This window comes from Bradyrhizobium sp. 172, assembly GCF_023101065.1.
In the GTDB taxonomy this organism is placed as follows: domain Bacteria; phylum Pseudomonadota; class Alphaproteobacteria; order Rhizobiales; family Xanthobacteraceae; genus Bradyrhizobium; species Bradyrhizobium canariense_D.
Window position 1 is genome coordinate 5,647,265 of sequence record NZ_CP064701.1, and the last position, 56,538, is coordinate 5,703,802.

Below are 56,538 nucleotides of genomic sequence, written 5' to 3' on the forward strand. Positions count from 1 at the left end.
CCTGAGCCGATCGGCGTTCGTGCCTTTCCGCCCGATGTTCAATCCGCCGCGTCACGGGGCGCGGCTGGATTGAACGAGACCCGGACGAGATATATCCGGCCCGCGCTTGCGCGGACTTCTCGGGGCGGCATGACCGCCCCTTTTTGTTGACCATTTTTCCCGCCGTCGCCCGCGGTTTGCGCGAACCCATTCCTGCCCTGTCGCGACCCGATCCAGAGACCGCGTGCCTTGCGCATGGGGCTCGCGATGCGCCGTGCTTGAGGGAGCCGCAACCGGGAGACGCTAGCCTCCCGCCGATTTCTCGAATCAGCCCGACGAACCGGGAATTGCCGATGCGAGCGCCCGTCCGGGCCTCGCTCTCATAGGGAAGATGGGACACATGTCGAAGCGCCATGCGATAATCATTGCCGTCGGCATGCTTGCGAGCGCCTCTGCGCTTGCTCAGACCGAGACCATTGGACAGGCCGGGCCCAAGCCGGCGACTGCGGCTGGCACGGTGCCGGCCACCGCCAATCCGGCCCACGCAGCCGCACCGAAAACCGCCGCGCCGGCGGCCGCATCTACGGCGGAGAGCCGTTCGGCCGCAGCGCTCGCGCTGACGCATGAGCCGACCTATGACGAAGGCTCCGCCCAGCGCATCAAGGATGCGGCGCTGAGCTATTCCGATCTGGCCGTGCGCGGCGGCTGGCCGACGATCCCGGCAGACGCCAAATTCGCGCCCGGCGCCCAGGGCGCCAATGACGATCTCCTGCGCAAGCGGCTGATCGTCTCCGGCGATCTTTCCGCCGACAAGGCGAGCGGCGCCTTCGACCAGGATCTCGCCGACGCCGTGAAACGCTTCCAGGCCCGCCACGGCCTCGCGCCGACCGGAACGATGACGCCGCGCACGATCGCGGCGATGAACGTGCCGGTGCAGAACCGCATCCGGCAGCTCGAGGCTTCGCTGCAGCGGCTCGAGAACATGAATTTCGGCTTCGGCCAGCGCTATGTCGTGGTCAACATCCCCGCCGCCTTTGCCGAAGCGGTCGAGAACGACGTCGTGGTAAGGCGCTATCGCGTGATCGTCGGCAAGACCGAAAAGCCCTCGCCAACGCTCACCGCCCAGATCAGCAGCGTCGTCCTCAATCCCACTTGGACGGTGCCCTCCTCGATCGCCAAGACCGAGATCTCCGCGCATATGCGCAAGGATCCCACCTATCTGTCGCGCATGCACATGGAGGTGCTCGACGCTCACGACAATCCGATCGACCCGAATTCGGTTGACTGGTCGGGCACGCATACGCCGAATTTCACCGTGCGCCAGCACAACGGCACGTTCAACGCGCTCGGCGCGGTCAAGATCGACATGCCGAATTCCTATTCGGTCTACATGCACGACACCAACCAGCGCAATCTGTTCAGCGATGATTACCGCTTCGATTCCCACGGCTGCTCGCGCGTCGACAATGTGCGCGATCTCGCCGCCTGGCTGCTGAAGGACCAGCCGAAATGGAGCCGCGCCGCGATCGACGCGGAGATCGCCAGCGGCCAGCATCTCGACGTCGCCATGGCGAAGAAGGTGCCGGTGGCCTGGATCTACCTCACGGCGTGGATGACCAAGGACCAGACCGTCCAGTTCCGCAACGACGTTTATCACCAGGACGAGCAGTTGCTGGAGGCGACCGCCGAAGAGGCGGCCTTCTTCAGCAATGCCGGCAGCCACCCGCTGACCGCGCACATGACCAGATAGATCGCGCCATGCAATCGCGGCACAGGCGGCTGCAAAGCCAGGTCCGTTGTCGCGGTTGACCCTGGCCTCGCCCCGGCCGAACATTGCGCCTCGCCAACGAAAGCGCCCGCGATGTCCGACATGTCCAGCACGACCGAAATTCCCTACGCCGACGGCAAGATCCTCAAGCACACAGCCAGTGGCGTCGGCGTGATCACGTTCAACAATCCCGACAAGCGCAACGCGATGTCGCTGGAGATGTGGGAGGGATTTGGCGAGGCGCTGACCGCCTTACGCGATGACGCTGCCGTGCGCGTCGTGATCCTGCGCGGCGGCGGTGGCAAGGCATTCGTGTCGGGCGCCGACATCAGCCAGTTCGAGAAGACGCGCCATAACGCCGCCGCTTCCGAGGAATACGCAAAACGCAGCGCCGCCCAGCGCGCGCTGCTCGCCGATTATCCCAAGCCAACGATTGCCTGCATCCAGGGTTTTTGTCTCGGCGGCGGCATGCAGGTGGCGATGCTCGCCGACATCCGCATCGCCTCCCATGGCAGCCAGTTCGGCATTCCCGCGGCGAAGCTCGGCATCGCTTATGGCTATGACGGCTTGCGGCACTTGGTGTCGCTGGTTGGCCCGTCCTGGGCACGGCTCCTGATGTATACGGGCATGCGCATCGATGCGTCGGAAGCGCTGCGCATCGGGTTGGTCGAGCGCGTGCTTCCGGAGGATCAGCTCTGGGGCGAGACCATGGCCATCGCCGAGACGATCTCGCAAAATGCGCCGCTCGCGATCAAGGCCGCCAAGCTCACCATCGCGCAAGTGTTGAAGGACGAAAGCGCGCGCGACATGGACGCGATCAGGGCGGTCGGCACGGCCTGTATGGACAGCGTGGATTTTCGCGAGGGCCGGCAGGCCTTCATGGAGAAGCGCAAGCCGCAGTTCCAGGGACAGTGATTCCGTCGCCAGCGAGCAAAATGAAACAATCCAGAGTGCCTCTGCCTGCTTGGCTCTTCGCGATGACGGCGGGCAAACTGAACATGCATTCAGGAAGATTAAATTCCCACGGCCCCGCAACACCATAGCAACCAGCTGATTTGCTGGAAGTTCTCTCGCCATCAAACGAGGGAGATTGCGATGAAACTGAAATTTGCTGTTGTTGGTCTGGCTGCCCTGGGCGGCGCCGCTCTCGCATCAGGACAGGCACTCGCAGCGATGCCGAACGGCATTCCGCAGGCCGACCGTATCGCGAGCGGCCCGGCAGCCGACGTCGATCAGGTGCGCTGGGTCTGCAACCCCTGGGGTCGCTGCTTCTGGCGTCCGAATTATTACGGCGCCTACGGTTTTTACGGCGGCCCGCGACGCTTCTACGGCGGCCGTCCGTGGGGCTGGGGCGGCCACCGCCACTGGCGTCGCTGGTGAATTGCGAGGGGCCGCGAGGCCTCTCTTCCTTGACTACAGCGCCGCAAGCACCGCCTTCGTGATGTCGGCGGTTCCGTTGCGGCCACCAAATTCCATCGGCTTGAGACCGTCGGCATAGACCTTGTCCACCGCACGCTCGATGGTCTCGCCGGCCTCGGCCGCTCCTTCGACGCCGTGCTTGTCGGCGAGCCAGTCCAGCATCATTGCAGCCGACAGGATCATCCCGGTGGGATTGGCTTTGCCCTGCCCCATGATGTCGGGCGCGGTGCCGTGGCACGGCTGGAACACGGCGTATTTGTCGCCGATGTCGGCCGACGGCGCCATGCCGAGGCCGCCGATCAGGCTCGCGGTGATGTCGGAGACGATGTCGCCGAACATGTTCTCCATCACCATCACGTCGAAATCCCAGGGACGCTTCACCAGCATCGCCGAGCAGGCGTCGACATAGAGCCGGTCGGTCTTCACCTCCGGATGACGCTTGGCGATCTCGTCGAAGATGCCGCGGAAGAACGCAAAGGCCTTGAACACGTTCGCCTTGTCGACGCAGGCCAGCGCGCCGGGCTTGCCGCGCGCCTTGCGCCGCTCGGCGAGACGAAACGAGAACTCGAACAGGCGCTCGGACGTCTTGCGCGTGATCAGCATGGTCTCGCGCGCCTCCTCATGGGTGACGACGCCCTTGCCCATCGAGGCGAACAGGCCTTCGGTGGACTCCCTGATCACGACGAGATCGATGCCGCGCTGGTCGGCGCCGACGATCGGGCTCGGCACGCCCGGAATGAGCCGCGCCGGGCGCACACCGGCATAGAGATCGAAGATGAAGCGCAGCTCGATCTGCGGCGCGATCTCGGTGTTGTCAGGATAGCGCACCGACGGCAGGCCGCAGGCGCCGAGCAGGATCGCGTCCGCCTCCTCGCACAGCTTGATGGTGGTGTCCGGCATCGACTTGCCGGCGGCGAGATAATGATTGGCGCCCGCCGGCGCCTCGGTGAAGCGAAAGCTCAGGCCGGATTTCGTCTCGATCTTGCGCAGGACTTCGATGGCCGGCGCCATGACTTCGGGACCGATGCCGTCACCGGCAAGCACGGCAATGTGGAAGGCGTTATTTGCGGACATCGGTTTCCTACTCTCTCCAACGTCATGCCCGGGATCGTCCCGGGCATCCACGCCTCGATACCAACTCCATGGCAAGACGTGGATGGTCGGGTCAAGCCCGACCATGACGACAAACTAGCAGCGTTGGTTACGGCGTCAGCACCGTGCGGCCAACCACCGCGCCCTGCTGCAGTTGCACCAGCGCGTCGTTGGCCTTGGCGAGCGGCTGCCGCGTCACGGGGATCGGCGCTATGTTCTTCGCTCGCACGAGGTCGAGCAGCTCCTGCGTCTCGCGCAAATTGCCGACATAGCTGCCCTGGATCGTCACCGCCTTGATCGGAATCAGCGGCAGCGCCCAGGTCGCACCGCCGCCGAACAGGCCGACGAGGACGAGCTTGCCGCCCTTGGTCAGGCAGTCGAAGCCGAGTTGCGTGGTGGCGGCGTTTCCGACGAGATCGAGCACGGCGCGGATGGGACCACCGGCTTTCTTGGCAAGCTGCTCCAGCGCGTCGGGCGCCTTGGGATCGACGGTCGCGAGCGCGCCGGCTTGCTCCGCCGCTTCGCGTTTCTTCGCGTCGATGTCGACCATGATCGCGCCCTTGCCGCCCATCGCCTTCAGCAGCGACAGTGCCATCAGGCCAAGTCCGCCGGCGCCGAACATCACGATCGGCGTGTCGAAGTGCTGCTCGAGCTTCTTCAGCGCGCTGTAGGTCGTGACGCCCGAGCAGGCGTAGGGTGCAGCCGACGCGGGATCGAGGCCTTTGAGGTTGAGCAAATAGCGCGGATGCGGCACCAGCATGTGGTCGGAATAGCCGCCGTCGCAATAGACGCCGAGCGAGCGCGGCGTCAGGCACATGTTCTCGTCACCGGCGAGACAGGTCGCGCATTTGCCGCAACCGATCCAGGGATAGACCAACCCGACATCGCCGATCTTCACGTCGCCCTGGTCCGACGACTTCACGTCCGGGCCGAAGGCGAGCACCTCGCCGACCGTCTCGTGCCCCATGGTCAGCGGCAGGTTGATGCCGCGGTCCTTCAGCGAGAGCGGCTTGCGGCCGTGGCCGAGATCGTAGCCGCCTTCCCAAATGTGAAGGTCGCTATGGCAGACGCCGGCGGCCTTCACCTTGATCAGCACCTGCGTGCCGGACGGTTGCGGCGTGGCCTCGTCGAACTCCTGCAGCGGCGCCTTGAAATCGGCGACCTTGAAACTTTTCATTGGCGTCCTCTCGGATATTTTTGTTGTCGTCGCCACCATGGCATGGGCGGCAGGACGAGACAAACTCGGACCTGTCTAATTTAGGCTGACGGATGATGGCAAGCCGGCCACGCGCAACGCCGCATTGCTTGCCACAGCGTGGTATCCGTCAGACTTCCCGTGAGACTTGCCGTCAGCCTTGCCCTCAGCCTTGCACGGCTGTTTTGCCTGACGGAATTGGCGCATTGTCGGTGAGCCCGATCTCCGCGCGCAGTCCGTCCGTGTGCTCGCCAAGAACGGCTATCGTCTTGCCCGGTGTTGTATCAGCACCGGTCATCCGGAACGGCAGATTGAGGACCTGGAACGAGCCGCCTTCATCCTCGACAGACGAGAGCGCCTCTCGGTGCGCGAGCTGCGGATCGGCCAGTGCTTCGGACACAGTGCGGTAGGCCGAGGCCGGCACGCCGGCCGCACCTAACGCGACAAGACAGACATCGGTCGAGAGCTGCCGCGACCAGGCCTCTACACCGTCCATCAAGTCGGCCCAATGATCGCGACGCGCGGCGTAGGTGGAGAAGCGCGGATCGGAGATCCATTCGGGGCGGCCGATCACTCCCATCAGTCCCTGAAACGTCTTCTCGCTGGCAACCGTGATCATGACATAACCGCTCGCCGTCTCGGTCGGCCCGAACATCGGGCGCGGCGGCGGCTTCACGGTGAACTGCGAGTTCTGCAACTCGATCAATGTCAGCGTCAGCATCGATTCCAGCATGGAAACGTCGATATGCTGGCCGAGCCCAGTCAGGGTGCGCTGGTAGAGCGCCGACGCGATCGCGCCGAACCCGTAGGTGCCGGTGACGACGTCGGCATGGTAGATGCCGCAATAATCCGGGCGGCTGCGGCCGGGCTGATAGGCGAGATGCGCCATGTCGTAGCCCGAGGCTGCATGGATCACCGGCGCATAGGCCGGCAGCTCGGCCGACGGGCCGCTCTGGCCGTAGCCGGAGATCGAGCAGTAGATCAGCTTCGGGTTGACCGTGCGTATTCTGTCATAGTCGAGCCGCAGCCGATGCATCACGCCCGGGCGGAAGTTCTCGACCAGGATGTCGGCAGTCGCGGCCAGCCGGCGGACCGCCTCCTTGCCGTCCTCGGACTTGAGGTCGAGCACGACGCTCTTCTTGCCGACGTTGAGCTGGCCGAACACGGTGCTGCAGCCCTTGCGCAGCGGCGGCCGGGTCCGCATCGTCTCACCGCCGTCGGTCTCGATCTTGATGACCTCGGCGCCCATGTCGGCGAGCATCCGCGCACAATGGGGACCGGCGATGGTGGTCGAAAAATCCAGGACCCTGAGGCCGGCGAAGGCCTTTGTCGTGGTCCCCTCATGCTTATCTGATAGCTGCATGCCTGCTTGCGTCCTTGAGTCACTTAGGAACTTATCGAAGTTCTCTGTTGTTGGTGCGCCGACCCTAGAGGGCGGCGGCTGAGTAGGAAAGTCTTTACCGAACAGACACGTCTCGCGGGCGGGCTTGGGAATTCCAGGGCAACTGGACCCGTTCTTGCATAGCAGCAATCGGGCTCCGGCAGAGGGCAGCAGTTCTTGAGGGTCTTGTTCGTTACGACAGAAATGGACGACTTTGTCCGCGTCGGCGGACTTGGAGCCGTTTCCGCTGCACTCCCCCGAGCCCTTCGTCCTTTCGCCGACATCCGGGTCATGTTGCCCGGCTATCGCGACATCATCGAACAACTCACGCATATCCAGGTCGTTGGCCGCTGTCCGGCGTTCGCGGAGATGCCGGCCTGCTCGCTCGGCCGCGCCGCGACCAAGGACGGCCTGCCGGTCTATGTGCTGTTGTGCTCGCAACTCTACGACCGGCCCGGCAACCCCTATGGTGACGAGTCCGGGCGCGACTGGCCCGACAACGACATCCGTTTCGCGCGCTTTGCCTCGGCCGCCGCTGAGCTGGCGATGGGCACGTTGGACAAGGATTGGGCAGCAGACCTGATCCACGCCAATGACTGGCAGGCTTCGCTCGTGCCGGCCTACCTCGCCTGGCGCGGCTCCAAGCTGCCGTCGATCCTGACCATTCACAACCTCGCCTATCAGGGCCTCTTCCCGAAGGACTCGCTGCGGCGGATCGGCGCGCCGGAGAGCTCCTTCCACATCGACGGCGTCGAGTTCTACGACCAGCTCTCCTTCCTCAAGGCCGGGCTGGTCTACGCCTCGCATCTCACCACAGTCAGCGGCACCTATGCGCGGGAGATCACCACGGATGAATTCGGCTGCGGTCTCGAGGGCCTGCTTCGAGTCCGCTCCGACGCGGCCGAACTCACCGGCATCCTCAACGGCATCGACGAGAGCTGGGACCCGCGTTCCTGCGCCCAGCTTGCCCAGCAGTTCGGCGCCGGCGACTGGGTCGGCAAGAAGGCCAATGCGGATTACGTGCGCAAGCAGTTCGGGCTTGCGGTGTCGCGCGGCCCGATGTTCGGCATCGTCGCCCGGCTGGTGCACCAGAAGGGCATCGACCTCGTGCTGGCGGCGGCCGACGAGATCGTCGATGCCGGCGGGCAGATCGTGGTCACCGGCTCCGGCGAGCCGGCGCTCGAGCAGGCGCTAATCGACGCGCATCGCCGGCGGCCTGACGCGATCGGGGTCGTGATCGGCTTCAACGAGGCCCAGGCGCGCCGCATCTTCGCCGGTAGCGACTTCACATTGATGCCGTCACGCTTCGAGCCCTGCGGGCTCAGCCAGATGTACGCCCAGCGCTTCGGCTCGCTGCCGATCGGCCACCAGACCGGCGGCCTCGCCGAGACCATTACCGACGGCGAAACCGGCTTCCTGTTCTCAAAACCTTCGCATGAATCCTTCCTCGGCGGCGTCCGCCGTGCGTTCTCCGCCTTCATGGCGCAGGACCAGCTCGACACCATGCGTCGCAGTGCGATGGGACGGTCGTTCTCCTGGAGCATCCCGGCCGGCAGCTACAACGCGCTGTACCGGAAGCTGGCGGCGGTGTGAGGCCTGCGTGTCCTCGTCATTGCGAGCGTAGCGAAGCAATCCAGACTGTTTTCCGTGGCAGCAGCCTGGATTGCTTCGTCGCAAGAGCTCCTCGCAATGACGGTGGTTTGTGGCAACGGCGGAGGACTTCACCCCCTCCCGCGCACATCCATCTGCGACCGTCCGATCCAGGCACGGTTGAGGCACCGCGTCATCCAGTCGGGCTGCGGCTCTCCGCGCAGCCGCGCTTGCGCTTCCTGGTAGGGACCGACATAGCGCAGCCGGTCTGGCAACCTTGGATAGACCCGCCGTATCCATCGCAGCGCCTTCTCGGCGGATCTGGTGTCACGCTCGTCAAGCTCGAACCCGAATCCCACACGCAAGCTTTCCGGCAGCAGGCTCGCGGTGAGCGCGCGATACCAGCGCGGCGGACGCAACCACGGGCGCGCTCCACCAAAGATCTGCGCGGCGATATCGCGCGCGGCCGGGCTGACGGTCAGCGTATCCGACTGCGTCATTGCCGCGGTGTAGGCCGCAAAGCCGGACCAGTCCGCCGGCAGATCGTGCGCCGTCAACCCGAACAACGCACCGAACAACCGACTCTCGGCCCAGTAGCGTTCGCGTTCGTCCGCCGAGAGAGGCGGCAAGACCAGATCATGCGCCATCAGCGCGGTCTCGACCAGCGTGGCATGAACCCAGCGCAGCGACGGGATGTCGTTGGCACAGTAGCGCGAGCCTGCCGCGAACGGACCGACGGTCTCGGGCATCTCGCCGACGATCATGCTGTGGCGCCGGTGCAATTGCCGCGACGACAACAGCGCGCGGTCAAGCGAACCGAACACCATGGCAAAGACGATGTCGAAGGTGCGGTGAAATCGTCCGATCGGATCAGCGAGGGTTTTCGAATGCTCGGCGATGGCGGCGGCGACCCAGGGATGCGCGAGTTGAAGGAGCAGCGCCCGGCCGGCGCCGAGAAAGATCACGGCCTCGCGGTCGATTTGCCAGGTCACCGTGTCAGGGCCGAACACGCCGGCGACCGGTCCCGCCGCGTTGGCGCGGACGGTATCAAGGGCAGATTCAAGTTCGCTCCCGGACACCACCTGCAGGGACTTTCGATTGCGGACCAGGACCGACAATCCGCAAGGCATGTGGCAATTCGATGAAGGGGACGATCGCTTGCGGCCCTACTCCGCCGCCATCGGCATCTCGTCCATATGTTCGTGCAGCACCACGCTCGCGAGCGGATCGAACTCGCCAACCCACGGCCTTCGCTCAAGCACTGACTTTGTGTGCGAATAGCCGGCATCCCAGCGCCGCATGATGCCGGACGGACTGAAGTCGATATCCTTGGTGTGGCTCTCGCGGTCGAGCTGCGGCGCAAGCAGGCGCACGACATGCATCCTGGTCGGGCAGCCGTAGTCGATCAATTCCCTCACAGCCGGATTGCTGCGCTCGCTTTCAGGCAGTCGCGCGGCGAGCTGGCTAATGACGTGGCGCAGGCGATGGGTTTGCTGCTGGCGCGTGATCTGGCTCGCGATCCGGCTGGAATATTGCACATCCTTGTGCCGGTTCAGCACCTCCGCCATCGTGGTCGGCTCTGCGCCGGCGGGATTCCACAAATGCACGGCGAGGATCAGCGAATTTTTGCGTGGATTGTCGTCGAAGACGGCCTCGGTCGGCGTGTTCGACAGAATGCCGCCGTCCCAATAGAGCTCGCCGTCGATGCGTACCGCCGGAAACGCCGGCGGCAGCGCGCCCGAAGCCATGACATGCTTCACCGTCAGCTCGCCGTCGCGGCTGTCGAAATAGCGCATCTGGCTGCTGCGGACGTGAGCGGCGCCGACCGTCAACCGTGGCGCGCAGCGGTTGATCCGGCCGAAATCGACAAGCTCGAGCAGCGTCCGCTCCAGCGGCGCCGTCGAATAGAAGCCGGCGTGATCGGCTCCGAGCGGATAGGAATCGCCCGCATGCGCCAATGGATTGGGACGGAAGAAGCCGGGAATGCCGTGGGTCAAGGTCGACCAATAGGCGAGCTTTTCATTGAAGCCGGCAAACGGGGTGCGCAGATTCCAGACCGGATTCTGCTCCATCCGTTTCCAGAACTGCTTCAGGCGCAGCAGCCGCTGGTCAGGCGCGTTGCCCGCAATGAGCCACGCATTGATGGCGCCGATCGAGGTGCCGATGATCCAGTCCGGCTCGATGCCGGCCTCGTGCAGCGCCTGGTACACCCCGGCCTGATAGGATCCGAGTGCACCGCCGCCCTGAAGCACCAGCACCACCTGGCCGGGCAGATCCTTCGACACGCTGGTATCGCGCTTCACATCGTTCATATTCTGCTCCCTGAGAGCCCGTACCCTTGCCATGTTCGCTCCTAGCGATCCTATGTTACGCGCTCGCCTCAATGCGCGGTCCAGCCTCCGTCCACGGGCAACGCAATCCCGGTGATCGTGGCCGCTGCGTTGGTGGACAGAAATACGCTGAGCGCACCGAGCTCCTCGACGGTCGAGAAGCGCTTGTTCGGCTGTTGCGCCAGCAGCACGTCACGGATCGCCTGGTCACGCGAGATTCCATGCGCCTTGGCCTGCCCATCGATCTGCGCCTCGACCAGTGGCGTATAGACATAGCCGGGACAGATCGCGTTGCAGGTAATGCCCTCTTCTGCCGTCTCCAGCGCGGTCACCTTGGTGAGCCCGACGATGCCGTGCTTGGCGGCGACGTAGGCCGCCTTGAACGGCGAGGCGACCAGGCCGTGCGCGGAGGCGATGTTGATGATCCGCCCGAACCCGTTCTGTCGCATTGCGGGCAGCGCGAGCCGCGTGGTGTGGAAGGCCGACGACAGATTGATCGCGAGGATCTGGTCCCATTTCTCGACCGGAAACTGCTCCAGCGGCGCAACGTGCTGGATGCCGGCATTGTTGATCAGGATATCCAGGCGGCCGGCCTGCGCAACCGTCGCCGCGATCATTTCGGCGATCGAATTCGGTCTGGTCATGTCGGCCGGCGAAAACCTTGCCTTGACGCCGAACTCCGCCGCGATCTGCTCGCGCGTCCGGTCGAGCTCGGCCGCCACACCAAGGCCGTTCAGCACGATGTCGGCGCCGGCCGCGGCAAGTGCCCGCGCGATACCGAGGCCGATGCCACTGGTTGAGCCCGTGACCAGCGCAACCTTGCCCGCGAGCGCCCGGGAGGCGGACGTCTGCGGCTTGACGGACATATTCACGGGCAAACTCCTTTGACATGACGACTTGTGCTGAGCCGACTGTGAAGCATCGCCGGGTTTGACGGAAATGCCCGTTGGCTTCCGAAACCATGCCTGTGCGCTATTGCGGTCGGGATGTCATTCTCCGCGCCGATCGGCTAGCTTTCGGCTGATCTTGCCGGGAGCCGATCCATGGAAATGCACCAGGTCCGCTATTTCCTCGCGGTGGCGCAACTCTTGAACTTCACGCGTGCCGCCGAGGAATGCAACGTGACGCAGCCTTCGCTGACGCGCGCGATCAAGCAGCTCGAGGCCGAGCTCGGCGGCGATCTGTTTCGCCGCGAACGGCCCGCGGCGCAATTGACCGAGCTCGGCCAGCGCATGCATCCGCTGCTGAAGCAGTGTTTCGAAGCGGCCACCGGCGCCCGATCGCTGGCCTCCTCGTTCCGGAGCGGCGAGATCGGCGCGCTCCGCGTCGCGCTGACGCATGCGATCGACCTGTCGCTCCTCATTCCGCATCTCAACCAGATCAAGCGGCAGTTCAACCGGCTCGAATTCCGCTTCCTGCGCGGCTCGAGTCGTGAAGTGGCCGAGTTCCTGAAGAAGGGCGAGGCCGAGCTAGGGATTGCCGCGGACATCGACGAGGCCTGGGAGCGGCTCGATGTCTGGCCGCTGTTCACCGAGAGCTTCGAGCTCGTGGTCAGCGACGGACATCGCCTGGCCGGCCGCAGCAGCATCGCACTGGACGATCTGCGCGCGGAGCAGCTGCTGAGCCGGACGTTTTGCGAGCATTCCGCCCGTATCTCGGCGAGCCTGCGCGAGCACGGCATCGCGATCGAGCAGGGTCACGAAATCTCGAACGAGCGCGATTTGATCGAACTGGTCGAGGCCGACATCGGCGTCGCCATGCTGCCGCACACCTCGCCCGTTCCGGAGACGTTGACGCGCGCTGCGGTCGCCGGGCTGGACGCCCGTCGCACCGTCAGCCTCTACGGGGTGGCCGGCCGGCAGCGCACGGCGGTGGCCAATGCCGTTATGCGCATGTTGCGCGGTGCGGATTGGCGGGAGATTGCGGGGTAGCAGCCACGCTCGCTCCTCACTCTTTCAGGCCTCCCTGCTCGCGCCTTCCAACGCTTCAAGCAGATCATCGATCTCGATTCGCTTGCGGAAATCCGGATCGACGAAGCGGGCTTTCACGAGACCGTCGCGACCAACGACGAACGCGGCCGGGATCGGCAGCATCCAGCCATCATTGCCGTGGAATTTCGCCATGTCCTGATAGGACAACAGGTGCTGGATCTCGGCACCGAGCCAGATCGCGAGATTGAGCGACAACGCATAGCCGTTGTCGAGGTCGGTCAGGATCGGAAATGGGGCACCAGCTTCCGCCTTGAGCTGCTGGGTGTATTCCTGCGTCTCCGGCATGATCGCGACTATGCGCGCACCCATGGACTCGACGCGGTCCAGCGCCTGGACCACCGCGCGGACATTGAGCCGGCAATAGGGACACCAATGGCCGCGGAAAAACATCACGGCGACCGGGCCGCTCTCCAGCAGTGAGGACAGCGCGACGAGACGCCCGCTCTCGTCCGGCAACATGAACGGCGGCATCGACTCGCCCGGACGCGGCGCGGTCTCGCCGCCGCCGTTTCCATTCAATCTGGTCACCAGATTGTCGACTGCCTCGCCATAGGCCGGGAACACGTCGCGGCTGGCGTCGGCATAGGCGCGGAGTTGCTCGTTCAGCGTGCCATCCATGTCACGGCAGCGCTGGAAGGCGTGTTTAAGCCGCTCGGCATCGGCCGGCGAGAGAGAGGTCATCTTGCGCTCCAGCGTTCAGGGGACGAATATTAGGTGCCCGATCCGGCCGCCCGCAAGGGGCGGCCGTCATGCGCACGCGATCAGTTCACGTAGAAATTGCCGGTCGGGTCCAGCCGCCCCGAGGTGGAATACAGCGATCCGTTGTCCATGAAGAAGACGGTGTTGTCGGGGACTTTCTTGGCGTTCTTCATCATGGCCTCGTGGTTCTTCTCCGCCGGGGCCATGGCCATCGCCGACATCTTGCCGGGTCCGCCATACAGGTAGGCCATGCCGGCCTTGAAGTCCCATGTGGCTTCCGAGAAGGCCGATGTGGCGATGACCACGAACGCAGCCGTGGCAATCAAGGTCTTGGACAATTTCGTCATGAGATGTTCCTCCGGAGTGACGTGAACGCCCGCCAACCGGGCGCCCCACCATCGAACGCCAGTCGCTCGGGAAGCGGAAATGCCAATCCCCAATCGGTTCGATAGCGAGCGCCTATCGGGCCCGATAGCGCCGGTCTATCGCAGCGAGAGCGAAAGAGCATTTCAGAACGAGCGCCCTCTCGACGAAAGTCCCAACAGAGCCAGCGACCATTGCGGTTGCGGCCAACACAGGAGACGTCCCGATGTTCAAGCATCACACATTGTCGCGTGCGGTCTGGCCCGGCCTGGCCATCCTCGGCGTATTGACACTCTCGGCGCAGCCAGTCTCCGCCGGCGAATGCCCGGCCGACAAGATCAAGCCGAACGCGCAGCAGATGGTCGACTACAAGCCGGTCGGCGTCACCGACGTCACGCTCGGCGCCATCGACCTCGGCAAACAGCCGGCGCATATCGAAGGCCACGAGCTGCGCTTCCGCAAGCTGACCATCGAGCCCGGCGGCATCGTGCCCTGGCACAGCCATGACGACCGCCCTGCCCTGATCTTCGTGCAGCAAGGCGAGATCGTCGAACACGTTTCCAACTGCGTCGATCCGATCGTGCACAAGGCCGGCGACATCCGCCCGGAGGTGTCCGGCACCTCGCACTGGTGGAAGAACCTCGGCAAGGAAACGGTCATTCTCTATGTCGGCGACGTCCGCAAGGACCCGCACGACCACAACATGTAACGGGTGCGCGACCCCAGCGCACGCGTGACGGAATGTGGCGCCCGCGATCCCCATGCTGCCCCGCATGCGGGCGCCACATTCATCACAAGGGAGGCCTGCCATGACCGATCTTTCCGCGCCGATCAAACCAACCGCGATGACGATGGACGCGCATTCACCAGGTCTTGCGCTTCGCTCTCTCGTGATCGGCCTCACTGCCTTCCTGACGGTCGTCGATCTCTTCGCGACGCAGGCGATCCTGCCCTCGCTGACGCGCCGCTACGGCGTCACGCCGGCCGCGATGAGCCTGGCCGTCAACGCCAGCACGTTCGGCATGGCTGTCGCAGGCCTCGTCGTCGGCCTTCTCAGCCCGCACATCGACAGGCGGACCGGCATCCTGCTCAGCCTGACCCTGCTCGCGATTCCGACGAGCCTGCTGGCGACTGCGCCCAATCTTGCCGTCTTCACCGGCCTGCGGGTCGCGCAGGGCCTCTGCATGGCATCCGCCTTCGCGTTGACATTGGCTCATCTCGGCGAGCAATGCAGCGCAATGGATTCCGGCGGCGCCTTTGCCGCCTACATCACAGGAAACGTCGCCAGCAATCTCGTCGGCCGGCTGGTGTCGGCCGCGATCGCCGATAGCCTTGGCCTGGCATGGAATTTCTACTTCTTCGCGGCCCTCAATCTGGCCGGTGCCGCCCTGGTCTATTTCACCATTGCGCGCGTACAGCCGACGCGTGCAACGACGTCGACGGCATCGGCGTTTGCCGCGACGATCGCGCAGTGGCAGGATGCACGGCTGCGTGCCGCCTACGGCATCGGCTTCTGCATCCTGTTCGCATTCATCGGCACCTTCACATTCGTCAATTTCGTTCTGGTTCGACCACCGCTGTCGCTGGGCATGATGGACCTCGGCTTCGTTTACTTCGTCTTCCTGCCGTCGGTGGTCACCACGTTGCTGGCTGGCAAAGTGGCGTCGCGCCTCGGAACGCGTCCGACGATCTGGGGCTCGCTCGCCATCGCCGGGGTCGGCTTGCCGCTGATGTTGGTCCCGCACCTGGGCGCGGTCCTCGCCGGGATGGTTCTGGTCGGAAGCGGCACCTTTTCCGCGCAAGCGGCTGCGACAGGATTCGTCGGACAGGCTGCGGCTGTAAACCGCGGCATCGCCAGCGGCACCTATCTCGCCTGCTATTTCTGCGGTGGGCTCGTCGGCACCGCCGTCCTCGGCCGGCTGTTCGACGCGTATGGCTGGCATGCCTGCGTGGCCGGGGTGGGCCTGGCGCTCGCTGTCGCGGCCCTGCTGACGCTCGCCTTGAAGCGCTAGCGCTTGGCCGGCGCCTCCTGCGGCGGCTCGTCGTCGGCGATGGCGCGCCAGGCGGCGCCGTCGAGATCGTCGTACTGGCCGCTTCGAAGCGACCAAAGGAATGCGGCCAGACCGGCGAGACCGAGCATCAGCGCCAGCGGCACCAGGATGACCAGGATTTCCATCACACGATCTCCCGCGGGGCGCCGCGCGCACGCAGCGAATTCAGCATCACCAGGATCGACGATCCGCTCATGGCGGCAGCCGCGATCAGCGGCGTGACGACGCCGCTGATCGCGACCGGCACCGCGAGGAAATTGTAGCCGATCGCCAGCCAGAGATTCTGCCGCATCAGGTGCAGCGCCTTGCGCGAAGCATCGATGGCGGCGACAACCGGGGCCAGCGGCCGGCCGAGGAAGACGAGATCGGCGGTCGCTTGGCTCAAATGCGCGGCCGAGATCGGCGATATCGAGACATGGGCCGCCGCCAGCGAGGGCGCATCGTTCATGCCGTCGCCGACCATCAGGACCTTCATGCCCCGCTGCTTCAGGACCTCGATCCGCGCGATCTTGTCGGCCGGGGTCACGCCGGCTCGCCATTCGGAGATGCCCAGCGCATGGGCCGCCGCGATCACCGCCGGTTCACGGTCGCCGGAGAGAATCTCGATGCCGATATTGCGCGCCTTCAGCGCCGCGATCACAGCTTGCGCATCGGGGCGGAGGCCCTGGCGCACGGAGAGGATGAATTTTTCGCTGCCCTTGCTGAAACCGACGACCGAGGCTTCGGGATCCAGATTTGTCACGTCCGAGACCAGCGTCTCGGCGCCGCAGAAAGAAGGACGACCGAGGCGAACCTCGATGCCATCGACCACAGCACGCACGCCCTGGCCGGCCTCCTCGACCGCGCCGACGATCGGCGATCTGGCGTCAGAGGCCTGCGCGACCGCGGCGGCGACCGGATGATGGCTCGACAGCGCAAGCCGTCCGGCAAGCTCGAAGATATCAGCGGGAATATCGGCCGCATTCATCACTTCGAGATCGGGCAGCGTCAGCGTGCCGGTCTTGTCGAAGACGACGTGATCGGCTTCCGCGAGACGCTCGATGGCATCGCCGGAATTCAGCAGGACACCAGCCTTGAACATCGCGCCAGAGGCCACGGTCTGTACCGTCGGAATGGCGAGCCCGAGCGCGCAGGGACAGGTGATGATCAGCACCGCGACGCCGGTCACGATGGCATCATGCCAGCCGGCGCCCGCGATGACCCAGCCGAGGATGGTGACGAGCGCGGTGGCATGCACCACCGGCGCGTAGAGTCGCGAAGCGCGGTCTGCGAGCCGCATGTAGCGCGAGCGCGCCTGCAGCGCATTGTCGAGCAGCCGCGTGATCTCGGCGAGCAGCGTCGCCTCGGAGGCCGCCGAGACCCGCACCCGCAAGGTCCCCGAGATGTTCATCGATCCCGCATAGACCGGCGTGCCCTGCTCGGCCGTGACATAGAGCGTCTCGCCGGTGATCAGGCTCTGGTCGATCTCGGAACGGCCCTCGATCACAGTGCCGTCGACCGCGCAGCGCTCGCCGGGCCGCAGCAGCACGATGTCGCCGGGATAGATCGCGGCCACCGGCACTTGGGATATCTCGTCGGGCCCGACGAACTTGGCCGCGGTCTCCGCCTTAAGCGCGGCGAGATTGCCCGCGACCGCGCGGGTCCGCCGCCGCATGTTCTGGTCGAGGAAGCGACCGACCAGGAGGAAAGTGAGCAGCATGATCGCCGCGTCGAAATAGGCGTGCTCGGCGTGGTTGATGGTCTCGACCACGGACATGCCGAGCGCCAGCGTCACGCCGATCGAGATCGGCACGTCCATGTTGGTGGTCCTGGCCGACAGCGCGCGCCAGGCCGAGCGGAAGAACGGCTGGCCGGCATAGGCCGCCGCCGGCAGCGCGATCAGCGCCGACAGCCAGTGGAAGAAATCGCGCTGCTCCGGCAGCATGTCAGAGACGTTGCCGGACCACACCGGGATCGACAGCATCATCACGTTCATGGTGGCGAACGCGGCGACGCCGAGGCAACGCAGCAGGAAGCGCGATTCGGCGACCTCGGTCGCCTCCGCGCTCTCGGTCTCGTAAGGATAGGCCTTGTAGCCGAGCTCTTCGAGGCGATCGATGAAGCTGATAGGATCGAGCTTGCCCGCCTTCCATTCCAGCGCAACGCGCCGGTCGGTGAGGTTCACGCGCGCCAGCGTGACGTCGGGAATCGCGGACAGCCCGCGCTCGATCTTGGCCATACAGCCGGCGCAGTGCACGCCCTCGACCGCGAGATCGATGTGCTGGACGCCCTCGCCCGCAGTCCGGACGTAATGCGAAAAGTCCCGCGAGACGTGCATGGCAAAATCCTTCAGTTCAGGATCACGCGGTTGCGGGACATGAACACGCGCGTTCCCCGCGCCTCGCCCTCGATCACCAGGTCCCATTGGCCCGGCGCGACCGATGCGACATTGCCGCGATAGAGGCCGATGCCGGCCTCCGAGAGCTCGATGGCGAGATCGGCGCGCTTGTCGGTCGGCCGCTCCAGGCGGCCGCCGAATTTCAGTCCGGCGATCGGCTGGCCGCTCGCGTCGCGCACCTCGACCTGAAGCACGGCGCCGCCATCGGCGCGGCGCTCGATATGGGCGTTGACCTTCCATTTGCGCGCAGCCTGGTCCTGCGCCGCCGAGATCTCGCGGTCATAGGCGAGCCCAGCGGCATAGGGGCTGTCGACGTCCGTCCCTGGCAGCGTCGCGATCGCGAGCTTCATCATGGTCGCGTTGACGCCGATCACGACGCCGAAGAAGGCGACCAGCATCAGAAACACCTTGGTTCCGGTCAGCGGCTTGGTTGCCATGGCGAACTCCTGATCCTAGGGCGCGACGAAATTGTCGGTGGCGCTGGCGACTTCGCCGAGGCCGATATCGGTGACGTGAAAGTGAACCGGGATGGACTTTTCCGGATTGCCCTCCACCGGAGCGGTCACGAGCAGCCGCAGTTCGCTGGTGGAGTCGCGCGGAACCACGATCATCGGCCGGTCCGGCGTCACAGAATCGATTCCGATGACATGGATTGTCGCATTGACCGGGCCGCTCGCGTCGATCGCGATGACCCGGTCGTAACCGCTCTTGTTGAGCAGCCGCACCGTGTAGGCATTGCGGATCGAGCCGTCGCTGAGCCTGACCGCGACCGGGTTGCGGTCGTGCAGCACGTTGACGTCGAGCAGGCTGCGAGTCGCCAGCGTATAGATCATGATGCCGCCGACCGCCGCGATGATCGCGCTGTAGGCGACGGTGCGGGCCCGGACGATGCGGTAGATCGGCGCCTTGCCTTCCTGGCGGCGCTGGATGTTGACGTCGTTGTCATAGCCGATCAGCCGCTTCGGCCGGCCGATTTTCGTCATCACATTGTCGCAGGCATCAATGCAGAGCCCGCACTGGATGCATTCCATCTGCGGTCCGTTGCGGATGTCGATGCCGGTCGGGCAGACCGCCACGCACTGGTAGCAATCGACGCAATCACCAACCTGCTGCCCGAGCGCGCGCAGCTCGGCCGCCTTCTTCACCGACGTACGCTTCTCGCCGCGGTCGTAGCGGTAGGTGACGTTGAGCGCCCATTCATCGGTCAGCGCCGCCTGGATGCGCGGCCACGGGCACATATAGGTGCAGACCTGCTCGCGCATGTAGCCGGCGAGCAGATAGGTCGTCGCGGTGAGAATGCCGATCCAGACATAGGCGAGCATCGGCGCCTGGAACGTGACGAGTTCCTTGACCAGCGTCGGTGCGTCGTTGAAATAGAGCACCCAGGCGCCGCCGGTCCACCAGCCGATCAAGAGCCAGATCGAATGCTTGAGCACGATCTCGGAGATCCGCTCCAGCTTCATCGGGTCGGACGATTTGTCCTTCTTCATCCGCTCGCGCCGGTCACCCTCGATCAGACGCTCGACCGCATAGAACAGGTCGGTCCACACCGTCTGCGGACAGAGATAGCCGCACCAGATACGGCCGCCGACCGAGTTCATCAGGAATAGCGCCACCGCGGCGACGATCAGCAGGCCGGTGAAGTAGTAGACCTCCTGCGGCCACAGCTCGATGAAGAAGAAATAGAAGCGACTGTTGGGAAGATCGATCAGCACCGCTTGGCTGGGAGCGCCGAGTCCGCGGTTCCAGCGCACGAACGGCAGGAAGTAGTAGACGCCGAGGCAGAAGGCCATCAGGCCCCATTTGATCCGGCGGAAGGTGCCAGAGGTGCTCTGGGGATAGACTTTCTTCTGGGCCACATAGAGCGGCCCGTTGTCATCGTCTAATGGGAGCTCTTTTGGGTTCGCGGTCCTGTTCATCGCCTGCAGCTTTTCGAGAGGTGCGATAAAACCTACACCCGACGCCGCCGCGTCAGTTGATCCAGCGCAAGCGGGGGCTTTTTTTGTTCGCCTCCGCGTGTCCCGGATTGGCTATTTTCCGCCGCCCAGCGAGTGGACGTAAACTGCCATCGCCTTGATGGTGGCGGGATCGAGCCGCCCTTCCCAGGCCGGCATCACGCCCGCGCGGCCCTGGCTGATGGTCTCGATCAGCGTCGCCTCGTCCGAACCATAGAGCCAGATCTTATCGGTCAGGTTAGGGGCACCCATCTCCGGGTTGCCCTTGCCGCCGTCGCCATGGCAGGCGACGCAATTCTCCGCGAAGATCTTCTCGCCCTTGGCCGCGTCATAGCCCTTGCGGGTCGGAAGGCCCGACAGTGCCCGGACATAGTTGGCGGCCGTGACGATCTCATCCGGCTTCAGCACGCCGTCCTTGCCGAATGCGAGCATCTGGCCTTCATGCGTCTTGGCGTGGCCGGAACGTGCGCCGAACTGGATGGTCTGCATGATCTGGTCGAGCGAACCGCCCCACAGCCAGTCGTCGTCGTTCAGATTCGGATAGCCCTTGGCACCCGCGCCGCCTGAGCCGTGACATGGCGCGCAATTGTCGCCGAACACGGTCTTGCCCTTGGCGCGCGCGAGCGCCAGCAGCGCCGGGTCCTTCTCGATGTCGGCGAGCGAGGCCGCGCCCAGCGCAACCATCTTGGCTCCGCGGATCTTCTCGAGATTGGCGAGCTCGACCGCGACATCGGCGCGTGTCGAGTAGCCGAACAGGCCCGTGGTATTGCTGGAGATCAGCGGCCAGGCCGGATACACGATCCAGTAGCCGATCGACCAGACGATGGTGAGGTAGAAGCTGATCACCCACCAGCGCGGCAGCGGCGTGTTGAGCTCCTTGATGCCGTCCCATTCATGTCCGGTCGTGGACTTGCCGGTGACGGAATCGATGTCGCTATGATGATCGGTCATGGTCTCTCACTCCTCCCGCAACGGCAGGTGTGCTGCTTCGTCGAACGCAGCCTTGTTACGGGGCCATAATGCGTAGGCGATGATCGCGAGAAAGATCGCGACGAACACCGGCGTCCAGATCGTGGTCACGAGACCGGACGCGAGATTGTCGAGTGTCAGGATGGCTTTCATCGTGGGTGCCTTCTCAGCGAAGATTGGCTTTCTCGTTGTAGATCTTGAAATCGACCAGCGTGCCTAGCATCTGGAGATAGGCGATCAGCGCGTCCATCTCGGTCGGCGTGCCGGCCTTGCCGTCGAAGTTGCGCACCACGGCCTTGGCGTAGCGCTTGGTGAAAGCGTCGGAGTCGGCATTGTCAGGATCGGCCTGGGCCTTCATGTCGGCGCCCGCATTGGCGATCTGGTCGTCGGTGTAGGGCGTGCCGACGGTCCGCAGCGTGCGCATGTGGTCGGCGATCGTGTCCGGATCGACCTCGGTCTGGCTGAGGAACGGATAGCCTGGCATCACCGACTGCGGCACGATCGCGCGCGGATTGGCCAGATGGGTCACATGCCAGTCGTCGGAATATTTGGCGCCGACGCGGGCAAGGTCGGGACCGGTGCGCTTCGAGCCCCACTGGAACGGATGGTCGTACATGCTCTCGGCGGCCAACGAGAAATGTCCGTAGCGCTCGACCTCGTCGCGCAAGGGCCGGATCATCTGCGAATGGCAGAGATAGCAGCCCTCGCGGATGTAGACGTTGCGCCCGGCGAGCTCCAGCGGCGTATACGGCCTGATCCCGTCGACCGCCTCGATCGTGCTCTTGAGGTAGAACAGCGGGGTGATCTCGACGAGACCGCCGATCGCGATCACCAGCAGGATGCCGACGATGAGGATGATCGAGTTCTTTTCGAAGATTTGGTGGCGTGTCCAGAACGACATGGAAGACTCCTCATTCCGCCGGCTGAAGAGCGACGGGCATCTGGACTTCCTGTTCGCCGACGCGAACCGTCATCCAGAGATTATAGGCCATGATCAGCGCGCCGATCAGGAACAGCCCGCCGCCGGCGGCGCGGATGATGTAGAAGGGATGCATCGCCTCGACGGTCTCGATGAAGGAATATTCGAGGAAGCCGAGCGAGGTGTAGGCGCGCCACATCAGGCCCTGGAGGATGCCGGACACCCACATCGCCGAGATGTAGAGGACGATGCCAAGCGTCGCGATCCAGAAGTGCCAGTTAACGAGCTTGAGGCTGTAGAGGCCCTTCCGATTCCAGATCCAGGGCACGAGGCAGTAGAGCGCGCCGAAGGAGACGAAACCAACCCAGCCGAGCGCGCCGGAGTGCACGTGGCCGATGGTCCAGTCGGTGTAGTGGCTGAGCGAGTTGACCACCTTGATCGACATCATCGGGCCTTCGAAGGTCGACATGCCGTAGAAGGCGACGGAGACCACGAGCATGCGCAGCACGGGATCGGTGCGCAGCTTGTCCCAGGCGCCCGACAGCGTCATCAGGCCGTTGATCATGCCGCCCCAGGACGGCATCCACAGCATGATGGAGAAGGTCATGCCGAGCGTCTGGGTCCAGTCCGGCAGCGCCGTGTAGTGCAGATGGTGTGGGCCGGCCCAGATGTACAGGAAGATCAGCGCCCAGAAGTGGATGATCGAGAGACGGTAGGAATAGATCGGCCGCTCGGCCCGCTTCGGGATGAAGTAATACATGATGGCGAGGAAGCCGGCGGTCAGGAAGAAGCCGACCGCGTTGTGGCCGTACCACCACTGGAACATGGCATCCTGGATGCCGCCCCAGGCGATGTAGGATTTCGAGCCGAACACCGAGACCGGCAGCGCCGGGTTGTTGCCGAGATGCAAGACCGCGATCGTCACGATGAAGGCGAGATAGAACCAGTTCGCGACAAAGATGTGCGGCTCCTTGCGCTTGATGATCGTGGCAAGGAAGACCAGCAGATAGGTGACCCAGACGATGGTCAGCCACAGATCGGCGTACCATTCCGGCTCGGCATATTCCTTCGACTGGGTGACGCCGAGCAGATAGCCGGTGCCGGCGATCAGGATGAAGAAATTGTAGCCTACGACGACGAACCAGGGCGCGAGATCGCCTGCAAGGCGCACGCGGCAGCTCTTCTGGACGACGTAGAACGACGTCGCGATCAGGACGTTGCCGCCGAAGGCGAAGATCACTGCGGACGTGTGCAGCGGACGCAGGCGGCCGAAGCTGGTCCAGGGCAGATCGAAGTTCAGCGCCGGCCACGCCAGTTGCGAGGCGATGATGAGGCCGACGAGAAAGCCGGCAATGCCCCAGAACATCGCCATGACGGAGGAGAACTTGATCGGCCCCATGTTGTAGTTGGGCCGGCCGTTGATCTCCGCAGGCGGCAGCGCCGCCGGTCGGTCGAGGTAACGGTTGATGATGCAGAAGACCGCGGCCAGGCTCGCCGCCGCGCTCAGCGCGGCATGGAAGGCGAAGGGCGCATCGAGCGCCTTGGCCGAGGCAATCACGCAGAGGAAGGCGGTGACCGCGAACACGACAGCCAGGCCGCTTTCACCTGACGTCATGGACTTGGAGATGGAGGGCTGGCTCATGCGGACTCTCTCTGAAAGAACACAGGGCCAGAAACCACATTCGCCCTCGCGGGGAATTGATTGAAATCAAGCTATGTGGATTTCTGTTAATGTGAGACCGATGTAGATCGCAGAGCGATATCAGTCGCTTGGGCACCGCAGAGCATAAACGGGCAGCCCACCGCCTGCGTGACATGGCGGAGTCGAGAATTGCGAATCTGCAGCCGCCTCCTCAGTCGCGTGCCGTCGCCTTGAGCGCCGCGATGACGTCCTCGCGCGCGACGATTCCGATCAGCTTCTGCGCGCCGTCGAGCACCATGATGCTCCTGATGCGGTGCTCGACCATGATCTGGAGCACGCGCGTCAGCCGCGTGTCGGGGCTGACATAGATAAAGTCGGGCGTCATGACGTCGCCGATTTTGCGGGTCATCAGGTCGTGGTAGCGCGGCAGCATCTGGCTCGGCGTGAAGGCGAAGCACTTCAGGATGTCGAACTTGGTGACGATGCCGACGACCTGTCCGTCGTCCTCGACCGGATAGGAATTGAAATCATCGCGCTCGAACATCTCGCTCAGCGCGAGCAGGTCGAGGTCGCGCCTCACTGTCCTGACGTCCTGCGTCATGTAGCTTTCGACGGTCTGTTCAAGGAATCTGTACACGGCGCGTCCTCTTTGATTGGTCTTGTATCGCTCCAGCGTCAGTGCGACAGCAGCACGCAGCGGGCAGATTGAGTGACCAGATATTGGGTGACGCCGCCGAGGATCAGTTCGCGGAAGCGCGAATGACCGTAGGCACCGGCGACGATCATGCTGGCGCCGACGTCGCCGGCAATTTTCTCCAGTTGCCCGGCGACGGTTTCGTTCCGGGCCGCTTCGGAAACGCGCGTGATCGCGGTCACGCCGTGGCGGGCAAGCCACGCCGTCACGTCGGTCGCGCCAGCGACCGCGGCAGTGCGGTCGTCGTCACCTTCGGGAATTGCGAGGACGGTGACATCCCTGGCCTTGCGCAGTAATGGTAGCGCATCGGCGAGCGCCCGCCGCGCTTCCGGCGTATCCTTCCACGCCACCAGGACGCTGCGCAGATCGAGCCAGTTGACCCCGTCAGGCACGACCAGGATCGGTCGGCCGGCCTGCATCACCAGATCCTTTGGGCTCGCGAGCGCGAAGGCGTCGGAGAAGGCCGGGCTCTGCCCGCCAGCGACGACGATGTCGGCGCAACGTGCCTGAGCGAACGTAAAGCGCGCCGGGAAATCCATGGCGCTGCGCCATTCCACATGCCCGCCGCGATTCCTGATCGCGGCGCGGAATTGCGCCTCGAGCCTGCCCAGGCGTCGCTTGACCGAGGCTTCTCCCTCATCGATCAGTCCCTGCGCTGCGGCGCCATCGCTGAAGTAGAGCGGCGGGGCGAACTGCGCCGCAGCAACGCCGATGATCGACGCCTCAAATCGTTCGGCAAGCTCGCCCGCGACCTGAAGCCGCGCCTCGTTGGGCTGATCGAGCGCCAGGCTGACCATCACGGTCGCGTATGTCATCGGAGTCTCCGGGGCAATGAGCTTTGATCCGATCGTAAGCCCACCGCCGCCGGGGCAGGATGAGATAGATCAAAACCTTGGATCACCGCGACGGCCGGAAATCTGCCGATGGTATAAGACATCGGAACTTGCCTCTGGCCCCTCCTTGGGTACATTGCCAACGGTAACGCTGTGCGGTTCCCCGCATCAGAATGGGAGTGATCGTTTGGCGCCGACCCGCGTGATTCATCCGCAAGATGACGGCCGGGGCGAACATTTCCGCGTTCGAATCGAAGGATTTGGCGTCGGGACCTGGGACCTCGATCTCAAGACACTGGAGTTGGAGTGGTCGGAGACGGCCAGGATCCTGTTCGGAATCGAATCTGGCCAATCGGTGAGTTACGCGCTGTTCCTGTCCCAGCTGGAGCCGAACGACCGCGAGCGGATCGAGAGTGCGATCCGACACGTCTCCGAACGGGGCGGCAGCTTCGACGTGTCGTTCAGGGTCGCGGGGGCGTTGGGCAGAGCGCAGTGGATCCGTGCGCGCGCGGGGCTGATTCGGGACGACGCCGGCGCCGCCCGACATCTCAGCGGCATCTTTCTTGACGTCGATGAAGAGAAGCAGGTCGAGGAAACCCTGCGCACGCGCGAGAGTCACCTCCGCTCGATCCTCCAGACGATTCCAGACGCCATGATCGTCATCGACGGCCACGGCGTCATCCAGCTCTTCAGCGCGGCGGCCGAGCGCCTGTTCGGCTGGGCCGAGTCGGAGGCGATCGGCCAGAACGTCCGCATCCTGATGCCGGAGCCCGACAGCTCACGTCACGACGGCTACATCGCGCGCTACCGGACCACCAGCGACCCACACATCATCGGCATCGGCCGCATCGTGACCGGCAAGCGCCGCGACGGCACGACCTTTCCGATGCACCTGTCGATCGGCGAGATGCAGTCGGGCGGCGAGCCCTATTTCACCGGTTTCGTCCGCGATCTGACCGAGCATCAGAAAACCCAGGCGCGGCTCCAGGAACTGCAGTCCGAACTTGTCCACGTCTCGCGGCTGAGCGCGATGGGCGAAATGGCGTCCGCGCTCGCTCACGAGCTCAACCAGCCGCTGGCAGCGATCAGCAACTACATGAAGGGGTCGCGGCGGCTCCTCGCCGGAAGCCAGGATCCGAATACGCCGAAGATCGAGAGCGCGCTGGACCGCGCCGCCGAGCAGGCGCTGCGCGCCGGCCAGATCATCCGCCGCTTGCGCGACTTCGTCTCCCGCGGCGAATCGGAGAAAAGGGTCGAGAGCCTGTCCAAGCTGATCGAGGAGGCCGGCGCGCTCGGGCTCGCCGGCGCGCGCGAGCAGGACGTGCAGCTTCGGTTCAGCCTCAATCCAAATGCCGATCTCGTGCTCGCCGACCGGGTGCAAATCCAGCAGGTGCTGGTCAACCTCTTCCGCAACGCGCTGGAAGCGATGGCGAAGTCGCCACGGCGCGAGCTCGTCGTCACCAACACCCGCGCCGCCGACGACATGATCGAGATCGAGGTCTCCGACTCCGGCTCCGGCTTCCAGGACGACGTCATGCCAAACCTGTTTCAGACTTTCTTCACCACCAAAGACACCGGCATGGGCGTGGGACTGTCCATCAGCCGCTCGATCATCGAGGCTCACGGCGGCCGGATGTGGGCCGAGAGCAATGCATCGGGTGGGGCGACATTCCGCTTCACCTTGCCGGCAGCTGACGAGAACTGATCCATGACGACCAAGGGAACCATCTACGTCATTGACGACGACGAGGCGATGCGGGATTCGCTGAACTTCCTGCTGGATTCAGCCGGCTTCGGCGTCACACTGTTCGACAACGCGCAGAGTTTTCTCGATGCCCTGCCCGGCCTCGCCTTCGGCTGCGTCGTCTCCGACGTGCGGATGCCCGGCATCGATGGGATCGAGCTTCTGAAGCGCCTGAAGGCGCAGCGCAGCCGGTTTCCGATCCTGATCATGACCGGTCATGGCGACGTGCCGCTCGCGGTCGAGGCGATGAAGCTCGGTGCGATGGATTTCCTGGAAAAGCCGTTCGAGGATGACCGCCTCGTCGCCATGATCGAATCCGCGATCCGCGAGGGCGAGCCGGCCGCCAGGAACGAGGCCATGGGCCAGGACGTCGCCGCTCGCGTCGCGTCCCTGAGCCCCAGAGAACGACAGGTCATGGAGGGGCTGATCGCGGGCCTCTCCAACAAGCTGATCGCTCGCGAGTACGACATCAGCCCGCGCACCATCGAGGTCTACCGGGCCAACGTAATGACCAAGATGCAGGCCAACAGCCTGTCGGAGCTGGTCCGGCTAGCGATGCGCGCCGGAATGCTCAATGATTGAAGTCAACAGGAGTTGAGGCAAGTCAAAACCCTCCGCTCGCCCTGTGCTACCAGATCGGAATGATTGCGATCAGCTCCCATCCCGAGCGGCTCCAGATGTCGTCACCCGCAAAGCCAACTGTCTATGTGGTCGACGACGATGCCGCTGTGCTTGGCTCGCTGAGGTTTTTGCTGGAAACCGACGGTTTTGCCGTACGGACCTTCAGGAACGCCACGGCGCTGCTCAATGCGGCGCGCCCGTCCGGTGCAGACTGTTACGTGATCGACTACAAAATGCCTGACATTAACGGCATCGAGCTGGCCGGGCGACTGCGCCAGTCCGAGGGCGATACCCCCGTGATCCTGATCACCGGCTATCCCGACTCGAATATCTCGGCCCGGGCGGCGGCCGCGGGCGTGAATGAAGTGATTCTGAAGCCGCTTCTGGACGAAAACCTGGTCAAACGCATTCGCCACGCCATCCAGAACCGGGTCCATAGCTGACCTACGGGATTCTACGTAAGGCAATCTCCTTAAGATATCTCGCGAAATTTTCGAGGCACCCGATACCGCGTACCTAAGCGTCATCACAACGGAGATGGCGCAGATGCTGACCCAGACCTTCAACGCCCCGGCGATCAAGACCCAGATCGGCGGCAAGATCGCACCCGCCCATCCCGTCTCCGACCAGTTCGGTGCGATCGCCGGCCATGTCGGCCTCGTTGCCACCGAGTTCTCCTACCGCAAGGAAGAGGAAATCTATGGCGAGGACGAGTCGGCCGAGTATGTCTATCAGGTCGTCACCGGCGCCGTGCGCAGCTACAAGCTTCTCTCCGACGGCCGCCGCCAGATCGGCTCCTTCCACCTTCCCGGCGACGTGTTCGGGCTCGAATCCGGCACCACCCACCGCCTTGCTGCTGAAGCTATCATCGACACCACTGTGCGCCTCGTGAAGCGCGCGAGCCTCGAGAAGGCCGCAGCCACCGACGTCCAGGTCGCCCGCAAGCTTTGGGCGATGACCGCCGGTGAGCTTCGCCACGCCGAGGACCACATGCTGCTGCTGGGCCGCAAGACCGCGATGGAGCGCGTCGCAACCTTCCTGCTCGAAATGGACCGCCGCCTCGCGGTTGCAGGCATGATGGCGCTGCCGATGTGCCGCCGCGACATCGGCGACTATCTCGGTCTCACGCTCGAGACCGTCTCGCGCGCGCTGTCGCAGCTTCACGCCCAGGGCATTCTCGGCTTCTCCGGCGCCCGCCATATCGTGCTGCGCAACCGCGCACGCCTGCACAATCTCGACGCCTGATCTCCCCTCTCCCACCCCTCATGGCCGGCTGATTGATTCAGCCGGCCATTTCTTTTGCTGCGATCATGCCCTTGCGCCGCGTCTCCGGCATGACAAGCAGAATAAGCAGAAGTCCCGTCGCCGCGACGCCGGACAGTCCGGTGAACGCCATGGCATTGCCGAATTTATCGCTGACATAGCCGCCAAGCGCGGTGCTCAGCGACGCGCCGATGCCCATTGCCGTGCCGACAATGCCCTGCGCGAGGTTGAAATGGCCGCTGCCGAAGGCGACGTCGGCCACGATCAGCGGGATCATCACCGCGAACACCGCCGCTGTGAGGCCGTCGAACACCTGCACCAGCACCAGCAGATACGGATCGCGCACTGTCGCGAACAGCAGACCGCGAATCGTCAGCGCCGCGAATCCGATCAGCAGCAGCGGCCTGCGGCCCCATACTTGCGCCTTGCGCCCGACGCTCGGCGACAGCAGCGCCACGATCGCCTGCGGCACGACAATGCAAAAAGCGACGAGCACCGTCGCCCACTCGCTCGATCGCGCTGTCACCGCGCTTGCCATCAGCGGCATCATCGAGGCGTTCGCGAGCTGCAACAAGAGCACGCTGAGCGCAAAGACAATGAGCGGCCGCTGCCGGATCAGATGCCAGATATTGGTGTCGCCGCGATCCTCCGCCTCGCGCGGCATCTCGCCGTGACAGCGCGCGATGTCGACCTCATGCTCGCGGATGCGAGAGAGTGCGATCAAGGTGGGGATTGCGAGCAGAAAGGTGACCAGGAATACCGAGCGGCTCGACAGCAGATAGCCGGCCGTTCCCATCACCGCGGCCGCAACGCCGTTGCCAAGCGAAGCAAAGCGCGCGTTGCGGCCGAGACGCTCGCCGATCGCGAGCGGGCCGACCAGACCGAGGCTGATCGCCGCGATCGCCGGTCCGAGCACGCAGCTCGCAGCCGCGTGCAGGGTGGCCGCAGCCACCACCACGGGGAAGACTGGCATCGCCGCATAGGCGAGCGCGCAGCAGCCGATGGTGGCGATGGCGAGGCCTGCGACCAGCCGTTCGGATTTGGCGGCATCGATGATGGCGCCGCCTGGCATCTGGCCGATCAGGGCAACGATGCCGCCGATCGACAGCACGAGGCCGATCTCGACCTGGGTCCATTTCTGGGTCGTCAGATAAACTGCGATGAACGGCCCGAATCCGGTCTGCACGTCGGCGAGGAAGAAGATGAACCAGTCGAGGCCACGCAGGCTCTGGCGCGACGGCGCCGGAATGCCGGCAGGCGACGGCGCCGAGAATTTATCCTGCTCAACGCGGCCCTCGCGGTCTGCATCATTCGGCTTCCTCGACAACAGCACCGGCGGCCATCCCTCCCCGCGCCTCACTGAACGGCTTGCAGCGGCTGCAGGCTGCCGGACGCGCCGAGTACCACCATCGGCGTGTCCTCCTTGTATTCCGGCGCGGCTGCGACCTGTGCCTTGGTCAATTCCAGCGTGATGCTGTCCTTCTTGTTGGTGATCTTGCCGAATCGGAGCGCGTTCCAGTCCACCACGATCTTGCGGCTGCCGACGCCGAGGAAGCCGCCGAAATCGATCACGGCGGCGCGCACGTGCCCGCTCCGATCGACGATGACGTCGACGATGCGGCCCATGTCTTCGTTCGCCGCGCTGAGCACGTCACGGCCAAGCACACCGTGCGCATCGCTCGCGCCGATGATCGTGACCGACGGCGGTGGCGCGGCATTCTTTGGCGTGACGGGGACCGATGACGCCGGCGGCTGCGCCGTCGGCGGTGCATTCGCTTCCGTCGAGGGTGCGGGCGACTCCTCCGCGGCGCGTGACACGGCGAGAGTCGTTCCGCAGACGATCACGACGCCCAGAGCCAACCATCCGGCGGTACGCATGCACCCTCCTTCCGGCGCGCCGCTAGCGCGCCAGCACGATCGAGACCTGAATCTGGCCACGCGTGCGCAACACCTCCAGCGCCACGTCGTCGCCATGGCGGCTGACGCGCAGGTCCACGCTGGACTCGCCCAGACGCAGATCGCGCAAGATCACCTCGTGCAGGAACGCCGGCAGATGCGGATTGCGCAGCCGGATCTCGCCGCGCGCCACGTCGAACTCGATGCCCAGCGCCGCCTCCAATAGCGTGAACGCCGTTGCGCTGGCCCAGGCCTGCGGCGCGCAGGCGACCGGATAGAGCGTCGGGCCGCGCCGCTTTTCGCGCCGGAAACCGCAGAACAATTCGGGCAACCGGCGCAGGTCCATGTAGGTCGCGGCGTCGAACAATCCCTTGAAGACATGCGCGACCGAATGCTTGAGCCCATAACGCGCGAGCCCGAGCGCGATCAGCGCATTGTCGTGCGGCCAGATCGACCCGTCATGATAGGACATCGGATTGTAACGCACCTCGCCTTGCGCGACGGTGCGGATGCCCCAGCCCGAGAAGAAATGCGGCCGCATCAAATCGGCGGCGACGAGGCGCGCGCGGTCCTCGCGGATCATGCCGCTGAACAGGACCTGGCCGGCGTTGGAGGTCCGCACCTTGCAGGGCCGCTTCTTGCCGTCGAGCGCAAGCGCATAGGTACCGAGCTCCTCGCACCAGAACGCGGCCTCGAAACGCTCGGCCAGCGTCTTGGCCTCGGCCTCGAGCTTCTTGGCGAGATCAGGCTTGCCCAGGCGGAGCGCGCAGCGCGCGGCGAGCCGCTTGGCCGCAAAGACGTAACCTTGCACTTCGGCCAGCGCGAGATTGCCTTCCGCGAGCTGGCCATCAGCATGGAAGATCGCGTCGTAGGAATCCTTCCAGCCCTGGTTGGCGAGGCCCTTTTCCGTGGCGCGCTGATATTCGACGAAGCCGTCCTTGTCGGGATCACCGGGGCCGTCGATCCAGGCCAGCCCCGCCTCGATCGCCGGCCACAGCTCGGTCAATGTCGCCTCGTCGCCGGTGCGTTCGAAATAGCTTCCTGCCAGCAGGACGAACAAGGCCGTGGAATCGACGCTGCCGTAATATTGCGCGAACGGTACCTCCCGCAGCGCCGCCATCTCGCCGCCGCGCATCTCATGCAGGATCTTGCCCGGCGCGGCATCGGCGAGCGGGTCGACCGCCTTGGCTTGGAAATGGGCGAGCCGCCGCAGCACGCCCTTGGCGATTCGCGGATCGACCCACAGCATCTGCAACGCGGTGATCAGCCCGTCACGGCCGAACGTCGTCGAGTACCAGGGAATTCCTGCATAGGGATAGCGGCCCTGCGGCGTCTCCGTCATCAGCATGTTGAGGTCGGCCATGGCCTGGCACAGCACCTCGTTGAAGATGTTGTTGGAGGTCTCGATGCTGGCCGCCCCCATCGTCGATTGCCGCATCTCGCGGCGATGGGCGAGCAGGCTCCTGAAAAAGCGCGCCGGCTTCTCCGCGACCGGCCGGTTGCAGGACACGGCCACGAACAAGGATTTCGACTCATGCGGGTCGAGTTCGAGCTGCCAGGTCGCGGCATTCACCGACAACTTGGTTGGGCGCGGGTCGAAATGCAGGCCCGTGGTGCGCTCGGCGTCATCGAGACCGCGGTAATCGAACAGCACGTCGGTCGGTCCCAACAGCCGGCTCGAGCCGATGCCGCGGCGCGGGCGCCGTTCGCCGCGGACCTCGAACAGATCGGCGAAATCGTTGTCGAACAGCAGCGTCAGCGCAAAGCCGGCTGGGCGGTCGCCGTGGTTCTGCACGCCGATGCGCTGATACGCGGTGCCGCGCCACAGGAAGATCGTGCGCACGATGTGCAGCAGGTCCTTTTGCAGCACGAGGCTGCCCTGCCGGTAGATGTCCGGATTGGTGAGATCGACGGTCAGGGCTGAGTTGTCGTCGCGCAGGTTCGAGCCCAGCAGTAACGGCTGGAGATCGTCGAGCACGAGCTCGAGCCTCGCAAGGTAGCGCGTGTCGTGATGAAACAGGCCATCGGGCCCGCCGGCCGAAGCGCCGATGTCACCATGGCTGTCGAGCACGATAAAGGTGTCGTCGTGCTTGAGCGAACGCCGCGGCCGCGCTGACGGTCCCGTCATCGGAATATAGAAAGGCTGCTCCGCGACCTGGTCCACGGTCCGCGTCACAGAGACGAATTGGGTAACGGCTTCAGCCGACATCAGCAGCTCCCCTGCGCTTGTTTCGACACGCAACCGACTCGAACGCGACTATTGGTTTACGCGGCGGCTTGGGCGAGCCGGCTCATTTCCTGCGTGACCAGCTCACGATAGGGCCCGTGGCCCTGCATCAGACGCTCGGGCGACCCGTCCTCGATGATCTTACCACCCCTCAACACGACCACGCGATCGAAATTGCGCAGGGTCGCGAGGCGATGCGCGATCGCGATGACCGTCCGGCCGCGCATCAGCCGCGACAACGCCTCGCGGATCGCCTCCTCGGATTCGCTGTCGAGCGCGGCGGTCGCCTCGTCCAGCAGCAGGATCGGCGCGTCCTTCAGGAAGGCGCGCGCGATTGCGATGCGCTGGCGCTGGCCGCCGGACATCTTGACGCCGCGGTCGCCGACCATGGTGTCGAGACCACCAGGCAGACTCTCGACGAAATCGCAGCGCGCCGCAATGGCTGCGCGCAGCACCTCGTCGTCGGTCGCGTTCGGGCGACCATAGCGGATATTCTCGCGAATCGAGCGGTGGAACAAGGAAATGTCCTGCGGCACGACCGAGATGGCCTCGCGCAGGCTCAGCTGCGTCACCTTGGAAATGTCCTGGCCGTCGATGGTGATACTTCCCTCGTCGGTATCGTAGAAGCGCTGGAGCAGCGTGAACAGCGTCGACTTGCCGCCGCCGGACTGGCCGACCAGGCCGACCCGCTGGCCGGGTTGCAGCCGCAGGCTGAAGCGCTCGAAGATCTTTTCGCCGCCGGGATAGCCGAAGGTGACATTGTTGAACGCGATCGCGGCGCCGCTCTTCACCAGCGGCTCGGCCTCGGGGTGGTCGCGCAATTCATGCGGCACCAGCAATGTGGCGATCGCCTCGGTCAGCCGCGCAACGTGCTGGGTGACGTCGACCAGCGCCACCGCGAGATCGCGCGTCGCGTTCAGTATGGAGAGACCGAGGGTGCAGACCAGCACGACGTCGCCGGTCGTTGCCCTGCCATCCTGCCAGAGCATGATCGCCCATGCCATCAGGGCGATCGTGAGCACGACTGTGACGCCGGCATGGATAAGCCGCAGCTTCTCCAGATAGCGCAGGCTGCGGCCGCGCGCGGTGAGCTCCCGGTTCACGGTCGCGTCGAACCGCTCATGCTCGTGCCCGATGCCGCAGAAGGCGCGCACCAGCGGCATGTTGCTGATGACGTCGATCATCTCGCCGTCGACGACGGCGGCTTTGTCGGCGAAGTCGTCATGCAGCGGTTTCCCTGCGGCCGCAAGGCGGAACATCGCAAGCACCATGCCGCCGGCAATCACCATCAGGCCGAGTGCCATGTAAGGGCTGACGGTTCCAATCAGCGCGATGGCCGCAACTGTTGCGATGCACGGCGGCAACACATTCCAGACGAACATGTTTTCGACCGTGAACACCGCATTGGACGTCGCCGTGATGCGGCTCGTCAGCATGCCGGGCATCCGGTCGGAGAAGTAGCTCGGCGCGTGGCCGGTCAGATGACGAAATATGTCACGGCGTAAATCACCCGTGACACGGACGAAGGTGAAGCTGGCGGTCCAGCTCGCGATCCGCCAAAGGAAATTATCGGCGGCGATCAACGTCATGAGGAAAATGAATGCCAGCCATACGCTCCCACCATGCGAAGCGCCGGCCGACAAGCTGTCGACCAGGGATTTGACGCCATACTGAGTGCCTACTGAGCAGGCAACGGCCGCCACCACAGCGGTCAGGATCACGAGATGCGACGCGAGCCGACGCCGAAGATAGCGCAAAACAAAGGCAAACGGCCGGTGCGCATACCCAGAAAGATGATCCATGTGACTATTGACCCCGTCGTGATGATTCAAACTTTTGTTGTTAGCCGACTGAACATCGACCACTTCGCCTCGGTTCCCGGGCAACGCCATCACGACATGCGGATGCGGGCGTTCTGCGAAGATGTGATGGCAGCATCGCGACAGGCGTCCGACGTGTCGAATAAGTAACGTTCGGAAGGAGGAACTTCGCAAGTGCGGGAACGTTCCCTTGTCTGGCGTGCCGGTGCAGAACAGGCGGGGGCTTTCTACAATCATGATCGCACAGAGGAGATGGTGAGATGCGCATCGCGCAGGTAGCTCCGTTGACGGAGGCTGTTCCACCCAAGCTGTATGGCGGCACCGAGCGGGTGGTGCATTGGTTGACGGAAGAGCTGGTGGCCCTTGGGCACGACGTAACGCTGTTCGCCAGCGGCGATTCGCAGACCTCGGCGAAGCTGGACGCGTTATGGCCCCGGGCGCTCCGCCTCGACGGTTCCGTGCGCGATCCCAATGCGCTGCACATGGTGATGCTGGAGCGGGTGCGGCAGAAATGTGACGACGAGGAGTTCGACTTCCTCCACTTCCATCTCGATTATTATCCGTGGTCGCTGTTCTACCGGCAGCCGACACCGTTCCTGACCACGCTGCACGGCCGGCTCGACCTGCCGGAGCATCAACCGGTCTTCAACACCTTCTCGAAGGTCCCCGTCATCTCGATCTCGAACGCGCAGCGCCGGCCGGTGCCGCAGGCGAACTGGGTGAGGACGATCCACCACGGCCTGCCGGAGAACCTGCTGACGCCGAAGCCGGCGAAACAGGAATACCTCGCCGTGCTTGGCCGCATCGCACCGGAAAAGGGCGTCGACCGCGCCATCAAGATCGCGACGCATTGTGGCATTCCGCTCAAGATCGCCGCCAAGGTTGATCGTGCCGACCAGGATTACTATGACGAGCTGATCCGGCCGATGATCGAGAACAATCCGCTGGTGGAATTCATCGGCGAGATCAGCGATCACGAGAAGTCGGACTTTTTGAGCGGCGCGCTGGGCTTATTGCTCCCGATCGACTGGCCGGAGCCGTTTGGCCTGGTGATGATCGAGGCCATGGCTTGCGGAACGCCGGTCATCGCCTTCAACCGCGGCTCAGTGCCGGAGATCATCGACGAGGGCCTCACCGGCTTCGTCGTCGAGGACGTCCTCAGCGCGGCCGGCGTCGTCGGCCGCCTGCAGCAACTCGACCGCTCCGTCATTCGCAAGCAGTTCGAGACGCGTTTCACGGCGCGTCGCATGGCGCTGGATTATCTCGCGGCCTATCGCAGCCTCGGCGAGGAACAGGCGCCGCGGATCAAGCTGGTGAGCAGCGCGGAGTAGCCACTGTCATGCCCCGCGTAGGCGGGGCATCCAGTACGCCGCGGCAGCAGTTTGCTCACGCAACTCCCGCCGCGGAGTACTGGATCGTCCGGTCAAGCCGGATGATGACAGTAGGAACGCGGTGACGGCTGCCCTACCTCACCACGGCCCGCTTCGGCTCGACGATCTCGAACATGCGCGGGAATTCGTCCATCAGGCCCATCAGCTCGGCGAGGCGCATCGGGTTGCCGGCGAATTTGACCTTGCCGGCGGCCACGGCCTCCGGGAAGCTGGTCAGTTTTGCGATCACCTCGTCGAGCGTCGACCGCGCCAGCGTGAAGCTGGCATCGGCATTGTGCGCCTGCATGCCCTCTGTGTAAGTCAGCGCGCAGTTCTCCAGATTGAGCACGAAGGTTTCGCCGGTGTCGGAGAAGCTCCAGTTCAGCACGATGTGCTTTCCTTCCGCCTTTGGTCCGTTCAGGCGGATGCCGAGCACGTCCCAGAGCTGTGAGGTGCGCAGCGCCGCCAGCGTCTCGCGCGGCATCGGCGGGCGCGCCGGCACCTTCGGCATGCCCTGGCGCAATTCCTGCGCGCCGAACAGATAGGCATTGCGCCAGGTCGCGCTTTCAGCAGCGTAGCCGAGCTGCTCCAGCGTATCCGCAAGCAATGCACGCGCCGCCGCGTTGTCCGGCTGGGCAAAGACGAGATGGCCGAGCGCCTGCGCCACGAAGCGGAATTCGCCCTTGTCGAAATCGACACGCGCCCGCGCGAGGATGGCGTCGGCGCCGCCCATGTACTCGACGTATTTCTTGCCCGACTCAACCGGGGGCAAAGGATCGAGATTGACCGGATTGGCGTCGTACCAGCCCAGATATTTTTGATAGATCGCCTTCACATTGTGCCGGATGTGGCCGTAATAGCCGCGGCCGTGCCAGGCGCCCTCCAGGCTCTTGGGCAGCTGGATCGTTTCAGCGATCTCGGCCGCGGTGAGGCCGTGGTTCATCAGGCGGATGGTCTGGTCATGCGCGAATTTGTAGAGGTCGCGCTGCTGCCGGATCATCGTGCCGATGCGTTCGTGTCCCCACACCGGCCAGTGATGCTGGCCGCACATCGCCTCCGCCTTGCCATCCCAGAGCTGCAAGGCCTCGCCCAGATATTTCGACCAGGCCAGCGCGTCGCGCACGTCGGCGCCGCGGAACGGCAGCAGATTGTGGAAATTGTGGGTGCAGTTCTCGGCGAGGTTCAACAGCTTGTAGCGCGGGATGAAGAAATGCATCTCCGCCGGCGCTTCGCTGTTCGGCGCCATCTGGAATTCGAATTCAACGCCGTCGATCACGCGCCGGTCGCCGGTCGCCATGATCAGGTCGGTCGGCCGCAGCAGCGCCACCGAACCTGCCGCCATCGACTTGCCGAGGCCGCAATCGACCTGCCCGCGCGCGCCCTTGGCGAGGAGAGGCCCGAACTGGTACTGCGCCCGGCGCAGCATCGCAGGTCCCGCGATGATGTTCTCGGAGACGGCATGCTCCATGAACAAGTTCGGCGCGATGATCGGCACGCGGCCGGTCGCGAGTGCATCCTCCTCCAGCACGCCGCGCGCACCGCCCCAATGGTCGGTGTGGGTATGGGTGAAGATCACGGCCGCGACCGGTCGCTGGCCACGATGCTTGTAGTAGAGATCGAGCGCGGCGCGCGCCCCCTCGATCGAGGTCAGGGTGTCGATGACGATGACGCCGCTGTCGCCTTCGATCAGCGTCATGTTGGCGATGTCGAGCCCACGCACCTGGTAGATTCCGGGCACCACCTCGAATAGGCCGTGCTGCATGTTGAGCCGCGACTGCCGCCACAGGCTCGGATTGACCGTGGCCGGCGCCTGCTCGGCGGCGAGAAAGGCGTACGGCTCGAGGCTCCAAACCGTCCGCCCTTGCGGATTGGTGATCTCCGCGTTCTCGATCGTGCCGAGGAAGCCGCGCGCGGCGTCGTCGAAATCGCGCGTGTCGGAAAACGGCAGTGCACTCAGCTTCGCCGTTTGCTGCGCGATGACGCACGGCGTTGCGCCCTTCGGCTCGTTGCTGGACGTGTCCGTCATCTCGATCTCCTCCCCGCCTGTTGCGCGGCATCTAACCGCATCCCGCGGCCGATTGCCATGACGGGAGGACGCAGCAATGCGTAACCCCGCGCCCACAGGTGGAGAGAAGCAGCGTGTTCGCGGGCTACATGCCCAACAGTCTCGGCAGCCACAGCGACAGGCCGGGCCAATAGGTCACGACCACCAGGAATCCCAACATCGTCAGCAGCCATGGCCACACCGCGACCGTGAGCTCGGTGATACCCATCTTGGCGATGCCTGAGGCCACGTAGAGATTGAGGCCGACCGGCGGATGGCACAGCCCGACCTCCATGTTGACCGTCATCAGGATGCCGAAATGGATCGGATCGATGCCGAGCTTGATCGCAACCGGAAACAGGATCGGCGCCATGATCAGGATGATCGAGGATGGCTCCATCACGTTGCCGGCTAATAGCAGCAGGAGATTGACGACGAGGAGGAAGCCGATCCAGCCGAGGCCCTGGTCGATCATCCATTGCGCGAGCGCTTGCGGCACGTTCTCGTAAGTCATCAGGAACGAGAACAAGACGGCGTTGGTGATGATGTAGAGCAGCATCGCTGAAAGATTTGCCGACGACAGCAGCACCCGCGGCACGTCTCGCAGCTTCAGATCCTTGTAGATGAACACTGCGACGATGAAGGCGTACACCGCGCTGACGGCGGCAGCTTCGGTCGGTGTGAACAGGCCGCTGTAGATGCCACCGATCACGATCACGATCAGCAGGATACCCCAGATCGACTTGCGGAACGCATCGAAGCGTTCGTAGAGGGTTGCTTTCGGCATCCTCGGATAGTCGTTACGCCAGGCCCGGTAGAACGTCGTGGCGCCAAGCAGCATGGCGAGCACCATTCCCGGCACGATGCCGGCGATGAACAGCTTGCCGACGGAGGTGTTGGTGGAGACGGCAAACAGCACCATTGGAATCGACGGTGGAATGAGAATTCCCAGCGAGCCGGAGGTCGTGATCACGCCCGCCCCGAACTTCTTGGGAAATCCCTGCGCGACCATCGCGGGCAGGATCACCGATCCGATCGCCACCACGGTGGCCGGCGACGAGCCGGAAATCGCGGCGAACAGCGCGCAGGCGACCACGCCCGAGAGCGCAAGGCCTCCGTACCAATGGCCGACCAGCGAAGTCGCGAACGTGATCATCCGGCGCGCCACGCCGCCATGGGTCAGGAAGTTGCCGGCAAGGATGAAGAACGGGATCGCCATGATCTCGAAGCTCTCGATGCCGGTAAACAGCTTCAGCGCCACCGATTCCGTCCGTACGTCGGTCAACGTGAACATGAAGCTGAGCACGGTCAGGCCGAGCGCGATGGAGATCGGCATGCCCGTGAGCATCAACGACAGCAGAAGGCCGAAAACCACGGCGACACGCAGGCCCTGCGGCATCGTGATCACGTGCGCCGAATGGGCGAAGCACACGGCGACGATCAGGACCGGCAACAACATCAGGACCCAGCCGAGCGGGCTGCGTTCGTCGCGGACGACCTGACTGCGCGTGACCGGGGCCGGATGGACCGGGTCTATTTCGACGCCCTCGACGCCTGCCATGTCGTGATGCGGCAGTTCGCCGGTGCGATAGAACGACCAGGCGACCTGCAGGAAGCGGAAGCACATCAGCCCGGAGCCGAGCGGGATGGTGAGATACACCAGCCACATCGGTGCTTCCAAGTCGTTGGATTGCTGGCCGGTCTGCCACATCTGGCCGACGAACGCGGCCCCGAAATAGCACACGATGGCAGTGAAAAGGGCGCCGCACATCAGGCCGAACGTGATGACGCGGCGGCGCGATCCGCCGGGAAGGACATTGACCAGGACGTCGACGCCTACATGGATGCCGGTGCGCACCCCGTAGGCCGCACCGAACTTCGCCATCCAGATGAACATGTAAATGCAGAGTTCCTGCGCCCAGGACAAGTCGAGAGCGGCAAGCCAGACGAACGCCGCTCGCGCGGGCGCGGCCAGCAAGGACAGATTGCGCGCCTCCGCCCATTTGGCGATGTCGATCGACAGCCCGGCGCCATATCGGTGCAGCACGGCAACGAAGATGAGCAATGTCGCGGCCGCGATCATCGTCGCGATCAGCCATTCCTCGAGATGATCGAGCACACGATTCAATGCACGCAGCAACTTGGTCCCCTCAGCTTGGCTCATCATTCAAGAGCAACGGCCGGGAGTGCGATCACCCCCGACCGTTCATGGTTGTTCTTCCAGCGCGCCGGCGTCAGTTCATCTTGACGTCGAGTTCCTTGGCGAGGAGATCGAGCACCTCCTGCCCGACCCGCCCCTTTGCCCATTTGTAGGTCGGCTGCATCGCCTCCTGCCACGCCTTGCGATCGGCGTCAGTCAGATAATGCAGCGTGGTCTTGCCCGTCTTCTTGATCTCGGCCAGCGCATCCTCGTTTTCCTGACGCGCGATCGAATTGGTGTAGTCGGTCGCCTCGTTCATCGCCTTCTCGAGCTGGGCGCGGATATCGGGCGGCAGGCCGGACCAGAATTTCGAATTGACGATGACGGCATATTGCAGGTGCGCGTGATAGGACACCGTGATGTCCTTCTGCACCTCGTAGAACTTCTGAGTCAGGTAATTGGACGCGGTATTCTCGCAGCCGTCGACCACGCCCGTCTGCAAAGCCTGGTAGACTTCGGAAAACGCCATTATCTGAGGGATCGAACCCATGATACGGAGATATTGGTCGGCGACCTTCGATCCGGAGATGCGGAATTTGAGACCCTGGAAATCGGTCGGCTTTATCAGGGCACGGTTGGCGGAGAGCATGTGGAAGCCGTTGTCCCAATAAGCGAGCCCGGTGATGCCCTTGGTCTCGAGCTTATCGAACAGCCACTTGCCGATCGTGCCCTTCATCGCGTTGGAATAGGTTTGATCGTCCTTGAACAACCAAGGCAGGTCGAGCGCCTCGAACTCCTTGATACCGAGCGGTGCGAACTTCGCGGTCGAGGGGGCGAGCATGTGCACCGAGCCAAGCTGCAGCGCCTCGATCTCCTCCTTGTCCTTGTACAGCGTGGAGTTCGGGTAGATTTCGACCTTGACCTTGCCGTCGGTGTACTTCTCCGCAAGTTCCTTGAACTTCAGGGCGCCCTTGCCCTTGGGAGTATCGTTGGCGACGACGTGGCTGAATTTGATGACGATCGGGCTCTGGGCCTCGGCAACGGCGGGCCCCACGAGAACAGCTGCGGCGGCGACCGCAAGAAGCAGCTTGCGCATGAACGAACCTCCCAACAACCTCTAAAACCGGGTCTTTTTTGTTTTCCGATTTCAGTACTGACAGCAATCCGCCACCCGAACAACTAGACCTAAGCCCAATTTGCCGCAGCCAAGCAACCTTCAAGCTATCTTGGCCGCTGCTGAATGCGCAACCGGCACCTGCTGCCGCTCCCGGAAACGAGCGCTTATGTCGCATTGCGGCAGTGCGATCAGCCGTTGCGCTGGGCGACCATGAACAGACGCCGGAACGGAAACAGCGTCTGTCCCGCGGCGTTCTTCGGATAGGCTTTCGCGACCCGCATCCCATAGGCGGCTTCGAACGCGGCCTTCTCGTCGCCCTGCAAGATGTCGAGATAGCGCGTCAGCCAGGTCCCCTTGGTCCACTCCTTCACGGGATTCTCGCCTTCCAGCACCTGCAGATATTCGGTCTCCCAGATGTCGATATTGGCCGACATCGGAGCAAGAAGACCGTGATAATAGGCCGGCGCTTCGACCGGCGGCGGCGTGACGAGATGCTCGACCTTGGACCGCCAGGGACCGTTCAGCGCGGTCTCGCCGATCAGCACATGCGAGGGCGCCAGAAAGTTGCGCGGCATCTGCACAGCGAGCATTCCGCCGGGCGTCACCTTCTCCATGATCGACGGAAACAGGGCCGCATGATTGGGCAGCCAGTGCAGCGCGGCATTGGAGTAGACGACGTCATATTGCTTCGTCGGACGCCAGTGGCCGAGATCCTCGTGTGACCATTCCACGTCCGGCGCCGCCTTGCGGCCGGCGGCGACCATCTCGGCCGAACCCTCGACACCGGTCACCGTCGCGTCCGGCCAACGCTCCTTGATCAGCTTGGTGACGTTGCCGGCGCCGGCGCCGAGATCGGCAATCGCACGCGGACCAGAATCCGGGATCCGCATCAAGAGGTCGACGGCGGGCCGGAGCCGGTGGCCGGAGAATTTCAGATATTGCTGCGGATCCCAGACCATCGCTCGGCGCCTTTTCTTTTTCGTGTTCCCTTCAACGCGGCTCTTGGTTACCACTGCTCCTCCCGGTCGGGCAAATCAGGCTGACGGGGACAGGGCAGGAAAACGAACAGAAGAACGAACAGCCCAGCGACAAGCAGAAAAGCGAACAAGAGGGCGTGTCACCATGGATCTCGGGCTCAAATCGAAAACCGCCGTCGTCACCGGAGCGAGCGTCGGCATCGGCCGTGCCATCGCCAAGGGCTTGGCTGCCGAAGGCGTGCGCGTCGTCGGCGTGGCACGGCGCACCGACCTGCTCGCCGAGCTGGTAACGGAAGTCGGCTCCGGTCTGATCACGCCATTCGAGCAGGACGTGATGGCCAAGGACGCGGCCGAGAAGATTTCGGCGTTCGCGCTCAAAGAGCTCGGCCATGTCGACATCCTGATCAACAATGCCGGCGGAAGCCGCCCCCTCCCCGTCGATGCGCCTGACAGCCAATGGGACGAGGCGATCGCGCTGAATTTCACCAGCTACCGCCGCATCGCGCATGCGCTGCTGCCGCAGATGATCGAGCGCAAATGGGGCCGCATCGTCAACATCACCGGCAAGTCCGAGCCGGAAGGCCTCAACGCCGCGTTTGCCGCCAAAGCCGCCGTGCACGCCTGGGCCAAAGGCCTGTCGCGCGAGATCGGCGAGCACGGCATCACCATCAACTGCATCCCGCCCGGCCGCATCATGAGCGAACAGATCCGCCGCAACTACGCGCCTGATTATCGCGAGCGCTTCGCGGAAGAAGAGATCCCGGTCGGCTATTGGGGCGAGCCGGAAGACCTCGCCGCGCTCGCGGTGTTCCTGGCATCACCCGTGGCGCGCTACATCACGGGCACGGTGATCCCGGTGGATGGGGGGTTGCGGAGGTATCAGTTCTAGAACCGATTGGACTTCGTAGGATGGGTAGAGCGCAGCGAAACCCATCGACAGCATACGACGTGAACCTGATGGGTTTCGCAAGTGCTCTACCCATCCTACGGCCTACCGCCTTACTCATGCAGCAGCGTTTGCCAGTCCGGAGGCACCGCGCCGTCCGGTCCGGGCACCGGCTGATCCAACGGATGCGCGTGAGGACCTTGAAGCTTCGGGCCGGCGAAAGCCTCTCCCGTGCGATAGTCGTAAAACCATCGTTCGCCCGGCTCGAAGCTCGTGATGATCGGATGACCTGTCGCCGCGCTGTGTTTCGTTGCGTGCTGATTTGGTGACGCATCACAGCAGCCGATGTGACCGCATTCGACACATCTGCGAAGGTGAAACCACCACCCGCCCGCAGCCGAGCATTCCACGCACCCCGTTCCGCTTGGTTTGGCCGCGAGATTGATGCCACCCCTCTCAGACTTCATAGGTCAGCTCACTGAAATTGCCCGCAGCCACCACCGATGCATTCACGCCGCGATCTCCGCCACGATCGCATTTTGCCAGTGTTTTGCCCGACGGGTCAACGTCATGGCAGCGGCGAATGCCGCCGCTGCGCGGTTCGGAAATCCCTTATTAATCAAGGGGCCTTCTACTGTGCATGGGGTTGTTTTCGCGCTTTTTTGTTTTGAGCCCTTAAAAAAAACAAGGCCCCGCATAACCACTCACCCGGCCTGCAGGATTTCCGCAATCGCCGCCCCCCGCGGCGATCGTGCCGAGCTTTCCGCCGACATCGCGCGTTGCCCTGCCCTCGCCGATCGCTTTTGCCACCGCCGCCTCGATCGCACGTGCGGCTTCCTCGTAGCGCACCGCGCCGCTATTCTCGCCGTGCCATCCGAGCAGCAGGGCCGTGGATAGGATCAGCGAGACTGGATTGGCAACATCCTGTCCGGCTATGTCAGGCGCCGAGCCATGCGCGGCCTGCGCCATGGCGAAGCTGTCGCCGACATTGAGCGAGCCGCCGAGACCGAGGCTGCCGGAGAGTTCGGCGGTGAGATCGGACAGGATGTCGCCAAACATGTTGGTGGCGACGATGACGTCGAAGCGGTCGGGGTTGCGCACCACATGCGCCATCATGGCGTCGACGAGGATGTCGTCGACCTCAAGGCCGGGATAGGCCTTCGCCGCCTCGCGGCAGATCTCGAGGAACATGCCGTCACCGAGCTTGAGCACATTGGCCTTGTGCACGATGGTGAGATGCTTGCGCCGCTTCATCGCCAGCCGGCACGCCGCATGCGCGATGCGCTCGCAGCACAGGCGCGTGATCCGGCGCAGCGAGATCACGACGTCCGATGTGACCAGCATCTCGCCGTTGCCCTGCTCCATGTTGCGGTCGGCGTAAAGCCCTTCCGTATTTTCGCGCACCACGACGAGGTCGAAATCGCCCACCCGGCCGGACCGCCCCGCATAGGTGCGTGCGGGCCTGACATTGGCGTAGAGGTCGAGGTTCTTGCGAAAATATCGCGACGGGTTGATCTCGCCATGGGCCTCGTCCTTGAAGTCGAAGGTCGCGGTCGGCCCGAGGATCAGGCCGTCGGCGGCGCGGACGATGTCGAGCAGCTCGGGGCGCACCGTCGTGCCAAATTGTTTGAGGCTCGCATGCCCGACCGCGTGCTCCTCCAGCTGCAGATTGAGCTGGAAGCGTTCGGAGGCCGCGCGCAACACGCCTGATGTCGCGGCCGTGATCTCGGGCCCGATGCCGTCACCGGGCAAAACGACGATGTGCATGGCGGTCCCCTGACATTGCAGCAGTTCGCGCGATCATACGCCGGCGCGCAGGTTCATCGCCCAGCCTTCGCGCATACACAGCATGCAAGCATATGCCTGTGGAAGGCGGCCGCGCCGTAGTACATGCCGAGTCCCCTGGAGCCGGCCGCCGGAGCAACGCGCTAACGCAATGACAATCACGTTACCCGCCGGCGCGCGCGAGCCCGACCACACCATTTCCGACGGCCTTCCAGCCGCACAGCGGCGCTGGGCCATTGCCGCGATCTTCACCGCGCTGGCGATGGCGTCGCTCGACACCGCGATCGCCAACATCGCGCTGCCCGCCATTGCCGGCGACCTGCATGTGAGCCCGGAGCAATCGGTCTGGGTGGTCAACGTCTACCAGATCGCGCTGGTGGCGACGTTGCTGCCGTTGGGAGCACTCGGCGAGATCGTCGGGCACCAGCGCATCTATCTCGGCGGCCTGATCCTGTTCACCATCGCCTCGCTGTTCTGCGCGGTGGCCTGGTCGCTGGAGAGCCTGCTGGTTGCGCGCACGCTGCAAGGGTTAGGTGCGAGCGGCATCATGAGCGTCAACACGGCGCTGGTGCGCTTCGTCTATCCCGGCCGGATGCTCGGCCGCGGCTTCGGCCACAACGCGCTGGTGGTCGCGACCGCCTTCACCTTTGGTCCCTCGATCGCTTCCGCTATCCTCGCGCTCGGCCCGTGGCCATGGCTGTTCGCCGTCAACATCCCGTTCGGCCTGGTCGCGATCGGCATCGGCTTTGCGATGCTGCCGAAGACGCCGCGCGCCGATCACGGCTTCGATTTTCTCGGCGCGGCCCTGGCGTCGGCCTGTCTCGGGCTGTTCATCACGGGCATCGGCAGTGCCGCGCACAATCTCTCACCGATGGTCGTGGGCATCGAGCTGGTCACTGCCCTCGCGCTCGGCTTCATCCTGACGCGCCGCCACGCCGACCATCCGGCGCCGATGCTGCCGATCGACCTGTTCAGCCGGCCGATGTTCGCGCTGTCGGCGGCGACCGCGGTGTGCTCGTTCGCAGTGCAGGGCCTCGCCTTCGTCTCGCTGCCGTTCTATTTCGAGGACGTGCTGGGGCGTTCGCAGGTCGAGACCGGCTTCTTCATGACCCCATGGCCGCTGGTGGTCGGCATAATGGCGCCGATCGCCGGGCGCCTCTCCGACCGGCACGCGGTCGGACTGCTCGGCGGCATCGGGCTCGTGCTGCTCGGCCTCGGCACGGCGCTGCTGGCGATGCTGCCTGCCAATCCTGCGATTCCCGACATCATCTGGCGGATGGTGATCTGTGGCATGGGATTCGGCTTCTTCCAGGCGCCGAACATGAAAGCGGTGATGTCGAGCGCGCCGCCACATCGCAGCGGCAGCGCCTCCGGCATCGTCGCCACCGCGCGCCTGACGGGGCAGACGACAGGGGCGGCGCTGGCCGCGCTCTGCTTCTCGCTGGCCGGTCACGACGGCGCAGTCGTGGCATTGGCACTCGGCGCCGGCTTCGCCGTACTCGGCAGCGTGATGAGCTTTTTGCGGCTGGCGGTGGAGTAGACGGTCAAGCCAGATGTCGGGCCGCCGTCACCTCGACTGTCGCGGCCGGAATGACAGTCTCCTCGTCGAGCGCAGCGAGGCGCTCATCGATGGCAGCGATGACCTTGCGCGAGAACGGCCCGAGATGCGCATAGGCAGCGATCATCTGCACGGCGATCCGCGCCGATGTTGTGTCGCGCTTGGCGCAGTTCATGAAGGTCTGCCACAGCGGCCCGCGCGCCTCGGGAAGGGCTGTGACCACCTTGTGCACCGTTTCCATCGCGCCGATCCGGGCACGGATATCGCCTTCCGCGAGCTCCTGGCGCTGGCGAGAGCGGTCGAGCAGCGTCATCAGTCGGTCGATACGCCTTGCATAGGCGGCCGGGCTGTAGATGTGCTCCAGCACGCGCTTGTAGTCCGTCAGAATGTCGCGCAATGGACGCACCGGATCGAAGTTGATCCCGGCGGTGCACTGATCCGCGCCGATGGTCGGCGCCAGGTCGTGGCCCGGATGCAACCGGCCTTCGCGCTCCAGGCGGCGCGTCAGCTGCGTGTTCGGCAAGGCATAGAGCAGGCCGACCATGCTGACCGGGATCGCCGCCTCTTCGATGAAGTCGATCATGGCATCCGCCATCGAGAGCTTCTCATTGTCGAAGCCGACGATGAAACCCGCGGTGACGAGCATGCCCGCGGCGTAGATCTTGTGGATGCTCTCGGCGATGTTGCGCCGCGTGTTCTGCTTCTTCCGCATGGCGACCAGCGTCGCCGGATCCGGACTTTCGATACCGACGAAGATGGCGAAGAAATTCGCCTGGCCCATCAGGTTCAGGAGCTCGGGATCGTCGGCCAGATTGACCGAGGCCTCAGTCGACAATTCAAAGGGATAGCCGTGAGCACGTTGCCATTCGGCCAGCTGGGGCAGGAACAGCCGCAACGACTTCTTGTTGCCGATGAAATTGTCGTCGACGAAGTCGAGATGGCCGCGGTAGCCCATGGCATAGAGCCTGTCGAGCTCGACCAGCATTTGCTCGTTCGTCTTGGTTCGCGGCACCCGGCCATAGAGCTCGATGATATCGCAGAACTCGCAGGTGAACGGGCAGCCGCGGGAATACTGCACACCGAGATAAAGGTAGTCCTCGAACTTCAGCAGATCGAAGCGCGGAACCGGCGTCTTGGTGACGTCGGCCTGGAATTTCGGCGCAATGAAGACGCCGGAGCGTGCGCCACTGTCCCAGGCCGCGACGAATTCGTGGAGAACGCTTTCGGCCTCTCCGAGCACCTGGAAGTCGGCCCTCTCATAGATATGGGGGCTCGAGGTGGGATCGGGACCGCCCACGACCACCGGCTTGCCCGCGGCACGGCAAATTTCGATCAGGCGCAGCGTGTCGGCCTGCTGCGGCATCATTCCGCCGGTGAAGACGACGTCGGCCCAGGAAAGATCCTCGTCGCTGAAGGATTCCGTGTTGCAATCGATCAGCCGGACCGTCCAGCTCTCGGGCAGCATCGCGGCAACGGTGATCAGCCCCAAAGGGGCCGCGGGCCGCTTCACACCCAACACTTTGCAGGATTCGCCAAAGCTCCAGAAGGACTCTGCCGAGAACAGCGGATAGAGCATCAGGACTTTGCAAGGCTGCGGTACGTTCATGGAACCCCTTTTTGGCTGATTCCACTGTAGCAGAGCATTCTCGACTTGCACCCTGCCAAAAGGGACAAACTGTCGCTCTCGGTTCCGGGGGCGTCGGCGCGGAAGCCAGTAGACGTCGCTCCAAGCCGTGCCGCGGGCGCCCGGGGAAGGAATCCCCGCCGGTTACCCCTCGGACTATTGATTTGAACGTTTCCAATTTGCCGGACACATTGCGCCGCTGAGTCCAGTCGGTGGATTGGGCCAATCAGGGGACTGCGATGGCAAACCTAACAATCAACGGAAAAACCTTCACGCTCGACGTCGAGCCGGATACGCCCCTGCTCTGGGCGATCCGCGAGAATGCCGGCCTCACCGGCACCAAATATGGCTGCGGCATTGCACAATGCGGCGCCTGCACCGTTCACATCGACGGCGTCGCCACCCGCTCCTGCGGGGTTTCGGTCGGCGAAGCCGCAGGCAAGAAGATCACGACCATCGAAGGGCTCGCCTCCGGCAACGCGCTGCACAAGGTGCAGGAAGCCTGGATTGCCCAGGACGTTCCGCAATGCGGCTATTGCCAGAGCGGCATGATCATGGCGGTGGCGGCGCTGCTGAGCGAGAAGCCGAAGCCGACCGACGCCGACATCGACGAGGCCATCACCAATATCTGCCGCTGCGGCACCTTCCAGCAGGTGCGCGAAGCGATCCACACGATCGCAAGCGCGTAAGGAGCCGCCACATGAACAAGCATGTCTCTCCCAGGATGAACCGCCGTGCCTTCGTCATCGGCACCGCCGCGGTCGGCGCAGGTCTCGCAATCGGCCTCGATATCCCCTTCGGCGGTCCCGCCGTGGTCCGCGCGGCCGACGGCTCCCCGGAGATCGGCGCCTGGGTCGTGGTCAGGCCCGACGACACCGTCGTCATCCGCATCGCCCGCTCCGAAATGGGCCAGGGCTCCCTCACCGGCCTTGCCCAGCTCGTCGCCGAGGAACTCGAATGCGACTGGTCGAAGGTCTCGACCGAATATCCGACACCGGGCCAGAGCGTCGCCCGCAAGCGCGTCTGGGGCGATTTCTCGACCGGCGGCAGCCGCGGCATCCGCTCTTCGCAAGACTATGTCCGCAAGGGCGGTGCCACCGCACGCGTGATGCTGATCCAGGCCGCCGCCGAGGCGTGGAAAGTGCCGGCGTCCGAATGCACGGCCGCCAACAGCGTCATTACCCACACGCCGTCCGGCAAGACCACGACCTACGGCAAGGTCGCCGAGGCCGCGGCCAAGCTGACGCCGCCGGCCGAGGTCAAGCTGAAGGACCCCAAGGACTGGAAGCTGATCGGCAAGGGCGTGAAGCGGCTGGACACCGCCGAGAAGACCACCGGCACCATGGTCTACGGCATCGATGTCAAGCTGCCGGGCATGCTGAACGCCGCGATCAAGGATTGCCCGGTGTTCGGCGGCAAGCTGAAAAGCTATGACGAAGCCAAGATCACCGGCATGAAAGGCGTCAAGAAGGTCGTCAAGGTCGGCGACACCGCGGTCGCCGTCGTTGCCGACACCTGGTGGCACGCCAAGACCGCACTGGAGGCGCTGCCGATCGTCTGGGACGAGGGCGACAACGCCAAGGTCTCGAGCGAGTCGATCGCGAAATGGCTGACCGAGGGCCTCGATAACGGGCAGCCGGCCTATGTCGGCAACAAGAACGGCGACGCGAAGGCGGCGATTGCCGGTGCCGCCAAAAAAATCGAGGCCGTCTACAGCTATCCCTACCAGAACCACGCCACCATGGAGCCAATGAACGCCACGGCGCTCTACACGGCGGACAAATGCGAGGTCTGGTGCGGCACGCAGAATGGCGAGGCAGCCTTCGCGGCCACGTTGGAAGCGTCGGGCCTGCCGGCGGAGAAGTGCGACGTGCACAAGGTGATGCCGGGCGGCGGCTTCGGCCGGCGCGGCCAGACCGACTATGTCCGCCAGGCCGTCTTGATCGCCAAGGAGATGCCGGGCACGCCGATCAAGCTGTTGTGGTCGCGCGAAGAGGACATGGCGCACGGCAGATATCACCCGATCACCCAGTGCAAGATGACCGGCGCGTTCGATGCCGACAACAATCTGGTCGCGCTGCACTACCGCCTGTCCGGGCAATCGATCCTGTTCTCGCTCCGCCCCGAAGCGCTGCAGAACGGCATGGATCCGGCCGCATTCCAGGGCGTCGCCCAGTCCGGCGAAGCCGCGTTCGGTTACTCCGTGCCGAACCTCCTGGTCGAGCATGCGATGCGCAACCCGCACGTTCCGCCGGGCTTCTGGCGCGGCGTCAACGTCAATCACAACGCGATCTACATGGAATGCTTCATGGACGAGCTGGCCCAGGCCGCAGGCCAGGACCCGCTCGAATTCCGCCGCAAGCTGATGGGCAATCACCCCAAGCATCTGGCGGTGCTCAATGCCGTGGCCGAGAAGATCGGCTGGAGCACTCCGGCGCCACAGGGCATCTATCGCGGCATCGCGCAGGTGATGGGCTATGGCAGCTATGTCGCCGGCGCTGCCGAAATCTCGGTGACCGACGGCAACAAGATCAAGGTGCATCGCATCGTCGCCTCCACCGATCCCGGCTACGTCGTCAATCCGGCCCAGGTGGAGCGGCAGATCGCGGGGTCCTTCGTCTATGGCCTCTCCGCGCTGTTCTACGGCGGCTGCACCGTCAAGGACGGCAAGATCGAGCAGACCAACTTCGACACCTACAATTCGATGCGCATCAACGAGATGCCGAAGGTGGAGTCGGTGATGGTGCCGAGCGGCGGGTTCTGGGGCGGTGTCGGCGAGCCGACCATCGGCGTCGCGGCGCCGGCGGTGCTCAATGCGTACTTCGCGGCGACGGGCAAACGCATCCGTTCGGTGCCGCTGCGCGACCAGAACATCACCTTCGCCTGAGAAACGCCGCGGCGGCCGCAATCGCCGCCGCGGCACACTTTCCGGACAAGACTCATGAATGCGCCGGTGACACGGCGGGATGCCGTCCTCGGCATCGCCGCTGCGGCCACATCATTCGCCGCCCCTACGATCCTGCGCGCGCAATCGGCGGGCCGCGTCGTCGTGGTCGGCGGCGGCTTCGGTGGTGCGGCGTGCGCCCGCGCGCTGAAGCGCGCGCAGGCAAACTTGCAAGTCATCCTGATCGAACCCAGTACCGTCTTCACTTCCTGCCCGTTCAGCAACGAGGTGATCGCGGGTCTGCGCGAGATCGACGTGCAGCAGTTTGGCTATGACAAGGTCGCCGCCGAAGGCGTCACGGTGATCAGCCAAGCCGTAACCACAATCGAGCCGCAGCTGCGCAGCGTCGTGACGGCCGATGGCGTTGCGCTGCCCTATGATCGTCTCGTCCTCTCTCCCGGCATCGACTTCCATTTCGAGGCTCTGCCCGGCTACGACGACGCCACATCAGAAAAGATGCCGCATGCCTGGAAGGCCGGTGCGCAGACGCTATTGCTGCGTGGGCAGCTGGAGGCCATGCCGGACGGCGGCACTGTCGCCATTGCCATCCCCGCCAATCCCTCGCGCTGTCCGCCGGCGCCTTACGAGCGAGCCAGCCTGATCGCGCATTACCTGAAAACGACGAAGCCGCGCTCAAAGGTCTTGATTCTCGATGCCAAGGACACTTTCTCCCAGCAGCGGCTGTTCGAGAAGGCGTGGAAGGAGCTTTACGGGGACATGATCGAACGCATCGCTCTGTCGCAAGGCGGCCGCGTGACCTCGGTCGATCCTGCGACCAGGACCATCGTCACCGAATTCGGCAATTACACCCCCGACGTCGCCAACGTCATCCCGCCGCAGCGTGCCGGACGCATCGCTGAGGTCGCGGGCGCGGCGGATGCCACCGGCTGGTGCCCGATCGATCCCGTTACCTTCGAATCGAAACTTGTCCCGAACATCCACGTCATCGGCGATGCCTGCCTCGGCGGGGGCATTCCCAAATCGGCATCCGCGGCAAGCGCACAGGGCAAGGCCTGCGCTTCCGCGATCGTGAACCTCCTTGCCGGCCGCGCACCAGAAACGCCGCGACTGACAGGCGTGTGCTACAACATTGTCGCACCCGGCTACGGCTTTTCACTCGCGGGCAATTACCAGCCCAGGGGCGACATCTTCGCCGAGGTCGAGGGCGGAGCGACCAGCCCGGCCGATGCGCCGCGCGAATTGCGCGCCCGCGAGGCGACTGAAGCCGAGCGCTGGTTTCGAGCCATCACGGCGGACACCTTTGGCTAGAACATCGGTCCATATCGCAGCGCTGATCGCCGCCAGTTGCGCCTTCGCCTGCCATGCAGGGGCCGAGGAGCTCCGGCACTACAACGTCGCCGGCGACGGCATCGCGGAATCGCTCACCGGCGCGCCCGGCGATGCCGCGCGCGGGCGCGCGCTGGTGCTCGCGCGCACGACGACCTGCATCCTGTGCCATTCCGGCCCCTTCCCGGAGACCCGGTTCCAGGGCGACCTCGCGCCTGACCTCTCGGGTGCGGGGAACCGCTGGACGGTGAGCCAGTTGCGGCTTCGACTGGTCGATGCGGCGCGCTTCAACCCGAAGACCATCATGCCGTCCTATTATCGCACCGATCACCTCGTGCGGGTCGGGCGAAACTTCGTCGGCAAACCGATCTTGTCCGCCGCCGAGATCGAGGACATCGTGGCTTTCCTTGCAACGCTTCGGGACTAGGACTGTTCATGCCGACCACGCGACGACAATTCCTGAACCTTGCTGGAAGCGTGACGGTCGCCGGGACGCTCCCGATCGTCACGCTGCGGCCGCTCGAGGCGACACCGGCGATGCTCACCGCCGCGATCCGCAACGTCGTCGGCGAAGCACCTGTACGCTCCGGCAAGGTGAAGCTCGACATTCCGCCGCTGGTCGAGAACGGCAACACGGTGCCGCTGACCGTGAGCGTCGCGAGCCCGATGACGGCGGACGACTACGTCAAGAGCATCCACGTCTTCAACGAGAAGAACCCGCAGCCGAACATCGGCAACTTCCATCTCGGCCCCTCCTCCGGCCGCGCCCAGATCTCGACCCGGATTCGGCTCGCGGATACCCAGAAGGTGGTGGCGATCGCGCGTCTTTCCGACGACACGTTCTGGCAGGTCACGACGGAAATCGTCGTGACGCTGGCCGCCTGCACCGAGGAGATGAACTGATGGCCGCGCTCATCAACGTTCCCGCGAAAGCCAGACGCGGCGAAATCGTCGAGATCCGCACGTTGACCTCGCACATCATGGAAACCGGCTTCCGCCATACGGCGGACGGCGCGCTGGTGCCGCGCGACATCATCACGAGCTTCACGTGCCGCTACAACGGTACCGAGATTTTTCGCGCCGATCTCTTCCCCGCGATCGCGGCCAATCCCTATCTGTCGTTCTTCACGGTCGCGAAGGAGAGCGGCAAGTTCGAGTTCGAATGGATCGGCGACAACGGCTATTTGTCCAGCGCATCGGCGTCGATCACGGTCGAATGAGTTTTTGGCGCGCGATATCGGCCGCGGCGTTCCTCGCCACGGCCCCTGCCCTGCTCGCCGGCGAGATTCCGCCGGACGCGCGCCGCTCCGGCTATTCGTTCATGGGGCCCGACACCCGCGCGATGCAGGATGACGACACCTCAAATCCCGGCATGCTGTTCGTGCTCGACGGCGAGGCGTTGTGGACGAAGAAGACCGGCAGCGCCGACAAGGCCTGTGCGGATTGCCATGGCGATGCACGCGGCAGCATGAAAGGCGTCGCGGCGCGCTATCCGGCCTTCGACAAGGCGCTGGCGCGGCCCGTCACGCTCGACCAGCGCATCAATCTGTGCCGCAGCAATCATCAACAAGCACCGGCGCTCCCCTACGAAAGCCGCGACCTGCTGGCCCTGTCCGCCTTCGTCGCGCATCAATCGCGCGGCATCACGATCACGGCCGGCGACGATCCGCAATTGAAGCCATTCGTCGAGCAGGGCCGCGACCTCTTCATGCAGCGCGAAGGGCAGCTCAACCTTGCCTGCACCAATTGCCACGACGACAATTTCAACAACCGGCTTGCCGGCGCGCCGATCACGCAGGGACAGCCGACCGGCTATCCGCTTTATCGGCTGGAATGGCAGACGCTGGGATCGCTGGAGCGCCGGCTACGCAGTTGCATGACGGGTGTCCGCGCCCAGGCCTATGATTTCGGCGCGCCCGAGCTGGTCGCGCTCGAACTCTATCTGATGTCGCGAGCGCATGGCTTGCCGATGGAAACGCCGGCCGTGCGGCCCTGAATTCCACAGATTAGGACTAGGCAGACGCGCAACGGCCGCTAGTATCCGCCCAAATTGAGTCACAGGGAGGGACCTCAAGTGGTCAACCACAAAATCTCGCGTCGTACGCTATTGACCGGCACTGCCGCAGCTGGCGCGCTCAGCCTGACGGGATTGCCGGCGCGCGCCGAGGTGAACTGGAAGAAATACGCAGGGACCAAGCTCGAGGTGATCCTTGCCAAGGGCCCCCGCGGCGACAACCTGCAAAAATACGTCAAGGAGTTCACCGAACTCACCGGCATACAGGTCGAAGCGGAGCAGATTCCCGAGCAGCAGCAGCGCCAGAAGGTGGTGATCGAGTTCACCTCGGGCCGTCCGAGCTTCGACGTCGTCCATCTCAGCTACCACGTGCAGAAGCGGCAGTTCGAGAAGGCCGGCTGGCTCGCCGACTTGACGCCCTTCATGAAGGACCCGGCGCTGACCGCGCCCGATCTCGTCGAGAGCGACTTCTCGGCCGCGGGCCTGCAATATGCCAGGAACGACAAGGGCCAGATGCTGTCGCTGCCCTGGTCGGTCGATTATTTCATCCTCTATTACAACAAGGAGCTGTTCGAGAAGAAGGGCGTCGCCGTTCCCAAGACCCTCGACGAGATGGCTGCGGCCGCCGAGAAGCTCACCGATACCAAGGAAGGGATTTACGGCTTTGTCGGGCGCGGCTTGCGCAATGCCAACATGGCGATGTGGAGCAACTTCTTCCTCAATTATGGCGGGGAATTCCTCGACGCCAAGGGCAACATCCTGACCGATGGTCCGGAAGCGATTGCCGCGACCAAGCTGTATCAGACGCTCCTGACGAAATCGGCACCGCCCGGCGTCGCCGGCTTCAACTGGATGGAGTCGATGGCCTCGTTCACGCAAGGCCGATCCGCGATGTGGATCGACGGCGTCGGCTGGGCGCCACCGCTGGAGGATCCGGCCGCCTCGCGCGTTGTCGGCAAGGTCGGCTACACCGTCGTGCCCGCTGGCCCCAAGGGCCAATATTCCTCGACCTATGGCGACGGCATCGGCGTTGCCGCTGCGAGCAAGAACAAGGAAGCCGCCTATCTGCTCTGCCAATGGGTGGTCTCGAAAACCCAGGGCGCGCGGCTGCTGCAGGCCGGCGGCGGCGTGCCGTTCCGCAATTCGATCCTCGGCGATCCCGAGGTCCAGAAGGGCGTCAAGACCAAGGAATGGCTGCAATCGGTGATCGATTCCGGCAAGATCAGCAAGCTGGGCCTGCCCGTCGTGATTCCGGTCGCCGAATTCCGCGACATCGTCGGCGCCGCGGTCACTGCGACCTTGTCCGGCGCCGATCCTGCCGCCGAGCTGAAGAAGGCCAACGATCAGTACCGGCCGATCCTGGAGCGTAGCGAGAAGGCGTGAGTGCGTTGACACAATCGACTCCGGGCGCGGCACAGTCTGATGCCGCGCCGGAGAAGGAGTTGCGGCCGCCGTCCTACTGGCCGTTCGTGGTCCCGGCGCTGGTCGTCGTGATCGCGATCATCATCTTTCCGTGGGTCTTCACGATCTGGATGAGCCTGAACGAATGGAAGGTCGGCTCGTCGACCACCTTCGTTGGCTTGTCCAATTATCTGCGGTTGACGAGCGATCCCCGCTTCATTGAGGCCATCGGACATACACTGGTCTACACCGCACTCTCCGTGCTGCTGCCGCTCGTGCTCGGCACGTTTGCGGCCGTAGTGTTTCACCAGAAATTCCCTGGCCGCGGCTTTCTGCGCGGCGTCTTCATCATGCCGATGATGGCGACGCCGGTGGCGATCGCGCTGGTCTGGACCATGATGTTCCACCCGCAGCTCGGCGTACTGAACTATCTGCTGTCACTGGTCGGAATCCCCGCGCAGCTCTGGGTATTCCATCCCGCGACCGTCATTCCCTCGCTGGTGTTGGTCGAGACCTGGCAATGGACGCCGCTGGTCATGCTGATCGTGCTCGGCGGCCTGGCAGCGATCCCGA

53 protein-coding genes and 2 pseudogenes (2 of these 55 only partly in view) are annotated in these 56,538 nt (G+C 64.3%); 25 read left to right on the forward strand and 30 right to left on the reverse strand.

Annotated features, from left to right (window positions below; translation table 11 throughout):
• The 4 genes from IVB07_RS27165 to IVB07_RS27180 all read left to right on the forward strand — a co-directional run.
• Positions 1 to 5, forward strand: the 3' end of a protein-coding gene (locus IVB07_RS27165; RefSeq protein ID WP_026233304.1) for a helix-turn-helix transcriptional regulator. It extends 367 nt beyond the left edge of the window; only the last 5 of its 372 coding nucleotides appear in the window; its start codon lies beyond the left edge, outside the window; the stop codon is at positions 3 to 5.
• Between the two features lie 374 nt (positions 6 to 379).
• Positions 380 to 1,729: a L,D-transpeptidase family protein gene (locus IVB07_RS27170; protein WP_018457113.1), complete on the forward strand. Its 1,350-nt coding sequence runs from the start codon at positions 380 to 382 to the stop codon at positions 1,727 to 1,729.
• Between the two features lie 111 nt (positions 1,730 to 1,840).
• Positions 1,841 to 2,662, forward strand: a complete 822-nt coding sequence (locus IVB07_RS27175) for an enoyl-CoA hydratase (RefSeq protein ID WP_018457114.1) — start codon at positions 1,841 to 1,843, stop codon at positions 2,660 to 2,662.
• Positions 2,663 to 2,842: 180 nt separating this feature from the next.
• Positions 2,843 to 3,127, forward strand: a complete 285-nt coding sequence (locus tag IVB07_RS27180) for a hypothetical protein (RefSeq protein WP_085352111.1) — start codon at positions 2,843 to 2,845, stop codon at positions 3,125 to 3,127.
• A gap of 33 nt (positions 3,128 to 3,160) precedes the next feature.
• Here the strand turns inward: IVB07_RS27180 and IVB07_RS27185 are convergent, their stop codons facing one another.
• From IVB07_RS27185 to IVB07_RS27195, 3 genes are all read right to left on the reverse strand, one after another.
• A complete protein-coding gene (locus IVB07_RS27185; RefSeq protein ID WP_085362255.1) occupies positions 3,161 to 4,240 on the reverse strand; it encodes an isocitrate/isopropylmalate dehydrogenase family protein in 1,080 nt (359 codons plus the stop codon).
• Between the two features lie 127 nt (positions 4,241 to 4,367).
• The gene (locus IVB07_RS27190; protein ID WP_018457117.1) at positions 4,368 to 5,435 is read right to left on the reverse strand and encodes an alcohol dehydrogenase; all 1,068 of its coding nucleotides are present in this window, start codon (positions 5,433 to 5,435) and stop codon (positions 4,368 to 4,370) included.
• Positions 5,436 to 5,619: 184 nt separating this feature from the next.
• Positions 5,620 to 6,816, reverse strand: coding sequence for a CoA transferase (locus IVB07_RS27195; protein WP_018457118.1), 1,197 nt, complete (start codon positions 6,814 to 6,816; stop codon positions 5,620 to 5,622).
• Positions 6,817 to 7,011: 195 nt separating this feature from the next.
• On the opposite strand from IVB07_RS27195, the gene glgA reads away from it, so the two are divergent.
• Positions 7,012 to 8,427 (forward strand): glycogen synthase GlgA, encoded by a 1,416-nt coding sequence (glgA, locus tag IVB07_RS27200; protein WP_039799962.1) that lies wholly within the window; start codon positions 7,012 to 7,014, stop codon positions 8,425 to 8,427.
• A 128-nt stretch (positions 8,428 to 8,555) separates the two neighbouring features.
• Here the strand turns inward: glgA and IVB07_RS27205 are convergent, their stop codons facing one another.
• The 3 genes from IVB07_RS27205 to IVB07_RS27215 form a co-directional block, all read right to left on the reverse strand.
• On the reverse strand, positions 8,556 to 9,506 hold the full coding sequence (locus IVB07_RS27205; protein WP_026233306.1) for an oxygenase MpaB family protein: 951 nt from the start codon (positions 9,504 to 9,506) through the stop codon (positions 8,556 to 8,558).
• Positions 9,507 to 9,590: 84 nt separating this feature from the next.
• Positions 9,591 to 10,736: a patatin-like phospholipase family protein gene (locus tag IVB07_RS27210; RefSeq protein ID WP_018457121.1), complete on the reverse strand. Its 1,146-nt coding sequence runs from the start codon at positions 10,734 to 10,736 to the stop codon at positions 9,591 to 9,593.
• Between the two features lie 68 nt (positions 10,737 to 10,804).
• A complete protein-coding gene (locus tag IVB07_RS27215; RefSeq protein ID WP_018457122.1) occupies positions 10,805 to 11,620 on the reverse strand; it encodes a 3-hydroxybutyrate dehydrogenase in 816 nt (271 codons plus the stop codon).
• A gap of 177 nt (positions 11,621 to 11,797) precedes the next feature.
• On the opposite strand from IVB07_RS27215, the gene IVB07_RS27220 reads away from it, so the two are divergent.
• Entirely contained in the window at positions 11,798 to 12,685 is an 888-nt protein-coding gene (locus IVB07_RS27220; RefSeq protein ID WP_018457123.1) for a LysR family transcriptional regulator, read from the forward strand.
• A 24-nt stretch (positions 12,686 to 12,709) separates the two neighbouring features.
• Here the strand turns inward: IVB07_RS27220 and IVB07_RS27225 are convergent, their stop codons facing one another.
• Both IVB07_RS27225 and IVB07_RS27230 read right to left on the reverse strand, forming a co-directional pair.
• On the reverse strand, positions 12,710 to 13,426 hold the full coding sequence (locus tag IVB07_RS27225; protein ID WP_018457124.1) for a peroxiredoxin-like family protein: 717 nt from the start codon (positions 13,424 to 13,426) through the stop codon (positions 12,710 to 12,712).
• Positions 13,427 to 13,506: 80 nt separating this feature from the next.
• Entirely contained in the window at positions 13,507 to 13,791 is a 285-nt protein-coding gene (locus IVB07_RS27230; protein ID WP_018457125.1) for a hypothetical protein, read from the reverse strand.
• A gap of 242 nt (positions 13,792 to 14,033) precedes the next feature.
• On the opposite strand from IVB07_RS27230, the gene IVB07_RS27235 reads away from it, so the two are divergent.
• Entirely contained in the window at positions 14,034 to 14,516 is a 483-nt protein-coding gene (locus tag IVB07_RS27235) for a cupin domain-containing protein (RefSeq protein ID WP_018457126.1), read from the forward strand.
• Between the two features lie 100 nt (positions 14,517 to 14,616).
• Positions 14,617 to 15,819 carry an MFS transporter gene (locus IVB07_RS27240; RefSeq protein ID WP_085352100.1) on the forward strand — a complete coding sequence of 401 codons (1,203 nt, stop codon included), beginning with the start codon at positions 14,617 to 14,619 and terminating at the stop codon, positions 15,817 to 15,819.
• Here the strand turns inward: IVB07_RS27240 and ccoS are convergent.
• The 10 genes from ccoS to IVB07_RS27290 form a co-directional block, all read right to left on the reverse strand.
• Positions 15,816 to 15,983: a cbb3-type cytochrome oxidase assembly protein CcoS gene (gene ccoS, locus IVB07_RS27245; RefSeq protein ID WP_007594007.1), complete on the reverse strand. Its 168-nt coding sequence runs from the start codon at positions 15,981 to 15,983 to the stop codon at positions 15,816 to 15,818. The genes IVB07_RS27240 and ccoS overlap by 4 nt on opposite strands.
• Positions 15,983 to 18,175 (reverse strand): cation-translocating P-type ATPase, encoded by a 2,193-nt coding sequence (locus IVB07_RS27250; protein WP_247363496.1) that lies wholly within the window; start codon positions 18,173 to 18,175, stop codon positions 15,983 to 15,985. Before IVB07_RS27250 ends, ccoS begins: the two co-directional genes overlap by 1 nt.
• An 11-nt stretch (positions 18,176 to 18,186) precedes the next feature.
• Entirely contained in the window at positions 18,187 to 18,672 is a 486-nt protein-coding gene (locus tag IVB07_RS27255; protein WP_247766767.1) for a FixH family protein, read from the reverse strand.
• A gap of 15 nt (positions 18,673 to 18,687) precedes the next feature.
• Positions 18,688 to 20,154, reverse strand: coding sequence for a cytochrome c oxidase accessory protein CcoG (gene ccoG, locus IVB07_RS27260; protein ID WP_018457130.1), 1,467 nt, complete (start codon positions 20,152 to 20,154; stop codon positions 18,688 to 18,690).
• Between the two features lie 111 nt (positions 20,155 to 20,265).
• Positions 20,266 to 21,141, reverse strand: coding sequence for a cytochrome-c oxidase, cbb3-type subunit III (ccoP, locus tag IVB07_RS27265; protein WP_018457131.1), 876 nt, complete (start codon positions 21,139 to 21,141; stop codon positions 20,266 to 20,268).
• Between the two features lie 6 nt (positions 21,142 to 21,147).
• Entirely contained in the window at positions 21,148 to 21,312 is a 165-nt protein-coding gene (locus IVB07_RS27270; protein WP_018457132.1) for a CcoQ/FixQ family Cbb3-type cytochrome c oxidase assembly chaperone, read from the reverse strand.
• A gap of 13 nt (positions 21,313 to 21,325) precedes the next feature.
• Complete coding sequence (ccoO, locus tag IVB07_RS27275) at positions 21,326 to 22,060, reverse strand: cytochrome-c oxidase, cbb3-type subunit II (protein ID WP_018457133.1); 735 nt, start codon at positions 22,058 to 22,060, stop codon at positions 21,326 to 21,328.
• Positions 22,061 to 22,070: 10 nt separating this feature from the next.
• Positions 22,071 to 23,720, reverse strand: coding sequence for a cytochrome-c oxidase, cbb3-type subunit I (gene ccoN, locus IVB07_RS27280; protein ID WP_007607681.1), 1,650 nt, complete (start codon positions 23,718 to 23,720; stop codon positions 22,071 to 22,073).
• Between the two features lie 211 nt (positions 23,721 to 23,931).
• A complete protein-coding gene (locus IVB07_RS27285) occupies positions 23,932 to 24,357 on the reverse strand; it encodes a CBS domain-containing protein (RefSeq protein WP_018457134.1) in 426 nt (141 codons plus the stop codon).
• A gap of 38 nt (positions 24,358 to 24,395) precedes the next feature.
• Positions 24,396 to 25,229 carry a universal stress protein gene (locus tag IVB07_RS27290; protein WP_018457135.1) on the reverse strand — a complete coding sequence of 278 codons (834 nt, stop codon included), beginning with the start codon at positions 25,227 to 25,229 and terminating at the stop codon, positions 24,396 to 24,398.
• A 205-nt stretch (positions 25,230 to 25,434) separates the two neighbouring features.
• Between IVB07_RS27290 and fixL the strand changes: the two genes are divergently transcribed.
• The 4 genes from fixL to IVB07_RS27310 all read left to right on the forward strand — a co-directional run bounded on the left by fixL (position 25,435) and on the right by IVB07_RS27310 (position 28,857).
• Positions 25,435 to 26,952, forward strand: a complete 1,518-nt coding sequence (fixL, locus tag IVB07_RS27295) for a sensor protein FixL (protein ID WP_247363498.1) — start codon at positions 25,435 to 25,437, stop codon at positions 26,950 to 26,952.
• 3 nt (positions 26,953 to 26,955) lie between these two features.
• Positions 26,956 to 27,573 carry a response regulator FixJ gene (gene fixJ, locus IVB07_RS27300; RefSeq protein ID WP_018457137.1) on the forward strand — a complete coding sequence of 206 codons (618 nt, stop codon included), beginning with the start codon at positions 26,956 to 26,958 and terminating at the stop codon, positions 27,571 to 27,573.
• A 59-nt stretch (positions 27,574 to 27,632) separates the two neighbouring features.
• Positions 27,633 to 28,055 (forward strand): response regulator, encoded by a 423-nt coding sequence (locus tag IVB07_RS27305; RefSeq protein WP_018457138.1) that lies wholly within the window; start codon positions 27,633 to 27,635, stop codon positions 28,053 to 28,055.
• Positions 28,056 to 28,158: 103 nt separating this feature from the next.
• Positions 28,159 to 28,857, forward strand: a complete 699-nt coding sequence (locus tag IVB07_RS27310; RefSeq protein ID WP_026233309.1) for a helix-turn-helix domain-containing protein — start codon at positions 28,159 to 28,161, stop codon at positions 28,855 to 28,857.
• 37 nt (positions 28,858 to 28,894) lie between these two features.
• On the opposite strand, the gene IVB07_RS27315 is transcribed toward IVB07_RS27310, so the two are convergent.
• Genes IVB07_RS27315 through IVB07_RS27330 form a run of 4 tightly spaced genes read right to left on the reverse strand, consistent with a single transcriptional unit; the run spans position 28,895 to position 34,800 of the window.
• A complete protein-coding gene (locus tag IVB07_RS27315; protein WP_166517750.1) occupies positions 28,895 to 30,208 on the reverse strand; it encodes an MFS transporter in 1,314 nt (437 codons plus the stop codon).
• A 23-nt stretch (positions 30,209 to 30,231) separates the two neighbouring features.
• On the reverse strand, positions 30,232 to 30,753 hold the full coding sequence (locus IVB07_RS27320; RefSeq protein WP_026233310.1) for a PRC-barrel domain-containing protein: 522 nt from the start codon (positions 30,751 to 30,753) through the stop codon (positions 30,232 to 30,234).
• A 22-nt stretch (positions 30,754 to 30,775) separates the two neighbouring features.
• Complete coding sequence (locus tag IVB07_RS27325; RefSeq protein WP_026233311.1) at positions 30,776 to 32,980, reverse strand: amylo-alpha-1,6-glucosidase; 2,205 nt, start codon at positions 32,978 to 32,980, stop codon at positions 30,776 to 30,778.
• A gap of 56 nt (positions 32,981 to 33,036) precedes the next feature.
• The gene (locus tag IVB07_RS27330) at positions 33,037 to 34,800 is read right to left on the reverse strand and encodes an ABC transporter ATP-binding protein (RefSeq protein ID WP_026233312.1); all 1,764 of its coding nucleotides are present in this window, start codon (positions 34,798 to 34,800) and stop codon (positions 33,037 to 33,039) included.
• Here IVB07_RS27330 and IVB07_RS27335 point away from each other — a divergent pair.
• Positions 34,723 to 34,968 carry a hypothetical protein gene (locus IVB07_RS27335; protein ID WP_018457144.1) on the forward strand — a complete coding sequence of 82 codons (246 nt, stop codon included), beginning with the start codon at positions 34,723 to 34,725 and terminating at the stop codon, positions 34,966 to 34,968. The genes IVB07_RS27330 and IVB07_RS27335 overlap by 78 nt on opposite strands.
• 110 nt (positions 34,969 to 35,078) lie before the next feature.
• A complete protein-coding gene (locus tag IVB07_RS27340; RefSeq protein ID WP_018457145.1) occupies positions 35,079 to 36,149 on the forward strand; it encodes a glycosyltransferase family 4 protein in 1,071 nt (356 codons plus the stop codon).
• Positions 36,150 to 36,282: 133 nt separating this feature from the next.
• Here IVB07_RS27340 and IVB07_RS27345 read toward each other — a convergent pair whose 3' ends face one another.
• The 5 genes and pseudogenes from IVB07_RS27345 to IVB07_RS27365 all read right to left on the reverse strand — a co-directional run bounded on the left by IVB07_RS27345 (position 36,283) and on the right by IVB07_RS27365 (position 42,448).
• Positions 36,283 to 38,214 (reverse strand): alkyl sulfatase dimerization domain-containing protein, encoded by a 1,932-nt coding sequence (locus IVB07_RS27345; protein WP_018457146.1) that lies wholly within the window; start codon positions 38,212 to 38,214, stop codon positions 36,283 to 36,285.
• A 124-nt stretch (positions 38,215 to 38,338) separates the two neighbouring features.
• Positions 38,339 to 39,619 (reverse strand): TRAP transporter large permease subunit, encoded by a 1,281-nt coding sequence (locus tag IVB07_RS40735; protein WP_240543406.1) that lies wholly within the window; start codon positions 39,617 to 39,619, stop codon positions 38,339 to 38,341.
• A gap of 219 nt (positions 39,620 to 39,838) precedes the next feature.
• A pseudogene (locus tag IVB07_RS40740) lies at positions 39,839 to 40,399 on the reverse strand (TRAP transporter small permease); the annotation flags it as partial.
• A gap of 67 nt (positions 40,400 to 40,466) precedes the next feature.
• Complete coding sequence (locus tag IVB07_RS27360) at positions 40,467 to 41,468, reverse strand: DctP family TRAP transporter solute-binding subunit (protein ID WP_018457148.1); 1,002 nt, start codon at positions 41,466 to 41,468, stop codon at positions 40,467 to 40,469.
• Positions 41,469 to 41,677: 209 nt separating this feature from the next.
• Entirely contained in the window at positions 41,678 to 42,448 is a 771-nt protein-coding gene (locus tag IVB07_RS27365; RefSeq protein ID WP_018457149.1) for a methyltransferase domain-containing protein, read from the reverse strand.
• 163 nt (positions 42,449 to 42,611) lie between these two features.
• On the opposite strand from IVB07_RS27365, the gene IVB07_RS27370 reads away from it, so the two are divergent.
• Entirely contained in the window at positions 42,612 to 43,355 is a 744-nt protein-coding gene (locus IVB07_RS27370) for an SDR family oxidoreductase (protein ID WP_085352088.1), read from the forward strand.
• Between the two features lie 110 nt (positions 43,356 to 43,465).
• Here the strand turns inward: IVB07_RS27370 and IVB07_RS27375 are convergent, their stop codons facing one another.
• Positions 43,466 to 43,819, reverse strand: coding sequence for a UBP-type zinc finger domain-containing protein (locus tag IVB07_RS27375; RefSeq protein ID WP_081747934.1), 354 nt, complete (start codon positions 43,817 to 43,819; stop codon positions 43,466 to 43,468).
• Between the two features lie 237 nt (positions 43,820 to 44,056).
• A pseudogene (locus IVB07_RS27380) lies at positions 44,057 to 45,119 on the reverse strand (isocitrate/isopropylmalate family dehydrogenase).
• Positions 45,120 to 45,288: 169 nt separating this feature from the next.
• Here IVB07_RS27380 and IVB07_RS27385 point away from each other — a divergent pair.
• Positions 45,289 to 46,677, forward strand: a complete 1,389-nt coding sequence (locus IVB07_RS27385; RefSeq protein ID WP_018457152.1) for an MFS transporter — start codon at positions 45,289 to 45,291, stop codon at positions 46,675 to 46,677.
• Between the two features lie 4 nt (positions 46,678 to 46,681).
• Here IVB07_RS27385 and IVB07_RS27390 read toward each other — a convergent pair whose 3' ends face one another.
• Complete coding sequence (locus IVB07_RS27390; protein WP_018457153.1) at positions 46,682 to 48,301, reverse strand: B12-binding domain-containing radical SAM protein; 1,620 nt, start codon at positions 48,299 to 48,301, stop codon at positions 46,682 to 46,684.
• 257 nt (positions 48,302 to 48,558) lie between these two features.
• On the opposite strand from IVB07_RS27390, the gene IVB07_RS27395 reads away from it, so the two are divergent.
• From IVB07_RS27395 to IVB07_RS27435, 9 genes are all read left to right on the forward strand, one after another.
• Positions 48,559 to 49,008, forward strand: coding sequence for a (2Fe-2S)-binding protein (locus tag IVB07_RS27395; protein WP_007594050.1), 450 nt, complete (start codon positions 48,559 to 48,561; stop codon positions 49,006 to 49,008).
• 11 nt (positions 49,009 to 49,019) lie between these two features.
• Positions 49,020 to 51,206, forward strand: coding sequence for a molybdopterin cofactor-binding domain-containing protein (locus IVB07_RS27400; RefSeq protein WP_085352085.1), 2,187 nt, complete (start codon positions 49,020 to 49,022; stop codon positions 51,204 to 51,206).
• 54 nt (positions 51,207 to 51,260) lie between these two features.
• The gene (locus IVB07_RS27405; protein ID WP_018457155.1) at positions 51,261 to 52,532 is read left to right on the forward strand and encodes an NAD(P)/FAD-dependent oxidoreductase; all 1,272 of its coding nucleotides are present in this window, start codon (positions 51,261 to 51,263) and stop codon (positions 52,530 to 52,532) included.
• The gene (soxX, locus tag IVB07_RS27410) at positions 52,525 to 52,977 is read left to right on the forward strand and encodes a sulfur oxidation c-type cytochrome SoxX (protein WP_085362234.1); all 453 of its coding nucleotides are present in this window, start codon (positions 52,525 to 52,527) and stop codon (positions 52,975 to 52,977) included. The genes IVB07_RS27405 and soxX overlap by 8 nt, the downstream gene beginning before the upstream one ends.
• 8 nt (positions 52,978 to 52,985) lie before the next feature.
• Positions 52,986 to 53,453 carry a SoxY-related AACIE arm protein gene (locus IVB07_RS27415; RefSeq protein ID WP_026233314.1) on the forward strand — a complete coding sequence of 156 codons (468 nt, stop codon included), beginning with the start codon at positions 52,986 to 52,988 and terminating at the stop codon, positions 53,451 to 53,453.
• On the forward strand, positions 53,453 to 53,770 hold the full coding sequence (gene soxZ, locus IVB07_RS27420) for a thiosulfate oxidation carrier complex protein SoxZ (protein ID WP_018457158.1): 318 nt from the start codon (positions 53,453 to 53,455) through the stop codon (positions 53,768 to 53,770). Before IVB07_RS27415 ends, soxZ begins: the two co-directional genes overlap by 1 nt.
• Positions 53,767 to 54,546: a sulfur oxidation c-type cytochrome SoxA gene (gene soxA, locus IVB07_RS27425; protein WP_018457159.1), complete on the forward strand. Its 780-nt coding sequence runs from the start codon at positions 53,767 to 53,769 to the stop codon at positions 54,544 to 54,546. Before soxZ ends, soxA begins: the two co-directional genes overlap by 4 nt.
• Before the next feature lie 78 nt (positions 54,547 to 54,624).
• Positions 54,625 to 55,947, forward strand: a complete 1,323-nt coding sequence (locus IVB07_RS27430; RefSeq protein ID WP_026233315.1) for an extracellular solute-binding protein — start codon at positions 54,625 to 54,627, stop codon at positions 55,945 to 55,947.
• Positions 55,944 to 56,538 carry the 5' portion of a sugar ABC transporter permease gene (locus IVB07_RS27435; RefSeq protein ID WP_018457161.1) on the forward strand. The gene runs 344 nt beyond the window's last position, so 595 of the gene's 939 nt are visible here — the first part of the coding sequence; its start codon is at positions 55,944 to 55,946; its stop codon lies beyond the right edge, outside the window. The genes IVB07_RS27430 and IVB07_RS27435 overlap by 4 nt, the downstream gene beginning before the upstream one ends.

Coding starts and splice junctions, on each gene's coding strand:
- IVB07_RS27345 (WP_018457146.1), bottom strand. CDS start 38,214: ATGACGGACACGTCCAGCAACGAGCCGAAGGGCGCAACGCCGTGCGTC.
- IVB07_RS27235 (WP_018457126.1), top strand. CDS start 14,034: ATGTTCAAGCATCACACATTGTCGCGTGCGGTCTGGCCCGGCCTGGCC.
- IVB07_RS27225 (WP_018457124.1), bottom strand. CDS start 13,426: ATGACCTCTCTCTCGCCGGCCGATGCCGAGCGGCTTAAACACGCCTTC.
- IVB07_RS27340 (WP_018457145.1), top strand. CDS start 35,079: ATGCGCATCGCGCAGGTAGCTCCGTTGACGGAGGCTGTTCCACCCAAG.
- IVB07_RS27220 (WP_018457123.1), top strand. CDS start 11,798: ATGGAAATGCACCAGGTCCGCTATTTCCTCGCGGTGGCGCAACTCTTG.
- soxA (WP_018457159.1), top strand. CDS start 53,767: ATGAGTTTTTGGCGCGCGATATCGGCCGCGGCGTTCCTCGCCACGGCC.
- IVB07_RS27330 (WP_026233312.1), bottom strand. CDS start 34,800: ATGGATCATCTTTCTGGGTATGCGCACCGGCCGTTTGCCTTTGTTTTG.
- IVB07_RS27290 (WP_018457135.1), bottom strand. CDS start 25,229: ATGACATACGCGACCGTGATGGTCAGCCTGGCGCTCGATCAGCCCAAC.
- ccoS (WP_007594007.1), bottom strand. CDS start 15,983: ATGGAAATCCTGGTCATCCTGGTGCCGCTGGCGCTGATGCTCGGTCTC.
- IVB07_RS27375 (WP_081747934.1), bottom strand. CDS start 43,819: ATGAAGTCTGAGAGGGGTGGCATCAATCTCGCGGCCAAACCAAGCGGA.
- IVB07_RS27180 (WP_085352111.1), top strand. CDS start 2,843: ATGAAACTGAAATTTGCTGTTGTTGGTCTGGCTGCCCTGGGCGGCGCC.
- IVB07_RS27305 (WP_018457138.1), top strand. CDS start 27,633: ATGATTGCGATCAGCTCCCATCCCGAGCGGCTCCAGATGTCGTCACCC.
- fixJ (WP_018457137.1), top strand. CDS start 26,956: ATGACGACCAAGGGAACCATCTACGTCATTGACGACGACGAGGCGATG.
- IVB07_RS27390 (WP_018457153.1), bottom strand. CDS start 48,301: ATGAACGTACCGCAGCCTTGCAAAGTCCTGATGCTCTATCCGCTGTTC.
- ccoO (WP_018457133.1), bottom strand. CDS start 22,060: ATGTCGTTCTGGACACGCCACCAAATCTTCGAAAAGAACTCGATCATC.
- IVB07_RS27215 (WP_018457122.1), bottom strand. CDS start 11,620: ATGTCCGTCAAGCCGCAGACGTCCGCCTCCCGGGCGCTCGCGGGCAAG.
- IVB07_RS27360 (WP_018457148.1), bottom strand. CDS start 41,468: ATGCGCAAGCTGCTTCTTGCGGTCGCCGCCGCAGCTGTTCTCGTGGGG.
- IVB07_RS27335 (WP_018457144.1), top strand. CDS start 34,723: ATGCGACGCGAGCCGACGCCGAAGATAGCGCAAAACAAAGGCAAACGG.
- IVB07_RS27325 (WP_026233311.1), bottom strand. CDS start 32,980: ATGTCGGCTGAAGCCGTTACCCAATTCGTCTCTGTGACGCGGACCGTG.
- IVB07_RS27190 (WP_018457117.1), bottom strand. CDS start 5,435: ATGAAAAGTTTCAAGGTCGCCGATTTCAAGGCGCCGCTGCAGGAGTTC.
- IVB07_RS27370 (WP_085352088.1), top strand. CDS start 42,612: ATGGATCTCGGGCTCAAATCGAAAACCGCCGTCGTCACCGGAGCGAGC.
- IVB07_RS27415 (WP_026233314.1), top strand. CDS start 52,986: ATGCCGACCACGCGACGACAATTCCTGAACCTTGCTGGAAGCGTGACG.
- ccoN (WP_007607681.1), bottom strand. CDS start 23,720: ATGAGCCAGCCCTCCATCTCCAAGTCCATGACGTCAGGTGAAAGCGGC.
- IVB07_RS27320 (WP_026233310.1), bottom strand. CDS start 30,753: ATGCGTACCGCCGGATGGTTGGCTCTGGGCGTCGTGATCGTCTGCGGA.
- ccoP (WP_018457131.1), bottom strand. CDS start 21,141: ATGACCGATCATCATAGCGACATCGATTCCGTCACCGGCAAGTCCACG.
- IVB07_RS27385 (WP_018457152.1), top strand. CDS start 45,289: ATGACAATCACGTTACCCGCCGGCGCGCGCGAGCCCGACCACACCATT.
- IVB07_RS27240 (WP_085352100.1), top strand. CDS start 14,617: ATGACCGATCTTTCCGCGCCGATCAAACCAACCGCGATGACGATGGAC.
- IVB07_RS27175 (WP_018457114.1), top strand. CDS start 1,841: ATGTCCGACATGTCCAGCACGACCGAAATTCCCTACGCCGACGGCAAG.
- IVB07_RS27230 (WP_018457125.1), bottom strand. CDS start 13,791: ATGACGAAATTGTCCAAGACCTTGATTGCCACGGCTGCGTTCGTGGTC.
- IVB07_RS27310 (WP_026233309.1), top strand. CDS start 28,159: ATGCTGACCCAGACCTTCAACGCCCCGGCGATCAAGACCCAGATCGGC.
- IVB07_RS27195 (WP_018457118.1), bottom strand. CDS start 6,816: ATGCAGCTATCAGATAAGCATGAGGGGACCACGACAAAGGCCTTCGCC.
- IVB07_RS27405 (WP_018457155.1), top strand. CDS start 51,261: ATGAATGCGCCGGTGACACGGCGGGATGCCGTCCTCGGCATCGCCGCT.
- IVB07_RS27255 (WP_247766767.1), bottom strand. CDS start 18,672: ATGGCAACCAAGCCGCTGACCGGAACCAAGGTGTTTCTGATGCTGGTC.
- IVB07_RS27170 (WP_018457113.1), top strand. CDS start 380: ATGTCGAAGCGCCATGCGATAATCATTGCCGTCGGCATGCTTGCGAGC.
- IVB07_RS27210 (WP_018457121.1), bottom strand. CDS start 10,736: ATGAACGATGTGAAGCGCGATACCAGCGTGTCGAAGGATCTGCCCGGC.
- IVB07_RS27365 (WP_018457149.1), bottom strand. CDS start 42,448: ATGGTCTGGGATCCGCAGCAATATCTGAAATTCTCCGGCCACCGGCTC.
- IVB07_RS27270 (WP_018457132.1), bottom strand. CDS start 21,312: ATGAAAGCCATCCTGACACTCGACAATCTCGCGTCCGGTCTCGTGACC.
- soxZ (WP_018457158.1), top strand. CDS start 53,453: ATGGCCGCGCTCATCAACGTTCCCGCGAAAGCCAGACGCGGCGAAATC.
- IVB07_RS27250 (WP_247363496.1), bottom strand. CDS start 18,175: ATGCACGTCTCGCGGGACTTTTCGCATTACGTCCGGACTGCGGGCGAG.
- IVB07_RS27400 (WP_085352085.1), top strand. CDS start 49,020: ATGAACAAGCATGTCTCTCCCAGGATGAACCGCCGTGCCTTCGTCATC.
- IVB07_RS27185 (WP_085362255.1), bottom strand. CDS start 4,240: ATGTCCGCAAATAACGCCTTCCACATTGCCGTGCTTGCCGGTGACGGC.
- ccoG (WP_018457130.1), bottom strand. CDS start 20,154: ATGAACAGGACCGCGAACCCAAAAGAGCTCCCATTAGACGATGACAAC.
- IVB07_RS27395 (WP_007594050.1), top strand. CDS start 48,559: ATGGCAAACCTAACAATCAACGGAAAAACCTTCACGCTCGACGTCGAG.